The 57,135-nt window shown below is 63.5% G+C and carries 49 protein-coding genes and 2 pseudogenes (2 of these 51 only partly in view); 14 read left to right on the top strand and 37 right to left on the bottom strand.

Features of this window, described 5'->3' with window-relative positions; translation table 11 throughout:
- Window positions 1–421, bottom strand: partial view of a translation elongation factor Ts gene (gene tsf, locus JHL16_RS09605; protein WP_200184614.1) — the beginning only. 506 nt of this gene lie to the left of the window's left edge; only the first 421 of its 927 coding nucleotides appear in the window; its start codon is at window positions 419–421; its stop codon lies off the left edge, out of view.
- 81 nt (window positions 422–502) lie between these two features.
- A pseudogene (gene rpsB, locus JHL16_RS09600) lies at window positions 503–1,249 on the bottom strand (30S ribosomal protein S2); the annotation flags it as partial.
- A gap of 286 nt (window positions 1,250–1,535) precedes the next feature.
- On the opposite strand from rpsB, the gene JHL16_RS09595 reads away from it, so the two are divergent.
- Window positions 1,536–2,993 (top strand): biotin carboxylase, encoded by a 1,458-nt coding sequence (locus tag JHL16_RS09595; protein WP_200184612.1) that lies wholly within the window; start codon window positions 1,536–1,538, stop codon window positions 2,991–2,993.
- Between the two features lie 80 nt (window positions 2,994–3,073).
- Window positions 3,074–5,233: a bifunctional diguanylate cyclase/phosphodiesterase gene (locus JHL16_RS09590; protein WP_200184611.1), complete on the top strand. Its 2,160-nt coding sequence runs from the start codon at window positions 3,074–3,076 to the stop codon at window positions 5,231–5,233.
- Window positions 5,234–5,270: 37 nt separating this feature from the next.
- Here the strand turns inward: JHL16_RS09590 and JHL16_RS09585 are convergent, their stop codons facing one another.
- From JHL16_RS09585 to JHL16_RS09560, 6 genes are all read right to left on the bottom strand, one after another.
- On the bottom strand, window positions 5,271–6,179 hold the full coding sequence (locus JHL16_RS09585; RefSeq protein WP_200184610.1) for a carbon-nitrogen hydrolase family protein: 909 nt from the start codon (window positions 6,177–6,179) through the stop codon (window positions 5,271–5,273).
- Window positions 6,180–6,295: 116 nt separating this feature from the next.
- Window positions 6,296–9,103, bottom strand: a complete 2,808-nt coding sequence (locus JHL16_RS09580) for a DUF2339 domain-containing protein (RefSeq protein ID WP_200184609.1) — start codon at window positions 9,101–9,103, stop codon at window positions 6,296–6,298.
- Window positions 9,104–9,160: 57 nt separating this feature from the next.
- Window positions 9,161–11,236 (bottom strand): prolyl oligopeptidase family serine peptidase, encoded by a 2,076-nt coding sequence (locus tag JHL16_RS09575; protein WP_200184608.1) that lies wholly within the window; start codon window positions 11,234–11,236, stop codon window positions 9,161–9,163.
- Window positions 11,233–12,534, bottom strand: a complete 1,302-nt coding sequence (locus JHL16_RS09570; RefSeq protein WP_200184607.1) for an NAD(P)/FAD-dependent oxidoreductase — start codon at window positions 12,532–12,534, stop codon at window positions 11,233–11,235. The genes JHL16_RS09575 and JHL16_RS09570 overlap by 4 nt, the downstream gene beginning before the upstream one ends.
- 17 nt (window positions 12,535–12,551) lie before the next feature.
- Window positions 12,552–13,721, bottom strand: coding sequence for a pyridoxal phosphate-dependent aminotransferase (locus tag JHL16_RS09565; RefSeq protein WP_200184606.1), 1,170 nt, complete (start codon window positions 13,719–13,721; stop codon window positions 12,552–12,554).
- A gap of 25 nt (window positions 13,722–13,746) precedes the next feature.
- Window positions 13,747–15,000, bottom strand: a complete 1,254-nt coding sequence (locus JHL16_RS09560; protein ID WP_200184605.1) for an amidohydrolase family protein — start codon at window positions 14,998–15,000, stop codon at window positions 13,747–13,749.
- A 307-nt stretch (window positions 15,001–15,307) separates the two neighbouring features.
- Here JHL16_RS09560 and JHL16_RS09555 point away from each other — a divergent pair, with 307 nt between their 5' ends.
- The 4 genes from JHL16_RS09555 to JHL16_RS09540 are packed head-to-tail and all read left to right on the top strand — an operon-like array spanning window position 15,308 to window position 20,827.
- Window positions 15,308–17,053: an ABC transporter substrate-binding protein gene (locus JHL16_RS09555; protein WP_200184604.1), complete on the top strand. Its 1,746-nt coding sequence runs from the start codon at window positions 15,308–15,310 to the stop codon at window positions 17,051–17,053.
- A 56-nt stretch (window positions 17,054–17,109) separates the two neighbouring features.
- Entirely contained in the window at window positions 17,110–18,927 is a 1,818-nt protein-coding gene (locus JHL16_RS09550; protein ID WP_200184603.1) for an ABC transporter ATP-binding protein, read from the top strand.
- Entirely contained in the window at window positions 18,924–19,868 is a 945-nt protein-coding gene (locus JHL16_RS09545; protein WP_200184602.1) for an ABC transporter permease, read from the top strand. The genes JHL16_RS09550 and JHL16_RS09545 overlap by 4 nt, the downstream gene beginning before the upstream one ends.
- Entirely contained in the window at window positions 19,865–20,827 is a 963-nt protein-coding gene (locus tag JHL16_RS09540; protein ID WP_200184601.1) for an ABC transporter permease subunit, read from the top strand. The genes JHL16_RS09545 and JHL16_RS09540 overlap by 4 nt, the downstream gene beginning before the upstream one ends.
- A 146-nt stretch (window positions 20,828–20,973) precedes the next feature.
- Here the strand turns inward: JHL16_RS09540 and JHL16_RS09535 are convergent, their stop codons facing one another.
- The 4 genes from JHL16_RS09535 to soxR form a co-directional block, all read right to left on the bottom strand.
- The gene (locus JHL16_RS09535) at window positions 20,974–21,426 is read right to left on the bottom strand and encodes a cupin domain-containing protein (protein ID WP_200184600.1); all 453 of its coding nucleotides are present in this window, start codon (window positions 21,424–21,426) and stop codon (window positions 20,974–20,976) included.
- A gap of 17 nt (window positions 21,427–21,443) precedes the next feature.
- Window positions 21,444–21,932, bottom strand: a complete 489-nt coding sequence (locus JHL16_RS09530; protein ID WP_200184599.1) for a GFA family protein — start codon at window positions 21,930–21,932, stop codon at window positions 21,444–21,446.
- A 25-nt stretch (window positions 21,933–21,957) separates the two neighbouring features.
- Window positions 21,958–25,404 carry a DNA polymerase III subunit alpha gene (dnaE, locus tag JHL16_RS09525; RefSeq protein WP_200184598.1) on the bottom strand — a complete coding sequence of 1,149 codons (3,447 nt, stop codon included), beginning with the start codon at window positions 25,402–25,404 and terminating at the stop codon, window positions 21,958–21,960.
- 65 nt (window positions 25,405–25,469) lie between these two features.
- Entirely contained in the window at window positions 25,470–25,937 is a 468-nt protein-coding gene (gene soxR, locus JHL16_RS09520) for a redox-sensitive transcriptional activator SoxR (protein WP_200184597.1), read from the bottom strand.
- Between the two features lie 91 nt (window positions 25,938–26,028).
- Between soxR and JHL16_RS09515 the strand changes: the two genes are divergently transcribed.
- Together JHL16_RS09515 and JHL16_RS09510 are read left to right on the top strand one after the other, a co-directional pair.
- The gene (locus tag JHL16_RS09515; RefSeq protein ID WP_200184596.1) at window positions 26,029–26,418 is read left to right on the top strand and encodes a hypothetical protein; all 390 of its coding nucleotides are present in this window, start codon (window positions 26,029–26,031) and stop codon (window positions 26,416–26,418) included.
- Window positions 26,419–26,454: 36 nt separating this feature from the next.
- The gene (locus JHL16_RS09510; protein ID WP_200184595.1) at window positions 26,455–26,862 is read left to right on the top strand and encodes a cupin domain-containing protein; all 408 of its coding nucleotides are present in this window, start codon (window positions 26,455–26,457) and stop codon (window positions 26,860–26,862) included.
- Between the two features lie 8 nt (window positions 26,863–26,870).
- Here the strand turns inward: JHL16_RS09510 and JHL16_RS09505 are convergent, their stop codons facing one another.
- From JHL16_RS09505 to JHL16_RS09445, 13 genes and pseudogenes are all read right to left on the bottom strand, one after another.
- Window positions 26,871–27,200, bottom strand: a complete 330-nt coding sequence (locus JHL16_RS09505; RefSeq protein WP_200184594.1) for a hypothetical protein — start codon at window positions 27,198–27,200, stop codon at window positions 26,871–26,873.
- Between the two features lie 199 nt (window positions 27,201–27,399).
- Window positions 27,400–27,936: pseudogene (locus tag JHL16_RS09500) on the bottom strand (ABC transporter ATP-binding protein); the annotation flags it as partial.
- Complete coding sequence (locus JHL16_RS09495) at window positions 27,933–29,243, bottom strand: lipoprotein-releasing ABC transporter permease subunit (protein ID WP_200184592.1); 1,311 nt, start codon at window positions 29,241–29,243, stop codon at window positions 27,933–27,935. The gene JHL16_RS09495 and the pseudogene JHL16_RS09500, both read right to left, overlap by 4 nt.
- Window positions 29,243–30,568, bottom strand: coding sequence for a proline--tRNA ligase (proS, locus tag JHL16_RS09490; RefSeq protein WP_200184591.1), 1,326 nt, complete (start codon window positions 30,566–30,568; stop codon window positions 29,243–29,245). The genes JHL16_RS09495 and proS overlap by 1 nt, the downstream gene beginning before the upstream one ends.
- A 345-nt stretch (window positions 30,569–30,913) precedes the next feature.
- The gene (locus tag JHL16_RS09485) at window positions 30,914–31,168 is read right to left on the bottom strand and encodes a DUF1467 family protein (protein ID WP_200184590.1); all 255 of its coding nucleotides are present in this window, start codon (window positions 31,166–31,168) and stop codon (window positions 30,914–30,916) included.
- A complete protein-coding gene (gene mce / locus JHL16_RS09480; RefSeq protein WP_200184589.1) occupies window positions 31,165–31,569 on the bottom strand; it encodes a methylmalonyl-CoA epimerase in 405 nt (134 codons plus the stop codon). Before mce ends, JHL16_RS09485 begins: the two co-directional genes overlap by 4 nt.
- A 72-nt stretch (window positions 31,570–31,641) precedes the next feature.
- Window positions 31,642–32,364 (bottom strand): DNA repair protein RecO, encoded by a 723-nt coding sequence (gene recO, locus JHL16_RS09475; protein ID WP_200184588.1) that lies wholly within the window; start codon window positions 32,362–32,364, stop codon window positions 31,642–31,644.
- A gap of 149 nt (window positions 32,365–32,513) precedes the next feature.
- Window positions 32,514–33,416 (bottom strand): GTPase Era, encoded by a 903-nt coding sequence (era, locus tag JHL16_RS09470; protein ID WP_200184587.1) that lies wholly within the window; start codon window positions 33,414–33,416, stop codon window positions 32,514–32,516.
- Complete coding sequence (rnc, locus tag JHL16_RS09465; RefSeq protein WP_200184586.1) at window positions 33,413–34,123, bottom strand: ribonuclease III; 711 nt, start codon at window positions 34,121–34,123, stop codon at window positions 33,413–33,415. Before rnc ends, era begins: the two co-directional genes overlap by 4 nt.
- 4 nt (window positions 34,124–34,127) lie before the next feature.
- On the bottom strand, window positions 34,128–34,943 hold the full coding sequence (gene lepB / locus JHL16_RS09460) for a signal peptidase I (RefSeq protein ID WP_200184585.1): 816 nt from the start codon (window positions 34,941–34,943) through the stop codon (window positions 34,128–34,130).
- Window positions 34,944–35,043: 100 nt separating this feature from the next.
- Complete coding sequence (gene acpS, locus JHL16_RS09455) at window positions 35,044–35,460, bottom strand: holo-ACP synthase (RefSeq protein WP_137854976.1); 417 nt, start codon at window positions 35,458–35,460, stop codon at window positions 35,044–35,046.
- Window positions 35,457–36,041 carry an orotate phosphoribosyltransferase gene (pyrE, locus tag JHL16_RS09450; RefSeq protein ID WP_200184584.1) on the bottom strand — a complete coding sequence of 195 codons (585 nt, stop codon included), beginning with the start codon at window positions 36,039–36,041 and terminating at the stop codon, window positions 35,457–35,459. Before pyrE ends, acpS begins: the two co-directional genes overlap by 4 nt.
- 9 nt (window positions 36,042–36,050) lie before the next feature.
- Window positions 36,051–38,213: a RelA/SpoT family protein gene (locus tag JHL16_RS09445; RefSeq protein WP_200184583.1), complete on the bottom strand. Its 2,163-nt coding sequence runs from the start codon at window positions 38,211–38,213 to the stop codon at window positions 36,051–36,053.
- Window positions 38,214–38,464: 251 nt separating this feature from the next.
- Between JHL16_RS09445 and JHL16_RS09440 the strand changes: the two genes are divergently transcribed.
- Entirely contained in the window at window positions 38,465–39,340 is an 876-nt protein-coding gene (locus tag JHL16_RS09440) for a 5'-nucleotidase, lipoprotein e(P4) family (protein WP_200184582.1), read from the top strand.
- Here the strand turns inward: JHL16_RS09440 and rpoZ are convergent.
- Together rpoZ and JHL16_RS09430 are read right to left on the bottom strand one after the other, a co-directional pair.
- Window positions 39,334–39,744 carry a DNA-directed RNA polymerase subunit omega gene (gene rpoZ / locus JHL16_RS09435; RefSeq protein WP_137854980.1) on the bottom strand — a complete coding sequence of 137 codons (411 nt, stop codon included), beginning with the start codon at window positions 39,742–39,744 and terminating at the stop codon, window positions 39,334–39,336. The two genes, JHL16_RS09440 and rpoZ, sit on opposite strands and share 7 nt — an antisense overlap.
- A 141-nt stretch (window positions 39,745–39,885) precedes the next feature.
- Window positions 39,886–41,028, bottom strand: a complete 1,143-nt coding sequence (locus JHL16_RS09430; RefSeq protein WP_200184581.1) for an ABC transporter substrate-binding protein — start codon at window positions 41,026–41,028, stop codon at window positions 39,886–39,888.
- Between the two features lie 173 nt (window positions 41,029–41,201).
- Here JHL16_RS09430 and JHL16_RS09425 point away from each other — a divergent pair, with 173 nt between their 5' ends.
- Together JHL16_RS09425 and JHL16_RS09420 are read left to right on the top strand one after the other, a co-directional pair.
- On the top strand, window positions 41,202–42,080 hold the full coding sequence (locus tag JHL16_RS09425) for a MurR/RpiR family transcriptional regulator (protein WP_200184580.1): 879 nt from the start codon (window positions 41,202–41,204) through the stop codon (window positions 42,078–42,080).
- 21 nt (window positions 42,081–42,101) lie between these two features.
- Window positions 42,102–43,418: a type I glutamate--ammonia ligase gene (locus JHL16_RS09420; protein WP_200184579.1), complete on the top strand. Its 1,317-nt coding sequence runs from the start codon at window positions 42,102–42,104 to the stop codon at window positions 43,416–43,418.
- On the opposite strand, the gene JHL16_RS09415 is transcribed toward JHL16_RS09420, so the two are convergent.
- From JHL16_RS09415 to JHL16_RS09395, 5 genes are read right to left on the bottom strand one after another with little or no spacing between them, the layout of a single operon-like run.
- On the bottom strand, window positions 43,412–44,050 hold the full coding sequence (locus JHL16_RS09415) for a cysteine hydrolase family protein (protein ID WP_200184578.1): 639 nt from the start codon (window positions 44,048–44,050) through the stop codon (window positions 43,412–43,414). The genes JHL16_RS09420 and JHL16_RS09415 overlap by 7 nt on opposite strands.
- Window positions 44,047–45,057 carry a branched-chain amino acid ABC transporter permease gene (locus JHL16_RS09410; RefSeq protein ID WP_200184577.1) on the bottom strand — a complete coding sequence of 337 codons (1,011 nt, stop codon included), beginning with the start codon at window positions 45,055–45,057 and terminating at the stop codon, window positions 44,047–44,049. Before JHL16_RS09410 ends, JHL16_RS09415 begins: the two co-directional genes overlap by 4 nt.
- Entirely contained in the window at window positions 45,038–45,928 is an 891-nt protein-coding gene (locus JHL16_RS09405; RefSeq protein ID WP_200184576.1) for a branched-chain amino acid ABC transporter permease, read from the bottom strand. Before JHL16_RS09405 ends, JHL16_RS09410 begins: the two co-directional genes overlap by 20 nt.
- Window positions 45,928–46,632 carry an ABC transporter ATP-binding protein gene (locus JHL16_RS09400; protein WP_200184575.1) on the bottom strand — a complete coding sequence of 235 codons (705 nt, stop codon included), beginning with the start codon at window positions 46,630–46,632 and terminating at the stop codon, window positions 45,928–45,930. The genes JHL16_RS09405 and JHL16_RS09400 overlap by 1 nt, the downstream gene beginning before the upstream one ends.
- The gene (locus JHL16_RS09395) at window positions 46,625–47,410 is read right to left on the bottom strand and encodes an ATP-binding cassette domain-containing protein (RefSeq protein ID WP_200184574.1); all 786 of its coding nucleotides are present in this window, start codon (window positions 47,408–47,410) and stop codon (window positions 46,625–46,627) included. The genes JHL16_RS09400 and JHL16_RS09395 overlap by 8 nt, the downstream gene beginning before the upstream one ends.
- Window positions 47,411–47,517: 107 nt before the next feature.
- Between JHL16_RS09395 and JHL16_RS09390 the strand changes: the two genes are divergently transcribed.
- The 3 genes from JHL16_RS09390 (at window position 47,518) to JHL16_RS09380 (ending at window position 50,126) form a co-directional block, all read left to right on the top strand.
- A complete protein-coding gene (locus tag JHL16_RS09390) occupies window positions 47,518–48,297 on the top strand; it encodes an N-formylglutamate amidohydrolase (RefSeq protein ID WP_200184573.1) in 780 nt (259 codons plus the stop codon).
- Window positions 48,298–48,367: 70 nt separating this feature from the next.
- Window positions 48,368–48,535, top strand: coding sequence for a 50S ribosomal protein L33 (gene rpmG, locus JHL16_RS09385; RefSeq protein ID WP_119391783.1), 168 nt, complete (start codon window positions 48,368–48,370; stop codon window positions 48,533–48,535).
- A gap of 103 nt (window positions 48,536–48,638) precedes the next feature.
- Complete coding sequence (locus JHL16_RS09380) at window positions 48,639–50,126, top strand: aldehyde dehydrogenase (protein WP_200184572.1); 1,488 nt, start codon at window positions 48,639–48,641, stop codon at window positions 50,124–50,126.
- Window positions 50,127–50,590: 464 nt separating this feature from the next.
- Here the strand turns inward: JHL16_RS09380 and ntrX are convergent, their stop codons facing one another.
- The 5 genes from ntrX to dusB form a co-directional block, all read right to left on the bottom strand.
- Window positions 50,591–51,997, bottom strand: coding sequence for a nitrogen assimilation response regulator NtrX (gene ntrX, locus JHL16_RS09375; RefSeq protein WP_200184571.1), 1,407 nt, complete (start codon window positions 51,995–51,997; stop codon window positions 50,591–50,593).
- Between the two features lie 11 nt (window positions 51,998–52,008).
- Window positions 52,009–54,240 carry a sensor histidine kinase NtrY-like gene (locus tag JHL16_RS09370; protein WP_200184570.1) on the bottom strand — a complete coding sequence of 744 codons (2,232 nt, stop codon included), beginning with the start codon at window positions 54,238–54,240 and terminating at the stop codon, window positions 52,009–52,011.
- Between the two features lie 274 nt (window positions 54,241–54,514).
- Window positions 54,515–55,951, bottom strand: a complete 1,437-nt coding sequence (gene ntrC / locus JHL16_RS09365) for a nitrogen regulation protein NR(I) (protein ID WP_200184569.1) — start codon at window positions 55,949–55,951, stop codon at window positions 54,515–54,517.
- Window positions 55,948–57,084, bottom strand: a complete 1,137-nt coding sequence (locus JHL16_RS09360) for a two-component system sensor histidine kinase NtrB (protein WP_348647188.1) — start codon at window positions 57,082–57,084, stop codon at window positions 55,948–55,950. Before JHL16_RS09360 ends, ntrC begins: the two co-directional genes overlap by 4 nt.
- Window positions 57,081–57,135, bottom strand: partial view of a tRNA dihydrouridine synthase DusB gene (gene dusB, locus JHL16_RS09355; protein ID WP_200184568.1) — the 3' portion only. Its footprint extends 965 nt past the window's final position; 55 of the gene's 1,020 nt are visible here — the last part of the coding sequence; the start codon falls outside the window, past its right edge — the gene reads right to left on this strand; its stop codon occupies window positions 57,081–57,083. The genes JHL16_RS09360 and dusB overlap by 4 nt, the downstream gene beginning before the upstream one ends.

Below are 57,135 nucleotides of genomic sequence, written 5' to 3'. Positions count from 1 at the left end.
GGCGCACGGTCATGTTCTCGCCGATCGAGGCGACCATCTCGGCCACATATTCGGCGACCGCGTGCTTGGAGCCCGGATAATGCGCGGTTTTGAGCTTCTCGGTATCGCCGCCGGCCGTGAGGGCGAGCTTGGCGATATCGGCGACCATCGCCTGGAACTTGTCGTTGCGGGCGACGAAGTCGGTCTCGGAATTGACTTCGACGAGCGCGCCGGTCTTGCCCTCGACGGCGACGCCGATCAGGCCTTCGGCCGCGACGCGGGTCGACTTCTTGGCCGCCTTGGCGAGGCCCTTGGCGCGCAGCCAATCGACGGCGGCATCCATGTCGCCATTGGTGGCGGCGAGTGCGGCCTTGCAGTCCATCATGCCCACGCCGGTCTTTTCGCGCAGGTCCTTCACCATTGCTGCGGTGATGTCAGCCATAATTATCCTCGTGGATTAAGCGGGAGTCCGCAAAGCTTTCGCGCGGACTCCCTGGATCAGTGATCAGACGTGAGCGGGTTCCGGCAGTTCTTCGTTCTGCGGGTTTTCGCTTTCGCCGATGTCATGACCGCTGCCGCGCTGGCCCTGCGAGATGCCCTCGATGCACGCGCGGCTGATCAGGTCGCAATACAGCGTGATGGCGCGGCCGGCATCGTCATTGCCCGGGATCGGATAGGTGACGCCCGCCGGATCGCAATTGGTGTCGAGAATGGCGACGACCGGGATGCCGAGACGGTTGGCTTCCTTGATCGCCAGCTGCTCCTTGTTGGTGTCGATGACGAACAGGATGTCGGGCGTGCCGCCCATGTCCTTGATGCCGCCGAGCGCCTGCTCGAGCTTGTCCTTTTCACGCGTCAGCGTCAGGAGCTCGCGCTTGGTGAGGCCCTGGCCTTCCTTCGACACCGTCTCCTCGAGCTGGCGCAGGCGCTTGATCGAGTTGGAGATGGTCTTCCAGTTGGTCAGCGTGCCGCCGAGCCAGCGCGAATTGATGTAGTACTGGGCCGACTTCTTCGCCGCGTCCGCGATCGAATCCTGGGCGGCGCGCTTGGTGCCGACGAACAGCACGCGACCGCCACGCGAAATCGTGTCGGCGACGGCGAGCAGCGCCTGGTGCAGCAACGGCACGGTGTGGGCGAGGTCGATGATGTGAATGCCATTGCGCGCACCGTAGATGTACCCCTTCATCTTGGGGTTCCAGCGGTGGGTCTGGTGGCCGAAGTGAACGCCCGCTTCGAGGAGCTGGCGCATGGTGAATTCTGGCAGAGCCATGCTTTATATCCTTTTCCGGTTGATCCGCCGCGGATGATGTGACCGGATTATCCGGCACCGGAGGGATGAAACACTATGTGGGGAACCGAAGCTCCCATGTGCTCATCCCGCATCCGCGTGTGAGTTAACGGGGCGCGTTATAGGCAGGAAGGCCCCGAAACACAAGCCATTTGATGGGCTGCCGCCCCTTCCCGGCCATTAGCCCAAATGCCCCCTTGGCCTACCGTAACATTTTTGCGTAGTCTTGCGGGAACAAGGCGTCACAAGCCTGGGTTGGAGGGGACATATGGCACCACGGGGCAAGCGGCAGAAGCTCACAAGTCTTTCAGATATCTACAAATTTTTCCGACATAACCAGACGCCGATCTATTTCCTATCCCCCACCCCCTATAATCTCCTGGGGCTCGGGCGCTGGATCAACAAATTCGAATACATCAACTTCTTCGACAGTTTTGACGCCACCCACCCCAAGATCACGGTGCCGCGCGAGCACGGGCCGCACGAGTTCCGCTCCATCGAGGACGTGAACAATTACCTCCTGCGCCACAAGGAGGTCCGGGCCCGGATCGCCGAGCGCGGCAAGGGCCACCTCATCCTGGTGATGCTCGACGAGGAGACCGAAAAGCTCGCCAAGGAGCTCGGCCTCAAGATCGCGCTGCCGCCGGTGAAGCTGCGCAAGCATATCGACTCGAAGATCGTCACGACCCAGCTCGGCAATGAGGCCGGCATCAAGAGCGCACCGAATATTCTCGGTAAAGCAAAGAGTTACGCCGAACTCATGAAGCTCGCCATGAAGGCGAAGCTGGGCAAGGATCTGGTCGTCCAAACGCCCTATGGGGATTCCGGCCGAACCACCTTCTTCATCAAATCCGAGGCCGACTGGAAGAAGAACGAAGACAAGCTGGTCGCCGAGCAGCTCAAGGTCATGCGGCGCATCAATCACCTGCCCGGCACCGTTGAGGCGATCGCCACCCGTCACGGCACCCTGGTCGGCCCGCTCCAGACCGACATCACCGGCTTCGCCGAGGTCACCCCCTATAAGGGCGGCTGGTGCGGCAATGACGTGTTCGTCGGCGGCCTCGACAAGGAACGCCGGGCCGTCACCCGGATGGCGCAGAAGCTCGGCGACCGGCTCTACAAGGCCGGCTACAAGGGCGCCTTCTGCATGGACTTCCTCATCGATACCGATACGCGAGAGGTCTATCTGGGCGAGATCAATCCGCGCGTGTCGGGCGCCTCGCCGCTCACCAATCTCATCACCTCGACCTATGGCGGCTGCCCGATCTACCTGTTCCACATGCTGGAATTCATGGATGTCGACTGGGAGCTCGATCTGGCGCAGGTGCAGAAGCGCTGGACCGAATACGACAATTGGAGCCAGCTCATCATCAAATATCCGGTCGACCGGGTCGAGATGATCACCAAGGCACCGGCCTCGGGCATCTGGCAGATGAACGACAATGGCGAGATCTCGCTGGTGCGCAAGTCGATCGACTGGTTTCTCGTCTCGGGCGAGAACGAGGCCTTCTACTTGCGGGTGTATACTGCAGGCGACTATCGCTATCACGGCGCCGATATGGGCATTCTCGTTTCACGCGGGCGGATGCAGACCGACGACCGCAAGTTGAAAGACCGCGCCAAGCAATGGATAAGCGCGCTCTACAAGCATTTCGACGCCATTCCGCTGGAGGGAAGCTCGGCGCCTACACCGCCGCCGATGGACAGCGTTAATAAAATGTTTTGAAGCCGCTACAGTTTCTGTCAAATTCATAAGCCTTTGGTGATCGGCAGCCAGTAACCTTTGCTATGGGGCAAGGTCAGGCGATGAATTTTGGCGCAGTACTGGCGCGTTTCGGGCGCAAGGGAACCATTGAATTCTGGATGGCGGTCATGGCGGGCGCGGCATTGCTCGCCACTGTCGGCGTCGTGTTCTATTCCCTCAATCATCTCGCCGACGAGGTCGACCGCACCGATGAGGCGCTGACGCGCCAGACCGCGCAGGCGGCAGTCAAATCCTTCGTCAGGAAGCTGCATGACAGTCACCAGGACTATGCGCGCTGGGATGACGCGGTGACCGGCCTCTACAATGTTCCCAATTCCGATTTCGTGCGCAGCGGCTACACCGACTCGACCGAGACGGGAATCATCTTCGACACCGCCTTCCTGATCGACGAAACAGGCAAGGACCTCTTCGCGCTGCGCGGCGGCAGCACGCTCGATACCTCTTCGGCCGCCTTCTTCGGACCGGCGCTCGCGCACATTCTCAAGCAAAGCGACGGCCCGCCCGGCACATATGCCGTGGCGAGCGGCTTCTTCAAGACTCCGGAAGGCATCGCCGCCGCGGTCGCCGGGCCGGTGGTGCCGTTTTCGGAAGGCATGCCCCTGCCCGCCGGACAGAAGCGGATGCTGGTCATCGCCAAGCATCTGACGGAAACGATGGTGAAGAGTCTCGGCGAGGAGTTCGTCATCGCCGATCTCGCGCTGGCGCCGCCCGATTCTGCCGCCACCGAAAGCGTGACGCTCGCCGATCCCGCCGGCATTCCGATCGGCAAGCTCGTCTGGTCGACCAGGGCGCGCGGCTCCGAGGCGCTCGCCATGATCAGCCCCGCGGTGACCACGATCCTTATCCTCCTGTCGCTCATCATGATGGGCGTGGTGATCACCGCCTGGAGCAATCTGCGCGCCACCATGCGCAGCCGGCAGGAGGCCGAGCACGCCGCCACGCATGACTTCCTCACCGGCCTGCCCAACCGCGCCTCGCTTCTCGCCACCCCGCTCGGCGACGAGAAGAGCCTGCGCATGCAGCCCGATGTGTGCGTCGTCTTCCTCGATCTCGACGGCTTCAAGGACGTCAACGACACACATGGCCATTTCGCCGGCGACCGCGCCCTGCTCGGTTGTTCCGCGGGCTTCAGCCATATCGCCCAGGGCAAGGGGCTGCTCGCCCGCGTGGGCGGCGATGAATTCGCCTTCCTCACCACCGGTCCCGACGCCCAGCAAACCGGCCGCAAAGTGGCCGAGCAGTTCATCGAGTTCCTGAGAGAGCCGCTCAAGACGCCCAAGGGCGATCTGCGCCTCGGCACCAGCGTCGGCATCGCGGCGGGCTGCTCCCTGGACACGACCATCCATGAATTGCTGCGCCGTTCCGACATCGCCATGTACGAGGCCAAGAAGCTCGGTGGCAACCGCATCGCCTATTACGACGCCAATATCGACGCCAAGATGCAGGAGCGTGCCAGCCTCACCCATCATTTACGCGAGGCGCTGGCCGCCGAGGAGATCGGCGTCGCCTATCAGCTCATCGTCGATTCGGCGACGCATGAGCCGAAAGGCGTCGAGGCGTTGGCGCGCTGGACCATGTTCGACGGGCGTGTGATCCGTCCCGACATCTTCATTTCGCTCGCCGAGGAAGGTGGCCTCATCGAGACGCTCGGTGCCTATGTGTTGCGCCGCGCCTGTCTCGACGCTCTGGCCTGGCCCAGTTTCATCCTGTCGGTGAATGTCTCGCCGGTGCAGTTCAAGAATCCGCGCTTCGACGAAATGGTCGGCCAGGCGCTCGCCGATACCGGCTTCCCGGCGAGCCAGCTCGAGCTCGAGATCACCGAGCGCCATCTGATGGTCGAGCCCGATATCGCGCTCGCCGCCATGTGGCGGCTCAAGGAACGCGGCGTCACCATCGCGCTCGACGATTTCGGCACCGGCTATTCGAGCATCGGCTATTTGCGCACCTTCCCCTTCGACCGGCTGAAGCTCGACCGCTCGATCTGCGCCGACATCACCACCAGCGCCAATGTGCAGCAACTCGTCCAGGGCACCATCGCGATCGCCCGTTCGATGGGCCTCAAGGTCACGGCGGAAGGCATCGAGGACGAGTTCCAGGCCAAGTTCCTGCGCCTCGCCGGCTGCGAGTTCCTGCAAGGCTACTTCTTCAACCGGCCGATGCCGGCCGGCGAGATCAAGCCGAGGATGCTCGAAACCGTCTGACCGTCACGGTTCTCGCCGAAGGCGCCGGACTGAGGCGTCAATTCACCAGGCTGCGGCGGACCGGCAGCGTGTGAACATTGCGCGGCGCCGGCGCATCGACGCGGCGCGGCGTGGCGAGAGCGCCGAGTGAATCGAGATAACTCGAATCGAAACGCTCGCGGTCATAGACCGGGAAGTCCACGGCGCGGTCGCGGAAGCTCTTGGCCATCTGGCCCAGGCCCCTGATGCCGCGCTCGCGCGAGCGGCGCACCAGCTCCATGTCGATCTCGATCGGGATGATCTGCTCGGTCGTGTCGCCCATGAAGAGCTGACGACCGGACGGGTCGAAGACGCAGGAGCGGCCATTGCCGCCGGCGCCGAGACCGTTGATGTCGAAAATGTAGCACTGCATCATCGCCGAGGTCGCATGGCTGATGGCGATGTCGACATCGCGGTCGATCGTATGCGTCATGACCGGATGCAGGATGACATCGACGCCCATCGCGGCGAGCTGGCGCGACGTTTCGGGGAACCAGATGTCGTAGCAATTGAGGACGCCGAACTTGCCGGCCCCTTCGACATCGAAGGTGAAGAACTCGGTGCCGGCCTGAACCCCCTGCTCCAGCGGCAGGAACGGGAACATCTTGCGGTAGCGGCCGACCACGTCGCCTTCCGGATTGATGACCGAGGTGGTGTTGAAAATGCCGCCGTCGCGGCGCTCATACATGGAGCCGTTGACGATCCAGATGCGGTGATGGCGCGCCATGTCGCGGAAGGCGTCTTCGGCGGCGCCGGGAAGCGGCTGGGCATGCTGCAGGAGCGGGCCGTAACAGGCGAGCTCGGAGAATGTCACCATTTGCACCCAGGGAAACAGATGCATTGTCAGATCGACGCGCTGGCGCATGGCCTCGATGTTAGAGCCGTGGCCCAGATGCATCTGGATGCCGGCAATGGCAAAGGGCTTCATGATCGCTAAAACCTCGCTAAGTGATTATTACGTAACGTTATAGTTTTCCCTAGATCACGGCGGATGTTGTAGCTGGCCGCTCAACTTCAAAGCAAAGTTTTTGTGATTGAGGAATATTAGCCCCCAGCAGGCTTATCTTCCGCTTTCCTCCCGGTGAAGACAAAGCGCTGATATAGATAGCCAATCAGCACCAGGCAGAGGCCAAGCCCGAGGAACGAGAAGACCCTGTAGAGGCCTCCCAGGGCTGCCATGTCGGACAGGAATACCTTACAGACGGTCAGGATCAGGATGGCGAGCGCCCCGTGCCTGAGCCAGGGCACGCCCCGCCACATGCCGAGCCCGAGCAGGATGAAGGACGAAATCAGCCAGACGACCGAATAGGCATAATATTCGGCATCGCTGAGCGCCCAGAAGTCGAGCAACTGGCCTTGGAAGAAGCGCTTGGTCTCAAGCGTCACCCAGGTGAGCACCAGGATCAGTGCGAGCGCCGAAAGCGGGGTGCGCAGTTGCTTGAGCTGCGGCAGGTCCGGCAGGCTCCAGGCGATGAGGCCGACGAGCAGCGCCGGCGCCAGATAGGCGACGATCAGCGTGTTGAGGATCGGCGTGGCTCCGACGCTGTCATAGGTGACGACCGGGTTGAGCAGGAAGAGCTGACCGAAGACGACGCCCAGAAGGCCGAGCACAATGAGAATGCCGGCCCACCATTTGTCGATGGCGCGCCCGGCCGCGGCGTAGGCCCGAAGGCGCCACCAGCCGGCGCCGAGCCAGACCAGCGTGTGCAGCGCCAGCTCGAAGAGATTGACATTCTCGGCCGCGATCCGCCCTTCGGTGAAGATGCGGATCTCGAGCGCCACCAGCAGCAGCGCGAAGACGAAGGCGCCGCTTTCGAGGACTGTGACGGTGAGATCGGTGAAGCGCTGCCGGAACATCCAGGCGGCGGCGAAGAAGGCCAGCGCCGGAATGCCATAGCCATAGAGGATCCATTGCGTGCCGAGCGCGTGATTGGTCTCGTAGCTCAGCACATAAGGATTGAGCGCGAGGCGGACCAGGATGACGGAGGCCACCACGAGCGCCAGCTTGCGCAGCTCCTTCAGATCAAGGCTCTTCTCGAGCCAGGCGAGCGCCGGCAGCTGCAGCGCCAAAGCGACGGTGAGCCAGGCCTCGCGGAAGACGAAAGCAAAGGCGAAGCTGACGCCGGCAATGGCGGCGGCGGCGTAGAAGCCGAGCGCCAGGCGATAAGGCCGATCCTCGCGCAGCTTGTTCAGCATGCCGGCCAGCGCCACGGCGATGGCGGCCGACAGCGTCGCGGTGATCGTCCACAGAAGATCGGTGGTGAAGAAGCGGCTCCTGGCATAGGCCATCGCCAGGATGAGCAAGGCGCCGAGCAGCGAGATGCCGGCCCAGATAAACGGACGCCGGCTGCCGCGCAGCAGGAAGTAGCCGAGCCCGGTGATGAGCGCGGCGGCAAACAGATGCGACAGCACGAAGCTCTTCGCCACCGGCGCGAACAGCGCGCCATCCGGCGCAGTGATGCCGGCATCGATGTCATAGAGGAACTGGCCGAGAATGCCTTCCGGCTGCCAGGCCGCCAGCACCAGGAACAGCAGCGCGGACGCATGGGCGATGAAGCCGTCGAAACGCTCGAAGCGCCGGCCGGCAAACGCCAGCGCCACGGCGCCCGCCACCGCCAGCATGAGATTGACCATCGGCGCCTGGAAGAGGAAAGCGGCGAAAGCGAAGAGGCCGACGGCGCCCGTCACCGCCAGCCAGCCGTTGAATTCGGGACCATCGGGGTGATGCGCCCCGTCCCAGATCGAAGGCGCGTCATCAGGCGTCAGGCGCAAGGCGAGCCAGACCGCTGCCGCCGACAGCACCGCGAGGAAGGCGGCGATGATCATCAGATCGCCGGCCTGCATCGGGCCGGTGATCCATATGCCGGTCCACAGCAGCCCGCCGATCGTGGCGCCATAAGCGAGCCAGCCCCAGCCGCGATAGATCACCACGGCGTAAGCGGCGGCGGCGATGAAGGCGAGATAGGCGAAGAGGATTCCGGCACTCGGATCGTTCGAGCTCACCAGCGCCGGGGTCGCGAAGCCGGCGAGAAGACCGATGATCGCGACGATGGGCGAATGCAGCGCCGCCAGGACGAAAGCGACGAGCGCCACGGCCGCCAGGCCGATGAAGGTGGCCGTCGGCCCCAACAGATCGACCAGGGCATAAGCGGCATAGATGCTGGCGAAGCAGATGAAGAGCCCGGCGCTCACCAGAGCGCCCGGCACATAATCGGGCTTGAGGGCGGCGATCTGCTGGTCGCCGGAACGCCGGCGCAGCCACTCGCCGGCCAGGATCAGCGCGACGCCGAGGACGAGCCCGGCGGAGATGCGCATGGCCGGCGTGAGCAGCGCATTCTCGATCGAATATTTGACGAGGAAGATGCCGGCGAGCGCCAGCGCGATAGCGCCCACCCAGACGAGCCAGCGCGAGGTGAGACGTTCCTCGATGCCCGCGCGGGGTGCGGCGGGTGGCGGTGGTTGTGGTGGCGGAGGCGCCGCGGCGGCGGCTGCTTCGGCCGGTTCGACCACTTCCGGCCCGGCTTCGGTTTCCAGTTTCTCGTCCGGTTGGTCCTGAGACTTGCTGGCCTGTGCCCAGACCCTGCCCGGGCGCGCTGCTGCTTCGGCCGGTTCGGCGGCGGGCGTTTCCGCGACCTCGGCCTCGGGAGCCAGGGTCTCCAGCGCCGCGGCTTCAGCCGCTGCCGGCTGGGGCTGCACCCCATCGGTCTGATACTGGGCGAGCTTGGTCTCGAGCAGCATGAGCCGGCGTCTCAAGTCGCCGGTGCGGCTCATCGCAACGATGGAAAGGATGAGCGGGGTGAAAAAGATCACCACCAGCACGAGGATCAAAAGGCCGAAAAAATCGTCAAACATCGAATCGGGAGTTTACGCGAATTGCACCTCAGGTAACCAGGGGGCCGAAAAAGCGCCCTATCGCGGTTTCAGATGTGTCGTGAAGAACTCCACCATCTTTCCATAGGCAAACCGGGTCTGGGCGAGGCTCTCCCGCGCCCAGGAATGGCCCGATCCCGGCAATGTCACCAGCTCGAACCGCTTGCCCTGCGCGATGAACTTCTCGATGAGGGCAATCGTATCGGCATAAAGGACCACCTCATCGCGGGTGCCGTGGATGATCATCAACGGGTCGGCCAGTCCTGCCGTGTGATAGAGCGCCGACTGGCGCTCGTAGCGCGCCGGATAGTCGTCGCCGCGCGGCGCCCCCATGATCCATTCCTGTTCCGGATAGGCATGGGAAACATTGGTCGCCGGCGCGCCGGCGACACCCGCGGCATAGAAACCCGGCTTCTTGAACAAGGACATCAGGGTCATCAGCCCGCCATAGCTCGAGCCCCACAGGCCGATGCGCTGGGGATCGGCATAGCCCTGCTCGATCAGCCCGCGCACGCAGTCGGCGATATCCTCGATATCGAGCGTGCCATAGGAATGCAGCATCGGGCGGTTCCACTCCTTGCCGCGCCCGAAACTGCCCCTTATTCCGGGATTGACGACCAGAAAGCCGCTGGCAACGAGGCACTGGTCGAAGCCCCAGGACGGGTGGATGTCGCGCCCGCCCCACTGATTGCACAGAGCGTCGGAATAGACCGAGCCGACGACCAGCGGATAACGCCGGCCGGGCTCATAATCGGGGGGCAGCATCAGCCGCGCGGTCAGCGGCGCGCCGTCGACGCGGCTCACGCAGTCGACATAACGCACTTGGGCCCAGTTGCGCGTGCAAAACGCCGGCAGCGGCGACTGCGTCAGCCGGATTGCCGTCTGGTCGCCGCCGAGACGCCGCGCATAGATCTCAGGCGGTGAGCGGTCGTCGCTGAAGCGGTCGGCAACCCAGTCGAAGGTCGGCGAATAGACGGGCTTGTGCGTCCCCGGCTCGGTGGTCAGCGCCTCCACCTCTCCGCCCGCCACCGGAACGCGATAGAGCTGCCGCTCCGCCAGATGCGACCGGTTGGCGGTGAAGTAGATCTGCTCATGCCGGCGATCGAGCTGGAATGCTTCGATCTCCCATGTCCCCTCGGTGATCCGTTCGGGCGCCCTGCCCCCCGCCGGCAGGCGATAGAGATGATTGTAGCCGTCACGGTTGGTCAGGAGGATCAGGCCGCGGTCGCCGGGTGCCCAGGCCACTTGCCAGTCGGGCCGGATCTGGATCGGGTCATGGAAATGATAATAGGTCGTGTGCGCCGCCGTCGCAACGTCATAGACGAAGATCGTATGGTTCTTGATGCTGAGGTCGCTCTCGCTGACAAACAGCGACCGGCCGTCGCCGGAGAGGCCAAAACCCCAGATCGCATTCTGCTCGTCGGGACGATCGAACCAGATCGGCTCGCCGCGCGCCGCCGAGACGACTCCGGGCCGCAGCCGTACGATCTCATCGCCCGGGAAAGCCCGCGTGAACGTATCGCGATGCGCGACGCCTTGCGCATCATATGCGATCTCGATCTGCCGCACTTTGCTGTTGTCGGCGAGAACGAAGGCGATCAGATCGCCTTTCTTTGCCCATTCGAAGGTCTCGATGGCGATGCGCTCGCCCGCCGGGACAAGCAAGCAGGCCGGCGCGTCCGTGCCGAAATCCTTGACCAAAAGCGACCCGCGCGCGGTGAAAGCGAGCCTCGCCCCGTCGGCTGAAACGGCCAAAGCGCTCACATCGGTGCAGTCCGGCTCGATCTCACCCGGCGTGCCGTCCGCGCCGACAATATAAAGGCGTCCGGCCAGGACCAAGACGATCCGTCCGTCGCCGAGCCAGACGGCTTCGGTTATTCCGGGACCGGCCTCGCCGCGCTTGTCGTCGCCAAGACGAGTGACCCTGCGCTTCACCGCACGCGCGACATCATATGTCCAGACATCGCGAAAGCTCTCGCCGCGATCGTTCCACAGGAAGCCGAGACGGGCGCCGTCAGCCGACCAGAAGCAAGCCTCAGGTGTCGTGCCGATAATGGACGGCGTCGCATAGAGGAGATCGAGCGTGAGCGTGCCGGGAGTCGCTTGGTCCTTCATGAGTGTCCTCTGATCGAAAGATGATCCTGCCATTTCGCTTGTGCGATGGCGACCGACGGCGCGGCGCGCGCCAATAAATGGAACGGAATCGGGCGCGCCTTGGCCAGCGGAATGGGCAGCTCGTCGAGCCGTGCGCCGGACGCCGCCTGGGCCAGCACCTCGCCCAGCATGGCAGTCAAGGCGATGCCGCGGCCATTGCAGCCGATGCCGCCGATGAATCCCGGTCCAAGCTCGTAGAGATGCGGCAGGAAGTCCGTCGTCATGGCGGCGGTGCCGCGCCATACATGGTCGAGCGCCGGCATCTCGACGAGGCCGAGCTCACGCATGAGACGGCGCGTGATCATACGCGCCATGCGCTCATGCGCGCCGAGCGGCACCATGGCGACGCCGCCGCTGATCAGGCGGTTGTCGCGATCCAGACGATAGGTGAACAGATTGGCGCGCGTATCCGCGATGGGATGCCGGCCGGGCGCGATGCGCTCAGCGACACCATGCGGCAAGGGCTTGGTCGCGAGCTGATAGACCGGCAGCGGTACGACGGAACGGGAAAGTTGGCGCGCGATCCCATATTCGGCGGCGTTGGTGCAGAGCAGCACCTTGTCTGCCTCGACAGAGTGTCGGTCGACACCCAGCCGCCAGCCGGCGCCCTTCCGTTCGATGGACTGGACGCCGGCCTTCTCGAACACCACGGCGCCGGCGCCGATCGCGATCCGCGCCAGGCCACGTACGTAACTCAAGGGATGCAGCATGCCGCCGCTCGCATCGAGCAATGCACCGGCACAGAATCTGAGGCTGGTGCGCCGGCGGGCCTCGTCGGCGGAAAGCATACGAACCGGCCGGCCCAGGGCCTGCCAGTCCTCGGCGCGCCGGCGCAGGATCGCCAGCATCGCGTCGGTGTGAGCGACCTGCATCCAGCCGACCTGTTCGGCATCGCAGTCGATCGCCTGATCGCGCACGGTGGCGAAGACGCGATCGGCTCCCGCCCCGATCAGGGCCAGCAGCCTCTTGCCGCGCTCTTTGCCGAGCCGGGCCAGAACCGCGGCGGGGTCGACCTTGGCGAAATTCGGCACCACGAAACCGGCATTCACGCCGCTGGCGCCGCTGCCGATCGCCTCGGCCTCGAGCACGGCAACGCGCGCACCTTGCCGCGCCAGGTGCCAGGCCGCCGTCAGTCCGGTCATGCCTGCGCCGATCACGGCGACATCGACGCTGAGATCCGCATTCAGCGGCGCGGTTGGCGGCGGCGGCGACGCGGTGCGCCACCAGGATGTGCTTCGGTATTCGCTCGTTGCCGTCATCGCGGCACGCCGGCCCATTACAGCCCGTTGAAAAATGTCTGGAGCCGCTTCATTCCCTGCTCCAGCCGCGCCATCGACTCCGAGCCGAAGCAGATGCGCAAACGGCCTTCGGCGGCGGCGCCATAGAAGCTGCCGGCCTCGACCACGACACGGGCCTTCTCGAGGATCATGTCGGCAAGCTCCTGCGAGGGAATGCCGGTCTGCCTGATATCCGGGAAGGCATAGATGGTTCCTTCCGGAAAAGCGCAGCTCACCCCCGGCATCTGGTTCAGCGACTTGACCACGAAATCGCGCTTCCTGAGGTCGTCCGCCACCAGCTCCTGCAGCACGGACTCAGGTCCTAAGACAGCGGCGCGGGCGCCATCCTGGATGAAGGTGTTCACATGGGTCACGTCATTGAGCGTGACCTTGAGCAAGGCCGGCATCAGCCATTGCGGCGCCGCCAGATAACCGATGCGCCAGCCATCCATGGCGTAGGATTTGGTGAAGGCGAACATCGACACCGTCCGCTCCGCCATGCCGTCGAGTGCCGCGATGCTGATATGCCGGACGCCGTCATAGGTGATGTCCTCATAGACCTCGTCCGATACGACGATGAGGTCGTGGCGGGTGGCGATATCGGCAAGGGCCTGAAGCTCCGCCCGGCTATAGACGCGCCCGGTCGGGTTGGCGGGGTTGACCAGCACGATCACGCGGGTGCGCGGCGTGACCATGGCTTCGACCGCCGCCGGGTCGATCGCGAAATTGTTCTCGACATCGAGCCTGGCGAAGACCGGCACCGCGCCGGCGAGCTCGATCTTGCCGACATGCTGCGGATAATGCGGCTCGAGCAGGATGACCTCGTCACCATGATCGAGCAGCGCCATGAAGACGGCGAAGGAGGCATGGGTGAGACCGTTGGTCACCAGGACATCCTGCGGCCCGACATTCATTTCGTTGCGCAGGCGCAGCTTCTCGGCCAGCGTCTGGCGCAGCTCCGGCGTGCCGCGCGGATCGCTGTAATGAACCTTGCCCGCCGTCAGCGCGGCGATCGTCGCCTGTTTGATATGCGCGGGCGTATCGGCATAGGGCCGGCCGACCTCGAGATGAATGAGATCGAGGCCGGCATCGGCCAGCCGCGCCGCCTTCTCATACATGCCGAAGCTCTTCACCGATGTCGTCGAAATTCGCTTTGCCAAGCGCCGCATATCGGTCACCTAAAAAACTGTCGCACTAGTTCAGTTCGCGGCCGGACAGATCGGTCCGGTATATGGCCCCGGCCTTCATGATGAGGCGCAGATTCTTCTTCGGATCGGCGAGCAGTGATATTTCGCGCAGCGGATCGCCGTCACAGACGATCAGATCGGCCTCCGCGCCCGGTGCGATGACGCCGAGCCGGCCGCTCTGCTGGAGGATTTCGGCATTGACCGACGTCGCCGAGCGCAGGATGTCGGCCGGCTTCTGGACGCGGCCACGGATCGCGAATTCGTCCGACTGCGCATATTCCATCTCGCCCATGAGATCGGTGCCGAAGCCGAGCTTCACGCCGGCCGTCTTGCAGATGCCGAGCATGGCGATGCCGGTACGATTGACGAGGTCGAGCTTGTCCATGACATAGGGCGAAAGGCCGAGCCGCTCGCCATGTTTGGCCGTCTCTTCGTAACAGACGAGCGTCGGCACCACATAGGCGCCTTTGCCGGCGACGAAGCCTGCGGTGTCGGCATCGATCATATTGGCATGCTCGACGGTGCGCACGCCCACGCCTACGGCATGCCGGATGGCCTCGCTCGTATAGGCATGGGCGCAGACATATTTGCCGCGCACCGCCGTCTCGCGCACCGCGACCTCGAGCTCTTCCTTGCTGAATTGCAGATTCTCGATGGCATCGTCTGGCGACCCCACCCCGCCCGAGGCCAGGACCTTGATGTGATCGGCGCCTTTGCGCAATTCATTGCGCACGACGCGGCGCATCTCGTCCGGCCCATCGACGAGCCGGCACTGGAAGGTGAAGGCGCCGGAATTGTAATCGATATCGGTGCGGTCATCCGTACGGCTACGGTGATCGCCGTGGCCGCCGGTCTGGCCGAGCGCCGGACCGCCCACGAACAAGCGGGGTCCGGGAATAAAGCCTTCGGCGATCGCTACTCTTATGCCGACATCGCCGCCGGCGACATCACGCACGCTGGTGAAACCGCGGTCGAGCATGGCGCGAATGCGCGGTACCGCGCGCGCCGTCATCTCGGTCAATGTCATGTTGCGATTGCGGGCTTCCACCAGATTGACCGCGAAGACATGCGCATGCGCATCGATCAATCCCGGCAGAAGCGCTCTGCCGCCCAAATCGAACTCGACCCCTGCCCGCACCGGAATCGGCCGGTCGGAGACGGCCTCTATGCGCCCGTCGACGACCAGAACATTCATTCCGGGACGCAGCTCATCGCCAACGCCGTCGAAATAGCTGGCGTTGCGCATAAGAATGGTTGCCACTTTCACACGCCCCTTCCTTTGCCCGCGCCTTATGCGGGAGCTTTCGGGCGCGACTTTAGGCGACAGGACGCGAGGGTGTAAAGAAGTTTGATCAAATAATCACAACTCGACAGCGCTCGACATCATATCATTGACAAGGCGAACAGGCAGACTTATCAAATCGAGTTGCTTGATCAAATGCTCACAGGACAGATGAGGGGGCACCCGCTCGTCGGTTTGAGGGCCCGCTGAAATTAAGCAGACACGCCGGCTCGATGCTAGGAAATCGCGCATCCAGGCCCGCAACGACAGAGAGGGAGGACAATCAATGAGATCCAATTCGACCGCCGCCCTGATGGCTCTCGCGCTATCTTCGGCAACCGCCATTTTCCAAGCCGGCCCGGCATTCGCCGAGGAGCCGCAGAAAGGCGGGACGTTACGCATCCTCGGCAGCGCCGAGGTCGACCGCTTCGACACCATTCCGCCGGCGACCTCCGACGCCGTCAATTTCCAGCGCGCCGTGTGGCGCCAGCTGATCAGCTTCGCCGCCTCGGCCGACACGGCCGAGCAGGTGAAGGCTGTCGGCGATCTCGCCGAGGACGTGCCTGTCCCCACCAATAACGGGCTCACCTACACCTTCAAGCTCCGCCAGGGCGCCATGTGGAACGCACCCGGCGGCGCCCGCCAGATCACGTCCGAGGACATCGAGCGCGGCTTCAAGCGCATGTGCAACCCGGCGATCGGCTCACCGCACCTCACCTATTTCGAGAATCTGATCGTCGGCCTCGCCGACTATTGCGCCGGCTTCGCCAAGGTCGAGGCGAAGGTCGAGCCCATGAAGGCCTATATCGAGGCCAACGACATCACAGGCATCGAAACGCCGTCGGCCGATGTCGTCACCTTCAATCTCAAGACTCCCGCCAACGACTTCATCTATCTTCTGTCGCTCGCGACGGCGGCGCCCGCCCCTGTCGAAGTGCTGAACTACATGCCCGACAGCCCGGAATACCGAACCAACTTCATCTCGAACGGCCCCTATACGATCGAAAGCTACGTGCCCGACAGCATGCTGCGGCTCGTGCGTAATCCCGCCTGGAAGCCCGAGACGGATCCGCTGCGCAAAGCCTATGTCGATGCGATCGAGATCGTCGCCGGCGTGCAGGCCGACGCGGCGATGCAGCAGCTGCAATCCGGCGACGGCGACATGCTCTATGATCATTCCATCCCGCCGGCCAGCGCGCAGATGCTCATCGCCCAGGGCGACGAGAAGATGTCGACAGTGACGACGGGCCGTACCCGCTTCGTCTGGATCAACACGGTCTCCAACAACAATGGCGGCGCGCTCAAGAATGTCAAAGTGCGCCAGGCCCTCTCCTATGCGATGGACAAGGCCGCGATCGTGCAGCAGCTCGGTGGACCGACATTCGCCAAGCCGCTGAACGGCATCTTCCCGCCGAATGTCATCGGCTATCACGAATTCGATCTCTATCCCTCGAAGGACGCCAAGGGCGATCCGGAAAAGGCCAAGGCGCTTCTCACCGAAGCGGGCTACCCGAACGGGCTGAAGCTCAAGATGCCTTATCGCAATATCGGCTCCGACCCGGCGCTCGCGCAGACCATTCAGGAAAGCCTCAAGAAAGCCGGCTTCGAGATCGAAATCAGCCCGGTGCCGCCGGCCGACTTCTATCCGCGGCTCATCACCAACTTCAGCAACGCCCAGAATGGCGTGTGGGATCTGGTGCCGGCGGGCTGGTCGCCGGATTGGCCGGGTGGTGCGGCGGGTTCGATCTTCCTGCCGCAATACAGCTATAACGGCACGCACGGCACCTTCAACTTCTCCGACTACAACAGCGACCGGGCCAATGAGCTCGCGGCGAAGGCATCCGCCACCACGGATGCGGAAGAGTCGGTCAAGCTCTGGCAGCAGGTCGATGAAACGGTGATGGCCGATGCGCCGACCGTCCCGCTCGTCGCCGTCTATACGATGCTCTATCACGGCCCGGCAGTGCGGAACTTCCTCCCCTATGCGCCGGGTGGCCAGGGAGATTGGACCAACGTCTGGCTGTCGCGCTAACACTCGATGTCTCACGTCCATAACGGGCGTGAGACATTCGTCTTCCTCGTCTTGATATGGCCATTCTCGAAGCGCGAAACCTCAATATCGCCATTCCCACCGGAGACGGTCTGGTCCACGCGGCCCAGAACGTCTCTTTCAGTGTGGAAGCGGGCGAGCTGTTCGGCATCGCGGGTGAATCGGGATCGGGCAAGAGCGTGTTGGCCCAGGCCATCCTGGGGCTGCTGCCTACGGCCGAGATCAGCGGCGAAATCTGGTTCGAGGGCCGCGATCTCCTGACGCTCGGTCCCCGCGACCTGCAGAAACTGCGCGGCGCCCGCATCGCCATGATCTCGCAGGATCCGCTGAGCTGTCTCCATCCCTATTACACGATCGGCAGCCAGATCAGCGAGGCGATCCTCACCCATAAGCATATCGGCAAGGCCGCCGCGAAACGCGAAACGATCGAGGTGCTGGCCAAAGTCGGCATCGCCGCACCAGACGAGCGCTTCAGCCACTACCCGCATCAATTCTCCGGCGGCATGCGCCAGCGCGTGATGATCGCCATGGCGGTCGCCCTCAATCCGGCGCTGCTCATCGCCGATGAGCCGACGACGGCGCTCGATGTCACCGTGCAGGCGCAGATCGTCGAGCTTCTCGATGCCATGCGCCGCGAGCTCGGCACCGCCGTCATGATGATCACTCATGATCTGGGACTCCTCGCCAGCGTCGCCGACCATGTCATGGTCATGTATGCCGGCAACCGCATGGAGATCGGCCGCCGCAGCGCGGTCCTCGCCGCGCCGGCTCATCCCTATACGGCCGGGCTTCTCGCTTCATCGCCGTCGAACCATGCGCCGGGAAGCCCGCTCACGTCCATCGCCGGCCAGCCGCCGAGCCTGCTCGCCAGGCCAAGCGGATGCGCCTTCGCGCCCCGCTGTGCCCAGGTCATGCCGATCTGCAGCCTCGAACGGCCGCCGGAGCGTGCCTTCGCCGATGGCAGTCATTCCATCTGCTGGCGTGAGAGCAAGGCACCGGCCCCGATGGCGCCCGTCGTACGGCAAACCAGCAAGCAGGCGGCTTCCGTCGCAACCGATGACCCAATCGTCACTGTCCGTGATCTCCGTTTCGGCTACCCGTCCGGTGGTCCCTTCTCAAAGCGCGCCGGTGTGGAAATCCTCAAAGGCATCAGCCTCACCTTGGAGCGCGGCCGCACACTCGGCATCGTCGGGGAAAGCGGCTGTGGAAAGTCGACGCTGGCGCGCGTCATCGCCGGTCTCGTCCCCGCCAGCAGCGGGGTGATCGAGATCGCCGGCCAGGATATAGCGGGCCTCGATGCCGCCCAATGGCACAGTCTGCGCAAGACGGTGCAGCTCGTCTTCCAGGACCCGTTCGGCTCGCTCAATCCGCGCCGGCGGGTCGGCTCGATCATCGGTGATCCTTTCCGCATCCATGGCGTCGCCTCCGGCGCCGAACGCCATAAACGGGTGCGCGATCTCATGGCGACCGTCGGTTTGAACCCCGAGCACTACAACCGCTTCCCGTCCGAATTTTCCGGCGGCCAGCGCCAGCGCATCGGCATCGCGCGCGCACTGGCGCTCAATCCGTCGCTGATCATCTACGATGAACCCGTCTCGGCGCTCGATGTCTCGATCCAGGCGCAGGTGCTCAATCTCATCCGCGCGCTGCAGAAGGAACTGGGCCTCTCTTATCTGTTCATCTCGCATGATCTCGCGGTGGTGCGCCATGTCAGCGATGAGATCGCCGTCATGAAGGAAGGCCGGATCGTCGAGATGGGCGATGCCGATCAGATCTACACGACGCCGCAACATCCCTATACGAAGTCCCTGCTCGCGGCATCCAATCCATTGCCGCGGCTGGAAGGTGCGTCATGACCGCACCAGCCACCGACAGCGCGCCGGCGGTCGTTCAGCGCGGCTCATTCGAGCTCACGCTGCGCCGGCTGCTGCGCGACAAAGCCGGCCTGCTGGCGCTGAGCTTCATCCTGCTGCTCGTCGCCTTCGCCCTGGGCGCCGGCGTCGTCGAAGCCTGGACCGGGCACTCGGCCTTCGAGCAATATCGCGACACGGGTCTCACCCCGACCGGCATGCCGGTGGGACCTGGTGCGGAATTTCTGTTCGGCACCGACGGGCTTGGCCGCGATGTCATGGTCCGCCTCGCTTATGGCGCGCGAACCTCTCTCACCATCGGCGTTCTCGCCTCGTTGATCGCTTCCTTCATCGGCGTCTCGATCGGGCTCGTCGCCGGTTATTTCGGGGGCTGGGCCGACATCGTCCTCGGGCGGACCATGGATCTCGTCATGAGCATCCCGGTCCTGCTCTGCGCCCTGGCTCTCGTCTCGGTCTTCGGACCAAGCGTGATCCTCAGCGTCGCCGTCATCGTCTTCTTCAGCTGGACGACGATCGGCCGGGTGATCCGCGGACAGGTGATCTCGCTCAGGCAACGCGATTTCGTCCAAGCCAGCCGCTCGCTCGGCGCCGGCCCCGTCTCGATCATGATCATCGACATCCTGCCCAATCTGAGCGTGCCGATCATCGTCTATACGACGATGATGATCCCCAATGGCATCGTCTTCGAAGCGACGTTGTCTTTCCTGGGGCTCGGAATCGTGCCGCCGGCGCCAAGCTGGGGTGGCATGCTGGCCGAGGCCGCCTCGAACTCGATCTATCTGGTCGCCTGGTGGCTCATCATGATTCCGGGCGCCATCCTGCTCATCACCACCCTGTCCTTCAACATTCTGGGCGACGCCTTGCGCGATGCGCTCGATCCGTCGGGCCGCCCGACCCGCAAGCGGCGGAAGGTGAGCAAGTCGTGATTTCCTTTCTCGCCAGCCGTCTCGCTTTCGCCGGCCTCGTGCTGCTGGTCCTGAGTGCCTTCGTCTTCTTTCTATTCTTTGTGGCGCCGGGCGATCCGGCGCGGCTGCTTACCGGCGAAAAAGCGACCGAAGCGCAGGTCGCGCAAGTGCGCGCCAATCTCGGCCTCGACCGGCCCATCCATGAGCAGTATCTGAGTTTCCTGGGCAGGACGGTGCAAGGCGATCTGGGCTTCTCCTATCGCAACCAGCAGCCGGTCACCAAGCTGATCTCCAACCGCATGCCGGCGACCATCTCACTCGGCATCGGGGCGGTCCTGATGTGGCTGGCGCTCGGCATTCCCATCGGCATCATGTCGGCGCGCCATCCCGGCAGCTGGCGCGACAGGATGGGGCAAGGCTTCATTCTCGTCGGTGTCAGCTTTCCGACCTTCGTGCTCGGCATGGCCTTGCTCTATCTTTTATATTTCATGCCGCGCCAGGCGGGCTTCACGCTATTTCCCGCCGGCGGATACAAGCCGTTCCTGGCCGATCCCCTGATCTGGGCCTGGCACATGTTCCTGCCATGGGTAACGCTGGCCCTCACCACGGCCGCCATCTATGCCCGCCTGACGCGCGGCGAGATGCTGGCGGTGATGGGTGAGGACTATATCCGCACGGCGCGCGCCAAGGGGCTGTCGGAACACAAGGTCGTTCTCAAGCACGGGTTCCGCAGCATACTCACGCCCCTCACCACGCAGCTCGGCGCCGACATCGCCGCCGTTCTCGGTGGCGCCATCGTCACCGAGCAGGTCTTCGGCCTGCAAGGCATCGGCTCGCTCGCCGTCCAGGCGGTCGGCAATCAGGACCGGCCGATCATCATCGGGGTCGTCCTGCTCGCCGGCTTTTTCATCGTCGTCGCCAATATCATGGTGGATCTGCTCTACGTGCTGCTCGATCCACGCGTGCGCAATGCGCACTAGGCTTTGCTCCCACCGATCTCCCTCTCCCTGAGGTGCGAGCACAGCTATCCTCGAAGGGGCTGCTGCCGCGTGCTCACTATATCCTGAGGGATGCTTCGAGGGCCGCTACGCGGCCACCTCAGCATGAGGGGAATTGGGAACTCCGGCTAATCATTCGCCTCCATCGGCAGGAAGTTGACCTCATGGGCGGCCGAGATCCGCACGGCTTCCATGGGATCGGCCACATTGTGGAGATTGTCGAAAAGCTTCTCCAGCATGCGCGACGGCGATACCCAGAACAGCGCCCTGGCCGGCTTGTCCGATTTGTTGAAATAGCCATGCGGGATGCCGCGCGGCATGCGCACCAGGTCGCCGGCCTTTGCCTTCATCCATTTGCCGTCGAGCTTGAGATCGAGCTCGCCTTCCTGAACCAGGATGAATTCCTCCTGGGTCGGATGAACATGCACCGGCACGAACTGGCCGGGCTCACTGTTGGTCTCGAACGCGAAGGTCGAGTCGCATGTCGCCTTGGGGAAATAAAGCTGGCCCAGAATATTCCAGCTCTTGCCGCCCAAACCCGTGCCCTTCGCGGTGATGCCTTTCTCCAGATCCTGCGCCATTCCGTAGCTCCCTTTGTTCATTTCCCTGGCCCCAATATCGTTTCCCGCCGTTTGAGGCTTTCCGGCGACCATTCCGTCTTCATATCGTAATAGATCTCGAAGGCACGGGCGCCCTCCGGTAATCGTACCCACGGCACCTTCGAGCGCGTGAAGATATGGGCGTCGGGCGCCAGCGCTCCCGCATCATCGAGCGTGCCGACACGCAGGAAGCGCAGATTGGGACGTCGTCCATAGTCGCTCCACAACGCCACCTTGCAGTCGGGACAGCGATAGATGTCATGCGGTCTGCCGCTTTCGGTCGGCATCGATATCGGCTCGGGCGCGCCCTGCAGCAGCTCGATCCTGTCGGTCTCGGTGAGTGCGTTGATCACGAAGGCGCTGCCCGTCTGGCGCTGGCAATCCGTGCAATGGCAGCAATTCACGAACATCGGCGGCATACGCAGCCGATAACGGACTTTGCCACAGGAACAGCCACCTTCGAGATAGTCAGGCGAAGACGCGGTCATCCCCGCTCCTCCTCATCTCATTCCATCACAGATCCTGCACGTCGATCACGCCGGAGATCGCCTTGATGGCACCCTTGATCTGCGGCGTCACCGTGAATTTGTTGCCGAGCACCATTTCGACTTCCCTGCCCCGCTCCATCTGCAGCACCAGCCGGACCGGCGCCTTGCCGCCATTGGTCAGGCGCTGGGCGATGGACTCGATCGGCTTGGCATCCTTGAGGAAGATGGTGAGCCCCGAGGTGATCTGAGATGCGGCACGCTCGATATCCTCGACACCCTGGAGCCTGAGGCGCACCTCCTCGCCGTCGACATCGGCCTCGACGCGGGCGATCACCGCCCGGCCGGGCTCGAGCATATCGCGGGTGAGCGCCAGCGTGTCGGAGAAGCAGATCGTCTCGAACTGGCCGGTGGGATCGGAGAAGCCGACAAAGGCGAATTTGTTGCCGGACTTCGAGCGACGCTCCTGGCGGTGCGTGATGGTGCCGGCGAGCTTGGCGGCGGTGGCGCCCTTGGTGAGGGCCTTGTCGCGGAAGGAATTCCAGGTGTCGACGCCCATGCGCGTGAGCCGCGACATGTAATCGTCGAGCGGATGGCCCGAGAGATAGAAGCCCACCGCCTCGAATTCCCTGGCGAGGCGGTCCATCGGCAGCCAGCCCTCGCGCGCCGGCAGCGCCACATCCTCCTTGCGGCCGGAGCCCTGGCCGAAGAGATCATGCTGGCCGGCTTCCGCTTCGGCCGTCGTGCGGTTGGCCATGGCGAGAACGGCGTCGATGCCTTCGAAGACCTGGGCGCGGTTCGGCTGCAGCTCATCGAAGGCGCCGGCCTTGGCCAGGCTTTCGAGCGCGCGCCGGTTGAGGACATGCGCATCGATGCGCCGCGCGAAGTCGCCGAGCGTCGTGTAAGGCCCTTCCGCCTCGCGCTTTTCGACCAGATGCTGGATGGCGCCCGAGCCGACATTCTTGAGCGCCGAGAGCGAATAGAGCACGGCCGCGTCTTTCACCACGAAATCGACCTGCGACTGGTTGATCGAGGGCGGCACGATCTTCACGCCGATGCGCTGCGCCTCCTGGCGGAAGACCTGCAATTTATCGGTATTGCCCATATCGAGCGACATCGAGGCGGCAAGGAATTCGACCGGGTGGTTCGCTTTCAGATAGGCGGTCTGGTAGCTGATATAGGCGTAAGGAGCGGAGTGCGATTTGTTGAAGCCGTATTCGGCGAATTTCGCGCAGGCGTCGAAGATGTTGCTGGCAATGGTCGGATCGATGCCGCGGTCGATGGCGCCTTTCAGGAAATTCTCGCGCTGCGCGTCCATTTCCGACTTGATCTTCTTACCCATGGCGCGGCGCAAGAGATCGGCTTGCGCCAGCGTATAGCCGGCGAGATCCTTGGCGATCTGCTGCACCTGCTCCTGATAGGTGATGACGCCGAAGGTTTCCTTCAGGATCGGCTCGAGCGCCGGATGCATATATTCGAGCGGCTCGCGGCCGAGCTTTCGGGCGCAATAGATCGGAATATTGGCCATCGGGCCCGGGCGGTAGAGGGCGACGAGCGCGATCAGGTCCTCGAAACGGTCGGCGCGCATCTGGCGCACGGCGTCGCGCATGCCGGCACTTTCCAGCTGGAACACGCCCACCGTGTCGCCTTGGCCCAGCATCGCAAAGGTCGGCAGATCATCGAGCGGGATCTTGTTGGCGTCGAAATCGGGGATGCGCTGGCGGATGAGACGCTGCGCCTTGTCGATGATGGTGAGCGTCTTGAGGCCGAGGAAGTCGAACTTTACGAGGCCCGCCTTCTCGACATATTTCATATTGAACTGGGTGGCCGGGATCGACGAGCGCGGGTCGCGATAGAGCGGCACCAGCTCCTCGAGCGGCCGGTCGCCGATCACGATACCGGCGGCATGCGTCGAGGCATGGCGGTAGAGGCCTTCGAGCTTGAGGCCGATCTCCAGCATGGTGCGGACCGTCGGGTCCTTGTCGCGCTCTTCCTGGAGCCGCGGCTCGCCCTCGATCGCCTGGGCGAGCGTCACCGGGTTGGCCGGGTTCATCGGGATCATCTTGCTCAGGCGGTCGACCTGGCCATAAGGCATCTGCAACACGCGACCGACGTCGCGGCACACGGCGCGCGCCTGCAGCTTACCGAATGTGATGATCTGGGCGACGTGGTCCTTGCCGTATTTCTCCTGGACGTAGTCGATCACCTCGTCGCGCCGGTCCTGGCAGAAATCGATATCGAAGTCCGGCATCGAGACACGGTCGGGATTGAGGAAGCGCTCGAACAGCAGCTTGAAGCGCAAGGGATCGAGATCGGTGATGGTCAGCGAATAGGCGACGAGCGAGCCCGCACCCGAGCCGCGCCCCGGCCCCACCGGAATGCCCTTCGACTTGGCATATTTGATGAAGTCCGAAACGATCAGGAAGTAGCCCGGATATTTCATCTTGATGATGACATCGAGCTCGAATTCCAAGCGCTGCTTGTAGTCTTCCTCGCTATAACCTTCCGATAGGCCGCGCTCTTTCAGCCGGTTGGCGAGGCCGTCAAAGGCCTGGCGGCGCAATTCCTCCGCCTCGTCGCCCTCGCCGTAGCGCGGCAGGATCGGCTTCTGCGACCTGACCTTGAAGGCGCAACGCCGCGCGATCTCGACCGTCGAGGCGATGGCTTCCGGGATATCGGCGAACAGCGTCGCCATCTGCTTCGACGTCTTGAAATAGTGCTCGGGGGTGAGCCGGCGGCGGTCCTCGGCGGACACCACCTCGCCTTCGGCGATGCAGATCAGCGCGTCATGGGCGGCATAGTCGTCGAGCTTGGCGAAGTAAGGCTGGTTGGTGGCGACGAGCGGCAGCTCGAGCTCGTAAGCGAGGTCGATGAGGCCGGGCTCCGAGAGCTGCTCGTTCTCGGTGCCGTGGCGCTGCAATTCGACATAGAGGCGATCGCCGAAGACCTTGGCGAGATCTTCCATGCGGGTGCGCGCCACTTGCGATTGGCCCTGGATGAGCGCCTCGTTCACCGGGCCGTCCGGCCCGCCGGTCAGGCAGATGAGGCCGTCCGAATGGGCCGTCAGATATTCCATGCTCACATGCGGCTCGGCCGTGTCGGGCGAATCGAGATAGGCCCGGCTGGTGAGCTTCATCAGGTTCTTGTAGCCGGCCTCGTCCTTGGCGAGGAACGCCAGGCTCGGAAGCTTGCGCAGACCGGTGCGCTGGCGCTGCGGGGCATCGGGCGACGGCTCTTCGCAGGCGATCTTGAGCGTGCAGCCGATGATCGGCTGAATCCCTTTCTCGCTGAGCGCTTCCGAGAATTCGAGCGCGCCGAACAGATTGCCGGTGTCGGTGATGGCGAGCGCCGGGCTTCCTATGTCTTTCGCGAGACCCGCCATCTGTTTGATGCGCAAGGCGCCTTCCGCCAAGGAATAAGCGGAATGGGTGCGCAGATGGATGAAGGTGATGCTGTTTTTCGACTCGTCCGACATGGCGAGACCCTAGCAAATTTGAAGGGCCGAAAGCGACCTCAGCGGAGGCGCGTTCCACAGGCCGTTCAGTCGATCTCCTTCTCCGCGATGCCACCTTGATCGCCAACCCAGAAACGCGGGCCAGGTCCCGACGTACCAGCCCGGTCGGCGGGATTCACGAGTTTGCACAGCTCGAGCGAAAGACAGCCGCAGCTGATGCATTTGGCGAGACCGAGCTTGAGCCGCTCGAGCTCGGCGATGCGCTCGTCGATGCGGGCGGACCAGGCGCCCGACAAGCGGGCCCAGTCTTGTCCCTTGGGCACGTGATCTTCGGGCAGCTTGGCGAGCTCGACGCCGATCTCGACCAACGACATGCCGAGGCGCTGGGCGAAGACGATGAAGGCGAGCCGCCGCAGGACCGGCCGGCGGAAGCGGCGATGACCTGATCCCGCCCGCTCCGAGGTGATGAGCCCTTTCTCCTCGTAATAGCGCAGTGCCGAGGCCGCGACGCCGCTGCGCCGGGCGACCTGATTAATGGTCAGAAGGCTTTCCATGACCTCCCCATAGCGCGATTAGCTATTGACTTCAAGTTCACTTGAACTTGTAGAACGATTCCCAAGACAGAACCAGCTTTTGGAGAAATCGATGTTCGACCCGGGCAGCATTCAGAAATTCAGCAGCACCAGCCGCCGGGACTGGCTCGAATGGTCGGGCATGTCACTCGCCGATGTGATCGACGAGGACAATCCGACAGCGAAGCTCGACGCCGTAGGTTTCCTGCGCGCGCCCCAGGGCGCCGTCAGCGATTTCAAGTTTCTCTATGCCGAGGTACTCGTCGTCACCCGTGGCCGTTGCGCGCTCAGGAGCGGCGACCGGCTCATCATCGCCGCCGCCGGAGAAGTCCTTTACGTGCCCGCGGGCACGGCCGGGACCATCGAGATTCTGGCTCCTCTCGAGCTCGTCTATGTGGCGGTCTCGCCCTTCGGCAAGCTCACGCCCGAGATCAAGCAAGCGCTGCTGTCGGCAGCCGTTTGACACCTCCACAATCCATCCAGAAACAAGGACAGACACATGCAAGGACAGCAATTCGATCCCACGCGTATTCAGCTCTTCACGGCGCAGACGACGCGGAAATGGATGGAGTGGTCGGGCTTCACGCTCGCCGATGTGGTCAATGAGGACGAGACGCCGGCCGCCAAGCTGGGCGCCGTCGGTTTCGTCAAGGCACCGCGCGGCGCCAAGAGCGATTTCGACTTCCCCTATGACGAGGTCTGTATCGTCACCAAAGGCCGCTGCCGGGTGCGCAGCATGTCGGGCGTGGTGACGGCGGGCGCCGGCGAAGTGATCTATCTGCCGGCGCATCTTCCCGGCACCTTCGAGGCGCTCGACGAGCTCGAGCTCGTCTATGTCGCCTCATCGCCCTATGGCGAGGTCAATCGCGAGATCAAGGCGCAGCTGCTCGCCGCGGCGCGTCAGTAGCTCACGAGCTAAATGATCAGCGCCACGGCCAATCCGGAGAAAGCGAGCAGGAAGGCGATGATATAGATGCGGAATGTCGTCTGGTAGCGCTCGCCGGCATTCGGGTAGATGCGATTATTGAGCAGCCTGAACAAAGCGATGGTGAACAGCACCACGCTTCCCAGCAGAGTCAGAGCGACGGCGAAGTCCGAGGCCGTGGACAGCGCCGGCGCTTCATCCGCCTCGACCGCCCAATTGGCCAGGAACGCCAGCAGGAAACCCATGACGATGCCGATGGATGTCACCATCGGCTGCCGGTAGGCGGCGACCTCGGTTTCGAATTTTCTTTCGGGTTCCATGAAACGTCCTCACAAGCTTCGCACGGTCAGACGCTGAAAGGTACAAACTCTATTCCGGCAGGAGCCGCCCGTCCTCGAGCCGTACCAGCCGGGTCATGCGGCGGGCGAGCTCGATATTATGGGTGGCGACGAGCGCGCCGACGCCCTCCTCCGTAACGACCCGCAGAAATTCGCCGTGAACAAAATCGGCGGTCTTGGGATCGAGATTGCCGGTCGGTTCGTCGGCGAGGAGCAATTGCGGCCGGTTGGCCAGCGCCCGCGAAATGGCGACGCGTTGCTGCTCACCACCCGACAATTGCGCAGGGCGATGATCGAGACGCGCGCCGAGACCGAAGCGCACCAATAGATCTTTGGCGCGTATCTCCGCGGCAGCCTTGCCGGTACCGGCGATCAATTGCGGCATCATCACATTTTCGAGCGCCGAAAATTCCGGCAGCAGATGATGGAACTGATAGACGAAGCCGATGCCGATGCGGCGGATGCGGGTGCGCGCATTGTCGTCGAGCTTGGTGCAGTTCTGGCCGGCGACATAGACCTCGCCCGTCGTCGGCGCCTCGAGGAGGCCGGCAATGTGGAGAAGCGACGACTTGCCGGAGCCAGACTGGCCGACCAGCGCCACGATCTCCCCCGCATGCACGTCGATGCTGGCATCGAGGAAGATGTCGAGCCGGCGCTCGCCTTCCGAGAAGGAGCGGGCCACATGGCGCAGTTCGAGGGCGGGCTTCAGGTCGCTCATTCGTAACGCAGGGCCTCGACCGGATCGAGGCGCGCGGCGCGCCAGGAAGGATAAAGCGTTGCCGCGAAGGACAGGGTCAGCGACATCAGTACGATGCCGATCGTCTGCTTCAGGTCCATGTCGGCTGGCAGCTGCGAGAGATAATAAAGCTCGGAGTTGAACACATCCGTCCCTGAAAGCCACGAGATGAACTGCCGTATGCTCTCGACATTAAGGCAGATGAGCAGTCCCACGAGGAACCCGGCGAGCGTCCCTGTGACTCCGATCGCCGCCCCGGTCATGAAGAATACCCGCTGCACGCTGGCAGCCGAGGCGCCCATGGTGCGCAAGATGGCAATGTCGTGAGTCTTGTCCTTCACCAGCATGTAAAGGCCGGAAATGATGTTGAGAGCGGCGACGAGAATGATCATCGTCAGCACCAGGAACATCACATTGCGCTCAACAGCCAGTGTGCTGAAATATGCCGTGTTGCGCTGCTGCCAGGTCTGGATGTCGAGCCCCGGCCCTGCCGCATCGAGCAGCGCCGGTTTCATCTCCTCGATCTCTTCGGGATTATCAACGGTCACTTCGATCGCCGACGCGGCATTGTCGACAACAAAATATTCCTGCGCTTCGGCGAGCGGCATGTAGATGACGCTGTCATCATAGAGCGACATGCCGATCTTGAAGATGGCGACGACGGTGAAGTCGCGGATGCGCGGCGCCGAGCCCATGATGGTCTCCGGCCCGTTCGGCGAGATGATCGTCAGCGTGCTGCCGAGGCCGAGGCCATGCTTGTACGCCATGCCCTCGCCAATCGCGACGCCGCCCGATTTGTCGAAGCCGTCGAGTGACATCACCGGATCCGGCGTGCCGGGCTCCTTCAGCGCGGTCGAGAGATCCTGGTTGTTGATGCTGGGCAAGCGCTTGAGGTCGGCTTCATGGACGCCGCGCACCAGAGCGCCTGTATTGTTGCGTCGCGACGAGGCCATGACCTGGCCCTCGACGAAAGGCATCGCAAGCTTGACGCCCGGCACGTTCGCAATGCGCGACGTGATATTGTCGTAATCGGGAATCGGCGCGCCATCGCTCGAATAGAAGCTGGCATGGCCGCTATAGCCCAGGATCTTGTCGAGGAGCTCGGCACGGAAGCCGTTGAGCACCGCCATCACCACGATGAGCGTGGCGACGCCCAGCATGATGCCGAGAAACGAGATCAGCGAGATGACCGAGACAAAGCCCTCGCGCCGGCGCGCCATCAGATAACGCAAGGCCAGCATCCGCTCGAAGAGCGCGAAGGGCTTGGTGTCCGGCAGCGCGCTCGACATCAGGCGGAGAACTTGCCGACGATGTCGGCGAGCGGCACGTTGCTGCGCTCGCCCGTCTTGCGGTTCTTGACCTCGGCGATGCCGTCCTTCAGGCCGCGCGGCCCGATGATGACCTGCCAAGGCAGGCCGATCAGGTCCATGACCTTGAACTTGCCACCCGGGCGCTCGTCGGTATCGTCATAGAGCACCTCGACACCCTTGGCGGTGAGGCCCTGATAAATCTTCTCGCAGGCTTGGTCGGTTTCCGCGTCGCCGGCCTTGAGATTGATGAGGCCGACCTTGAACGGCGCCACCGGCTCCGGCCAGATGATGCCGTTTTCGTCATGACTCGCCTCGATGATGCCGCCGACGAGACGCGACACGCCAATTCCGTAAGATCCCGACTGCACGGCCACCTGCTTTCCGTCCGGCCCCTGGACCAGACATCCGAGGGGATCAGAATATTTGGTACCGAAGAAGAAAATATGGCCGACTTCGATTCCCCGTCCGGTAAGCCTCCTGGCTTCCGGCACCCGGCCCTCGAATTCGGCCTGGTCGTGCTTTTCGTCGGTCGCCGCATATTTGGCGGTGAAGTCCTCGACCAGCTTGGCGACCTTGCCGACATCATCATAGTCGATGTCGAAATTGGTCCAGTCCATGTCGTAGAAATCGCGGTCGAAGAAGACTTCGCTTTCGCCAGTATCGGCGAGAATCAAGAATTCATGGCTGTCCTTGCCGCCGATCGGGCCGGTCTCGGCGCGCATCGGCACCGCCTTGAGGCCCATGCGGGCGAAGGTGCGCAAATAGGCGACGAACATCTTGTTATAGGAATGCTGGCCGGCCTCGCGGGTCAGGTCGAAGGAATAGGCATCCTTCATCAGGAATTCGCGGCCACGCATGACGCCGAAGCGCGGACGCACCTCGTCACGGAATTTCCACTGGATGTGATAGAGGTTGCGCGGCAGGTCCTTGTAGCTCTGGACGCCCGAACGGAAGATATCGGTGATCATTTCCTCATTGGTGGGCCCAAAGAGCATGTCGCGGTCATGGCGGTCCTTGATGCGCAGCATTTCCGGCCCATAGGCATTGTAGCGCCCGGACTTCTTCCACAGATCGGAGGACTGGATGGTCGGCATCAGCACCTCGATGGCGCCGGCCCGGTCCTGCTCCTCGCGCACGATCTGCTCAATCTTCTTGAGAACCCGGAAACCCGTCGGCAACCAGGAGTAGCTGCCGGCCGCCTCCTGCCGGATCATGCCGGCGCGCAGCATGAGCCGATGGGAAGCGATTTCGGCTTCCTTCGGATCGTCGCGAAGAATGGGCATGAAATATTGGGAAATACGCATGGAGAATCCTGTGGGAGGGAGATTGCGCGTGTTTAGACGCGAATCCTGTCTGAACTCAAGCCTGTCGCGTTTTGTACCGGAAGATCAAAAATCGACCCTGATGAAATGATCGGCAGCACATGCTCGAAATTTTTGCCACCGTTCCGTCACATTTCACGTGACAGGACGATGAAATGTGGTAGCGTCGCCTCCCAATAAAGACAAGGATGAGGGTCACAAGCCCAAGTCTGGGGAGGAGTTCTTCCGGCGCGCCACATGAGGCAGCAGCCGCCACAGGGCGAAGTCCTGGAGCGCAGTTGAAGACAATACCACTCAACAGAAAGCAAGGCGAAAGCCTTGCTTTTTTTATGGCACCCGCCCCGTCACCCACGGCCAGCCATAATAGAGCGCGGCATAGATGAGGCCGAAGACGATCGCCGACACGACCGTGGTGATGAGCGCCTTCTTGCCCATCTGATGGCGCACCGGCGCGCCCGGCTCATTACCTTCGAGCGTCGTCTCGCCCGCTTCATGGGCGTTCTTCACGCCCCAGGGCAGAATGGCGAACAGAACAATCCACCAGACGACGAAATAGATCGCAACCGCGGTGCCGAACTTCATGCCTGTTCGAGCTCCAGCAAGGTGCCGGTGAAATCCTTGGGGTGCAGAAACAGGACCGGCTTGCCATGGGCGCCGATCTTGGGCTCGCCGTCACCCAATATGCGCGCGCCCTGCGCCTTCAAGCGGTCGCGTGCCTGGATGATGTCCTCCACCTCGTAGCAGACATGGTGGATGCCGCCTGACGGGTTCTTCTCGAGGAACCCCTTGATCGGCGAAGCTTCGCCAAGCGGCTCGAGCAGCTCGATCTTGGTGTTGGGCAACTCGACGAACACGACCGTCACGCCATGATTGGGCTCAGCCTGCTTGGCCGACACTTTCGCCCCCAGGACGTCACGATAGGTCCGGATCCCCTGATCGAGATCGGGCACGGCAATGGCGACATGGTTCAGGCGGCCGAGCATGGAAGTTCCCTTCAAATTCGGGCGCAATCTATGGAGGCGCTCCCAAGTGATCAATGCGGCCTTTGCGCCTGATCACGGCTTGGTGAGATGCGTCACGATCCAGTGGCGGGATTCGGGGGCGGTGATGCCGCGGGGCCCGAAGACATGCCGGTCGAGGAAATAACCGGTCAGCTTGAAGCCGGCGAGCACATCGGCGAGGCCCGGTGCCCCGGCCGTGCTTCCCTTCAGGAAGCCCGGCAAGGCCAGCATCCGGTCGTGATAGGCAAATCCCGCTTCATGGCTCACGGCTCGCCCCGTCTTGGGCGAGACATAAACGAGATTGTCGCTGGCGCCCGTCGCGGCGCAGCGGGCGAGATCGAGGCCGAAGCCCAATTCGTCGAGCAGCCCCATTTCCCAGCGCACCAGGAGCGCCGGCCAGGTGCCCTCGTCCTCCAGCGCGTCGAGCACGACACGGGTCGCGTCATAGATACGCGGATGCGGCTCGCGTTCGGGCAGCAATTGCGCTTCGGCGGTAAGCGTCGTCAGAGCGGCGAGCCGCATCGCCTCGCCCATCAGCATGCCGGCTTTCAGCTCCAGCGGCTCGAGCGTGAAATTGCCGAGATGTTCCTCGAGCCTGGCGCGCCAGGTCGCCGATACGATATTGCCGGGCTGCAGAACGGGACGCATCTGGCGCGAGCGGCCACCGCGCACCAGGCCCAGTGCGCGCCCGCGCGTCGCGGTCAGAACCTCGCAGATGGCGCTCGATTCACCATGGCGCTTCACCGCGAGGATTATGCCTTCGTCTTTCCATTCCATGCGTAGCTACCCTCACCCTGAGGTGCGAGCGAAGCGAGCCTCGAAGGGTCTGTTGCAGCATCCTCGCTCTATCCTGATGGACGCTTCGAGGCTTCGCCTTCGGCGAAGCACCTCAGCGTGAGGATACTGGGAGAGTGCCGATCATAACGTCAATCCAGCAATCCCATCATGCGCAGGCGTTCGGGATCCTTGGCCCAGTTCTCGCGCACCTTGACGAACAGGAACAGGTGCACGCGCCGCTCGAACGCCTTTTCGAGCTCGAGGCGGGCCGCCTGCCCCAGCGCCTTGATGGTCTGGCCGTTCTTGCCGAGCACGATCTTCTTCTGGCTGTCGCGCTCGACATAGATCACCTGGTCGATGCGCACCGAGCCGTCCTTGCGCTCCTCCCAGGTCTCCGTCTCGACGGTCGAGGCATAAGGCAATTCCTCATGCAGGCGCTCATAGAGCTTCTCGCGCGTCGTCTCGGCGGCGAGGAAGCGCAGCGGTACGTCGGCGATCTGATCCTCGGCATAGAGCCAGGGACCTTGCGGCATCAGCCCGGCGATCCGATCTTTCAGCTTGCCGATACCGCTCTTGTTGAGCGCGCTGATCATGAAGGTCTCGCGGAAAGCGAAGGCCTCGTTGAATTTCTGCGCCAGATCGAGCAGCGTCTCGGCCTTGACCAGGTCGATCTTGTTGAGCGCCAGGAAGGCCTGCCTGCCGTTCTTCTTGAGCCCATCGATGATCGCCAGCACCTCGTCATTGAGGCCCTTGCGGACATCGGTGAGGAGGACGATCGCGTCGGCCTCGCTCGCCCCCGCCCAGGCGCCTTCGACCATCGCCTCATCGAGCGTGCGCTTCGGCTTGAAGATGCCGGGCGTGTCGACGAAGATGATCTGGCTCTGGCCGGCGATGACGATGGCGCGCAGCCGTGAGCGCGTCGTCTGCACCTTGTGCGACACGATCGATATCTTGACGCCGGCGAGCGCATTCACCAGCGTCGACTTGCCGGCATTGGGAGCGCCGATGATGGCGCAGAAGCCGCAGCGTGTTTCGGTTACTGTCTCTGTCACTTTCTGATCTTTTCCCGGCGCAGGAAGGCTTCGGCGGCGAGCTGCTCGCCATTGCGCTTCGACGGCGCGCTGGCAATCTCCTCGAGGAAACCTTCCACGGTTACGGCAATGGTGAAATTGGGCGAATGATCGGGTCCGTCGCGCGACACGATGCGATAGGCCGGAATGGCCTTGCCCTGCGCCAGGGCCCATTCCTGCAGGAAGCTCTTGGCGTCCTTGACGAGTTTGCTGCGGCTCGACAGCCGCTCGTCCCACAGGCGCATGATCAAGGCGCGCGCCGGCTCGAGCCCACCATCGAGATACATGGCGCCGAGGATCGATTCCATCACATCGCCGAGGATCACCGTCTGGGTCGCCATGCCCTGCGCCTTCTCCTTCTGGCCGACGCGGATATGCTCGGAGATGCCGAGATCGCGGGCAGCGTCGGCGCAGGCCTCGGCACGCACCAGGACGCTGAAATTCTGGGCGAGCGCCCCTTCCGCCTTGCGCGGATTGCGCACATAGAGCTCTTCGGCGATGACCAGGCCCAGCACGCGGTCGCCCAAAAATTCGAGGCGCTGATAGGTCGTGTTGGTCTTGCCTTTGCGCCCGCTGCCATGGGTGAGCGCCGCCTTGAGGAGATCGCGGTTGCGGAACGTGTAGCCGAGAAGCGCCGCTATCGCCTGGAATTCCTGATCGGTAAAACGCGTCCGGTCGCTGTTGGTCACGGCCTCAATTCACAAGATTGAAGAAACGCAGCCAACGTATCGATGTCGGCCATTTCCACACCTGCCAGAAGGCGGCATCGGGCTCGATCGAGAAGAAGATGATGTCGGCGCGGCCGACGAAATTCTCGTATGGCACATATCCCACGCCACCACCCGCCGCGTTCTGGGCATAGCGGCTGTCGAGTGAGTTGTCGCGGTTGTCGCCCATCATGAAATAGTGATTGGCGGGCACCGTATAGACTTCGGTGTTGTCGGCGGCGCCATTGGGGGTGCGGTCGAGCACGTTGTAGCTGACCCCATTGGGCAGCGTCTCGACATATTGCGGCACCGGCGAGCCGCCGCCCTCGCCGCTCTGGTCGACGAAGTCGGCGATGCGCTGGCGCGGCACCTGCTGGTCGTTGATATAGACGACGCCCTCGCGCACCTGAACGCGATCGCCCGGCAGGCCGATCACCCGCTTGATGTAGTCCGTCTCGTTGTCGCGCGGCAGCTTGAACACCGCGACGTCGCCGCGCTTGGGCTCGGCGGGAAACACGAAGCGGCCCTCGACCGGAATCGGGCCGAATTTGAACAGCTCGGTGCCGAACAGATTCAAGCCGAAATTGAAGGAATACTTGCTGTAGCCATAGGACAATTTGGAGACGAACAGATAATCGCCGACCTTCAGCGTCGGATACATGGAAGCGGACGGGATGTTGAACGGCTGATACAGGAACATGCGGACGGCGAAAGCGATCAGCAGGGCCTGGATGATGACCTTGATCGTATCCCAGAAACCGTCATCCGACTTCTTGCGGGGCTCGTGCGCCGCTGCCGCCATATTATGATCTTTCGTATGTTTCACAGTATCCATGCCAGTTCGGACGAGCCCGATTCAGCCCTATAGTACGCATATATGACCGTTTCAACGGTAGGAAAGATTACATTCCGGCATTTTCCGTCAAGGGAAGCGCCTCGATGATCACGAATGCCTGAGCGTAGGGAAATTCGTCCGTAATAGTGAGATGGATATAGGGCCGATGACCTTTCGGCGTCAAATCGGCGAGGCGCTTGCCGGCGCCCCCGGTCAGCACCATGGTGGGCTTGCCGGAGGGCTCGTTCACCACCCCCAGATCGCGCCAGAACACCCCTTGATTGAAACCGGTGCCGAGCGCCTTGGAGCAGGCCTCCTTAGCGGCATAACGCTTGGCATAGGAGGCGGCGCGCTCGGCCCGCCGGTCGGACTTCCGGCGCTCGATCTCGGTGAAGACCCGGTTGGTGAACCGCTCGCCGTAACGCGCGAGCGTCTTCTCGATGCGCCGGATGTCGATCAGGTCGTTGCCGAGGCCGATGATCATTTGAGGCCCCGGCTCCCCGGCTTGATCGCCGGAATGGCGGCGAGCTCGGGCGGCAGCCCGTCGGCCGGATAGGTCGGGATGTCAAGCCGCGTCAGCGCCTCGAGCGGCACGCCCAGATCGGCCTTGCCGTTGGAGCGGTCGATGAGACAGGCGGCCCCCACCGTGACGCCGCCCTCCTCATTGATTCCGGCGATGCATTCGCGCGACGAAAGCCCGGTGGTCACGATGTCCTCGACCATCACCACGCGGGCGCCCTTGGGGATGGTGAAACCGCGCCTGAGCACAAGCTTGCCGTCGACGCGTTCGAAGAAGACCGACTCGACGCCGAGCTGGCGCGCCATTTCGTAGCCGACGATGACGCCGCCCATGGCGGGCGACGCGACGAGGTCGATCTTGTCGCCGATACGCGCCTTTACCTGGCGGGCGAGCACCGCGCAGAGCCGCTCGGCGCGCCTGGGGTCCATCAGCACCCGCGCGCATTGCAGATAATTCGGGCTGCGCAGGCCGGAAGACAGGATGAAATGGCCCTCGAGCAATGCGCCCGCCGCCTTGAACTCCGCCAGAACCTCGTCTTTGGTCATCGATCCTTCCTATCCTTCGGCGCGGTCGACCGAGCTCACCAGGGGTTTGAGCGAGAGGTCGCGCATGATTTGGTTGAGATGTTTCAGGTCATGTACTTCGATCAGGATGTCGAGATCAAAGAAATCACGCGCCCCGACCTGGGTCACCATCTGCAATTCGTCGATATTGGCGCCCGAATCGCCGATGACCTGCGTCACCTGGGCGAGCGCGCCCACCTCATTATGGACCTTCACCAGGATGCGGGCCGGGAAACGCTGGCCGTCCGTGGTCGTGTCCCAGGTGAGATCGATCCAGCGGCTGGGCTCGCTGTCATAGGATTCGAGGGCCCGGGCGAAGATCGGATGGATGACGATCCCCTCGCCCGGCATGCGGATGCCGACGATACGCTCGCCCGGGACGGCGCCGGTGGCGAGCGAGAATTTCAGGGCCTGGTCGCGCCCGGCGCCGCGGATCGGAATGCCCGATTCCGCCTCGCCATGGCGCGTCGCCGGCTTCTTGCGCTGCGGCGTCGGCGCCTCGACCACCAGCCCCATGGCCTTCAGGATATCGGCGGCGGCGAGCTCGCCGCGGCCGACCGCGGAGAGCGCGTCTTCCAGGTTCTTGTGGCCGGTGCGGGCGATGGCGGCGGCGACGTCCTGCTTCACATAGGGCTTGCCCACTTTGTCGAGGAGGCGCTCGACGATTTCCTGGCCGAGGCCGGCATATTGCCGCCGTGTCGCGAGCCGGGTGGCGCGGCGGATGGCGGCGCGCGCCTTGCCGGTGACGGCGAGGCCCTCCCAGGCGGCCGGCGGCACCTGCGCCTCGGAGCGGATGATCTCGACCTCGTCGCCATTGTCGAGCTGGGTGACGAGCGGCGCATGGCGGCCGTTGATGCGGCAGCCGACACAGCTGTCGCCGACGCTCGTATGGACCGCATAGGCGAAGTCGATGGGGGTGGCGCCCCGCGGCAGCGCGATGAGCTGGCCCTTGGGCGTGAAACAGAAGACCTGGTCCTGGAACAGCTCGAGGCGCGTATGCTCGAGGAATTCGCGCGGGCTTTCGCCTTCCGACAGCATCTCGACCAGATGTCTCAGCCAGCGATAGGCGTTGGATTCGGCTGATGGAACGCGCACGCCGTTGACTGCATCCTCGACCCGCCGCACGTCCTTGTAGAGGGCATGTGCCGCGACGCCGCGTTCGGCGATCTCGTTCATCTCGCGGGTGCGGATCTGCATCTCGACGCGGCGGTGATGCGGACCGATGACGGTGGTGTGGAGCGACTGATAGTCGTTCTGCTTGGGCGTCGAGATATAGTCCTTGAAGCGCCCGGGCACGGCGCGCCAGGTGCGGTGCGCGACGCCCAGCGCCCGGTAGCATTCATCGACGCCCGCCACGATGACGCGGAAGCCGAAAATGTCGGAGAGCTGGCCCAGCGACAGGCTCTTCCTCTCCATCTTGCGCCAGATCGAATAGGGCCGCTTCTCGCGCCCCGTCACCTTGGCCTCGATGCCATTGGCGGCGAGCTCAGCCTTCAGCTCCTTCTCGATCTCGACCAGCAGGCTGCCGCTTTCCTCATGCAGGCGGTCAAGGCGTTTTTTCACCGTAGCGAAGGCATCCGGATTGAGCACCCGGAAGGCGATGTCCTCGAGTTCCTCGCGGACATTCTGCATGCCCATGCGCCCGGCGAGCGGCGCATAGATGTCCATGGTCTCCTGGGCGATGCGGATCTTCTTGTCGGCCGCCATGTGCCCCAAGGTGCGCATATTGTGCAGGCGGTCGGCGAGCTTCACCAGGAGGACGCGCACGTCCTTGGCCATGGCGAGCAGCAGCTTGCGCAGATTCTCGGCCTGGGTGGCTTCCTTGGTGACCAGATCGAGGCGTTTGATCTTGGTCAGGCCGTCGACGAGCGAGGCGATCTCGTGGCCGAATTTCTCCTCGATCTGCGCCTGGGTTGCCTCGGTGTCTTCAACCACATCGTGAAGGAGAGCGGCAGCTATAGTGGCGCCGTCGAGCTTCATTTCGGCGAGAATCGCCGCGACCTCGAGCGGATGGTTGAAATAGGCCTCGCCCGAGGCCCGCTTCTGGCCGCCATGGGCCTTCATCGCATAAACATAAGCACGGTTGAGCAGGTCCTCGTCAGCGCCCTTGTCGTAGGACATGACCCGCTCAACCAACTCAAACTGCCGCATCATCGCGCCTGACTGACCAATCTCTTCAAAATAGCTAACCCACGGCAATAGTAGCGGAAAAAAAGCTTAAAGCGAGGCCTTCGCCAATTGTCCGCGGCATGCCAGCGAGCAAATCCCGCCAAAGTTGAAGACTTTGGCGATAAGGATTTGCTCCAACATATAAATTTGGCGCGAATCCTTTTCGGCGAAGTGATTCCACTTCGCCGGGATGCGCGATACAGTTCACATGCGCATCTCTGGCTGAGGAGGATCCGATGAAATACGCGTTCCCGTCTCTCGCTCTTGTCGCCCTGGGGCTCGGCGCCGGCGCCGTACTGGCCTCGGACGTCGTGGTCCCTGAGGAGAGCTCAGGCCCGGCCGCCAATGACAATCTCAATGCGGTCCTGTGGGATCAGTCGGCGGTCGAGGCCCAGGCGGTGATGACCCAGGCCTATGTGCTGGCGAAACTGCGCTTCGACGAAGCGCTCGCCAACAAAGGCGCCACGGCCGATCCTTCGGTGCAGACCGGTGATTTCGCCAGCAAGCCGCCGGCGGTGGTGCTCGATGTCGACGACACCGTGCTCAACACCTCGCAATACCAGGCCTGGAATGTGAAGTCGGGCACGTCCTTCAATCCGAAGACCTGGACGTCCTATGTGAACGCCAAGATCGACACCGCCATTCCCGGCGCCGTCGACTTCACCCAATATGCGGCGTCGAAAGGCGCCAAGGTGTTCTATGTCACCAACCGCACCAAGGAAGAGGAGCCGGCCACCGCCGAAAGGCTGAAGGCGCTCGGTTTCCCGATGGGCGACAATGTCGACACGCTGCTCACCGCCAAGGAAATGCCGGACTGGGGCTCGGCCAAGAGCACCAGGCGCGCCTTCATCGCCAAGGATTATCGCATCCTGCTTCTGGTCGGCGACAATTTCGGCGACTTCACCGATGCGTATAAGGGCTCGATCGAGGAGCGCCAGAAGGCCTTCGCCGATAATGCCCAGCATTGGGGCAAGGATTGGATCGCCATTCCCAACCCGACCTATGGCTCATGGGAATCGGCACCCTACGCGCACGACTTCAAGACGCCGCCCGAAGAGCAGCGCCAGAAGAAGCTCGATGCGTTGAAGGCGTGGAGCGGTCCTGATCAGTAGCCGTTGCGCTGGCTGCCCGGGCTTTCGGCCGGCGGCAGGCCTTCGAGGCCACGCAGCAGCTCTTCCTCGGTCATGCGCTCCAGGTCGGCCTGGTCGGGCTCGGGCTGGTCGTTGATGACCGACATGTCGCCCGACTGCTGGATGAGCGGCACTTCGCTCTGCTCCGGCTCGTCGACTTCGACATGCTTCTGCATGGCGTGGATATACTCTTCGCGCAGGTCGTCGGTGTTGACCATTTCGTCGGCGATCTCGCGCAGAGCGACGACCGGATTCTTGTCGTTGTCGCGGTCGACCGACAACGGAGCACCTTGCGAAATCATCCGCGCACGGTGGGCGGACAGGAGGACCAGCTCAAACCGGTTGGGGAGCTTGTCGATGCAATCTTCTACAGTGACGCGCGCCATGTGGCTCGTACAATCCTTAATATGGGTCGGGATTGCGGGCTTTTAGGCGCAACTTGTCGCAAAAGCAAGCCCCGGCCCGGTTTCCCGGGTCGGGGCTCTCTTGCGGGGACGGTTCGAGCCCCGGATCCGCGCCTCGCAACCTTATTGAGCTTTTGGCTTCCAGATTTCCTCTACGGCATATTTTCCGCCTTTGACCGACACGATGGCCACCGGCTTGGGCGGCACCATCGAGGGCCGCGTGTAGCTGATCTCGCCGGTTACCGCCTTGAAGCCCTTTGTTTCGGCCAGGGCATCGCGGATCTTGGCGGGTTCCGCCGAATTGGCCCGCTTGACCGCATCGGCGACGAGCATGAGCGCGTCATAGCCCAGCGGCGCGAAGGCGTTCTCCGGATCGATGCCATATTCGGCCTTGTAGTCGGCGATGAACTTGGTCACTTCCGGCCGGTCGTCGCCGCGATAGGTGTGGGTGGAGAAATAGACGTCATTGGCCAGCTCAGGACCCGGCACACTCGCCACCAGCTCGGTGTCGAAGCCGTCGCCCGAGACGATCGGGATCTTGATGCCCTGCTCGCGGATCTGCTTCACCGACAGGCCCGCTTCGGAGGGAATGGCCGAGATGAAGACCGCATCCGGTTTCGGATCAAGTGCGGCTAACCTCGCGATCTGGGCCGAGAAATTCGTATCGCCCATCATGAAGGCGTCCTCGCCCACGATCTCGCCGCCACGCTCCTTGAAGCGCTGGATGAAGAACTTGCTCAAGGCCTTGGTAAAGTCCATGGAATTGTCGGTCCACACCGCGACGCGCTTCACTTTCAGCTTGTCGAAGGTGTAGTCGGCGATGGCGAAAGACTGGTCGTCGTCGCCGAAGGGTGTCATGAACATGAAGTTGCCGACCCATTGCGGCAGCTCCGGATGGGTGGCGCCCGAGGTGACGAAGGGAATGCCCTTCTCCTGGAACAAGGGGGCGCCGGCCATGACGAAGGTGGTATCCGATTGCCCAATGCCGGCGATGACGCCTTCCGACAGGACACGCTGGGCCGCCTTGGCGGTCTCCTGCTGGTCGGTCTTGCCGTCGGGCGCGATCAGCTCGATCTGCTTGCCGAGAAGCCCGCCCCCGGCATTGATCTGCTTCACGGCGAGCTGGGCGCCCTTGAGCGAGGGCCCGTCGAGCGAGGACATGCCGCCGGTGAGATTGTAGAGCGCGCCGATCTTGATCGCGTCCTGAGCCAGGGCGCTGCCCATCATCAGGGCCGAGGCGACGCAGATGGCGATTATTCTTTTCATCGTTTCCTCCCTGGTCGAACATTCCCCGCCAGAGTCTGCAGGCTTTGGCGGCGGAAACGCTCGCACTTTGTATTTACCGAGAATGACTCTGATCCCGATGATCGTCAACAGAACCGTACATTTTTCTTACCAGGGCTTGAATTGTTTGATTTAATACATATCGGAGGCTGGCCATGACCCAACCGGAACAGATGCCCGTCCTGGAAAGACTGCGCCATGAGCTGCCGCAACTGAGTGGCCGCGAGGCCCGAGTCGCGCGCCACCTCATGGCCAATTACCCCATGGCCGGCCTGAAGACGGTCGCCGAATTCGCCGAAAGCAGCGGGGTGAGCACCGCGACCGTGCTGAGGCTCGTCAAGCGGCTGGGTTTCCCGGTCTATTCCGACTTCCAGGCGGCGTTGCGCCAGCATCTGGAAGAGACGCTGCAATCCCCCCTCGTCCGCTTCGGACAGCGCCAGGACCAGGACAAGGTTGCGGCGCCCAAGAGCGCTTTCCTCAACCGCTTCCTGGACGCGATGACGGCGCATCTCCAGGCGATGCACGAGCATGTGCCGGCGAGCGAGTTCGACAAGGTGGTGGCGCTGCTGGGCGACCCCAAGCGCGACATCCACGTGCTGGGCGGGCGCTACTCCTCCCATCTCGGCGCCTATTTCGCCGACCTCCTCTCGGCCATTCGCGGGCGCATCTACATGGTCAGCGGCCAGACGCAGCGCTGGCCGCAGCATCTCCTCGATATGGGCAAGAGCAGCGTGCTCGTCGCTTTCGATGTCCGCCGCTACCAGCAGGATGTGATCGAATTCACCCGCTCGGCCGCCAAGCGTGGCGCCACCGTGGTGCTGATGACCGATATCTGGCAGTCGCCGGCGGCGCGTGTCGCCACTTATGTCCTGGGCTTCCCGGTGGTAGCGCCGTCGATCTTCGATGTGCTGGGTCCCGGCATGATCCTCACCGATGCCTTGATCGGCGCCGTCGCCGATCACATGGGTGAAGCCGGCAAGGCCAGGGTCGAACTGCTGGAAGAGCTGCGCCAGCCCTTCGCACCACCGAAATAGAAAATTGAGGGGACGGATGAAATGATGCGTGAAGAAGTCGTCATGCTGTGCACCAGCGACATCGCCGGCCAGGTCCGGGGCAAGGGCTTTCCGGCCTCCGACCTGGAAGCCCGCCTCGTCAAAGGCATCGGCTGGACGCCGACCAACATCCTGATCTCCGCCCATGGCCCGATCGCGCCCAGCCCCTGGGGCCCGTTCGGCGACCTGGTGATCAAGCCCGATCCCGCCACCCGCCTGCGCGTCGATTTCGGTCCCGACCAGGCGGCCGAGCATTTCATCATGGGCGATCTCTGCCACCTGGACGGCACGCCCTGGGTCGTGTGTCCGCGCGGCTTCCTCAAACGCGTGCTCGCCGCCCTCGAGGCGCGCCATGGCCTCAAGGTGAAAGCCGCCTTCGAGCATGAATTCGTCTATGAGGCGGTCGAGGAACGGCCCAATGCGAGCTACGCGCTCGATGCCTTCCGGCGCCAGAATCTCTTCGCCGAGACCTATCTCGGTGCCCTGAAGGCGGCCGGCCTCGAGCTCGATACCTTCATGCCGGAATACGGACCGATGCAATATGAAGTGACGGTCGGCCCCGCCATCGGCGTCACCGCGGCGGACCAGGCCGTGGCGGTGCGCGAAATCGCCCGCGCCGTCGCCGGCCGGATGGGCAGCCGGGTCAGCTTCACGCCCATCCTCAGGCCCGATGCGGTCGGCAATGGCGTGCATGTGCATTTCAGCCTGATCGACGCCAGGACCGGCGCCTCGGTCAATCACGATCCGCAGCACCCGCAGGGCATTGCGCCGACCGCCGGCAGCTTCGTCGCCGGCATGCTCGCCAAATTGCCGGCGATCACCGCGATGACAGCGGCCGCCTCGATCTCCTATTTGCGCCTCACCCCAAATCGCTGGAGCGCCGCCTATAATAATCTCGGCTTCCGCGACCGCGAGGCGGGCGTGCGCATCTGCCCGGTCTTCACCACCGATCCGGCGCAAATCGCCAAGCAGTTTCACTTCGAGTTCCGCGCGGCGGATGCCGCCGCCAGCCCCTATCTGCTGCTCGGCATCATCCTCGCCGCCGGCCTTTACGGCCTGGATAAGAAGCTCGCTATGCCGAAGGTCTGCGAAGGCGCGCCGCAGAATCTGAGTGATGCCCAGTTGCAGGCGCTCGATATCGTCCGTCTGCCGCAATCGCTCGGCGCGGCACTCGACCTCTTCGAGGCCGAAACCGATCTTGGCGAGATCATCGGACCCGATCTCAAGTCGGCCTATCTGGCGGCCAAACGTTTCGAGGTCGAAATGATGGCGAAGCTCTCCTCCACCGAGCAGTGCGAGAAATACCGCCGCGCCTACTGAAACGCCTTATCCATGGCGCTGATCAGCGAGGCCGTCGTCTCGTTGCGGCAATAGCCCTTGAAGGCATTGAGCGCCGCCTGGTGACGCGCCCTTGTGTCGGTGGCGCAGGCGTCGGCGATCGAGATCATATGAAAACCGCGATCGGCGCCGTCGCGGATCGTATGGTCAACGCATTGATCGGTGAGGAAGCCGGTGACGGCGATCGTGTCGATACCGATATTGCGCAGGAGATATTCGAAATTGGTCGAGTTGAAGAGGCTCGACGAGGTTTTCGGGATGACGATCTCGTCGGGCCCGGGTTTCAGCTGATCGATCACCCTGGCGTCCCACGAGCCCTTGGCGATGAAGAAATTCGACAGCTTGTAATCGAGGCCACGGTCGCGGCCGTCGGCGGTCAGGTTCTCCATCACCGTATAGATGACCTCGACGCCATGGGAACGCGACACCTCGATGAGCCGGGCCATGTTGGGGATCACGAAACCCTTGGCGTCGGCATAGAACTCGGGCCGCTTCTGGCGCTTCGCCTCATCCATCACCCAGTTCTGCGCGTCGATGACGAGCAGCGCCAGGCGCTCACGATGCAGAGGCAATATACGGCTGGCATAGATGTCGCGCGCGCGCGGACCGGTCATTTGAAAAGTCTCCCGCTGAACAGACGCCGGACGAAATCCGGCTCGCGATTGCCGAACAGGCCCTGCGGCCTGAAGAAAAGCACGAGAATGAGGCTCAAGGCCACCACCACCTGACTGAAACCATAGAGCCCGAGCGACTCCTCGGCCGGGCGCAACATCTCCGACAGACCGGTGATGGCGGCGGCCGCGACCACGGCGCCCATGATGCTCCCGGCACCGCCGATCACCACCATCACGACGAGATTGAAGGCGAGCAGCACCGAATAGGATTTCGGCGTCACCACGGAGATGAGATGGGCGAAGAGTGCTCCCGCCATGGCGGCGAAGCAGGCGCCGATCACGAAGGCGGTGAGGCGCATCTTCACCGTATCGATGCCGGTGCATTCGGCGGCGAGCTCATTCTCGCGCGTCGCGAGCATGGCGCGCCCGAGCGAGGAGAATTTGATCCGCCAGGCGACGGCCACGACCAGCACCAGAAGCCCGAAGGCCCACCAGACCGAAGCGAGCCTGGGGATGCCGGCGAGCCCCGCCCCGCCGCGTGTGATCCCGTCCCAGTTGAGCGCCAGATTCTGCACGATGACGATGAGCCCCAAGGTCGCCACCGCCAGATAATGGCCGCGCAACCGCAGGACCGGAAAGCCGACCACGATGGCGACGAGAGCGCCGACGATCCCGGCCGCCGCCACCGCCGGCAGCAGCGGCAGTTCGAGCCCGGCGATGAAGGCCGGCAGATCGGGCAGCATCGAGGGCTTGCGGCGCGCCGAAAAAGTGAGGATCGCCGCGACATAGGCGCCGATGGTCATGAAGGCCGGGTGGCCGAGCGAAAAGAGCCCGGTGAAGCCGTTGGTGAGGGTGAGCGACACGGCCAGCGCCGCATTGAGGAGCACGATGGCGATCAGCGTCACCAGATAATCACTGGCGCCCAGCAGCACGAGCCACAGCAGCGCGGCCGCCGCGAGGACGACCGCCAGCGGCGCGATCAGGGCCTCAAGCGCGTTCTTCGACATGGCGCACGAACAGCCCTGACGGTTTGAGCAGAAGGATGACGATCAAAAGCCCGAAGACGAAGCTGTCGCGATAGCCCGAGAACTCCTGCGGCAGGAGGCCGACGAACAGCACTTCGGCAAGGCCTAAGATATAGCCGCCCAGCATGGCGCCGCCGATCGAGCCGACGCCGCCGATGACGCAGGCGACGAACGCCTTGAGTCCCGGCACGAAGCCGAGCAGCGGATCGATCTGGCCGAACTTGCCGCCCCACAACAGGCCTGCAGTGGCGGCGAGCGCGCTGCCGATGGCGAAGGCGGCGAGAATGGTGCGGTGGACGGCGACGCCCATCAAGCGCGCCGCGGTGAGATTCTCGGCCGTCGCGCGCATCGCGACACCGAGCCTGGTGCGGTAGACGACGAAGAACAGGCCGGCGATCAGCACGAGCGTCAGGCCGATGATCAGGAGATCGGTCACCGAGGCCTGGACCGTGCCGAAGGTCACGCGCTCGCGCATCACCGCGGGAAACAGGAAATTGCGGGGCTGTCCGGTGAGGATCATCAAGGCGCTGTTCTGGATGACGATCGAGACGGCGAGCGTCGCGATGAATCCCGTCACCTGCGGCGCGCCGAGCAGCGGCCGGAAGATCACCGCCCCGATGGTGACGCCCGCCATCGCGCCGACGACCAGGACGAACAGAAGGATCAGCGGCCAGGGCACGCCGCCCACCACCATGGCGAGGCTCGTAAAGGCGCCGATCATCACCAGATCTCCATGGGCGAAATTGATGAGCCGCACGATGCCGTAGATCATCGAGAAGCCGATCGCCACCAGGGCATAAAGGCTGCCGAGCGCCAGGCCGTTGACGAGTTGCTGGAACAGATACTGGGTCATCACGTCGCTCCCAGATAGAACTGGCGCACGCGGTCATTGCCGGCAAGCTCACGGCCGGTGCCGGAAAGCGCAATACGCCCCTGCTCCATCACATAGGCACGGTCGGCGATGTCGAGCGCCATCGCGGCATTCTGCTCGATGAGCAGGATCGGGATGCCGCGTTTCTTCAAGGCCTCGATGACGTCGAAGATGGTTTCGACGGCCTTGGGCGCGAGGCCCAGCGAAGGTTCGTCGAGCAGCAGCAGCTTGGGCGAGGCGATCAGCGCCCGCGCCATGGCCAGCATCATCTGCTCCCCGCCCGACAGCGTGCCGGCGGCAACGCCCTCGCGCTCCTTCAGGATCGGGAACAGCGTGTGGATCTCGGCCATCGTCTCGGGCGCGATGCGGCCGCCACGGACATAAGCGCCCATCGCCAGATTCTCGGCGACGGTCAGCGACTGGAAGATCTGCCGGCCTTCCGGACAATGGATGAGCCCCGCTTTGACGATCCGCTCGGGCTTGGCGTGCGTGAGATCGAGCGTCCCGAAACGTGCACTGCCGGAGCGGGCGCGCAGCAGTCCTGAAAGGGTGAGCAAGGTCGTCGACTTGCCGGCGCCATTGGCGCCGATGAGGGCCGCGAGCTCGCCCGCCGCGACCGTGAAGGAGACATCCTTCAGCACATGGGTGGCGCCGCGCCAGACATTGAGCCCTTCGACCTCAAGCATGGCCGGCCCTCTGCCGCCGGGTGCCGAGATAGGCTTCGATCACGGCGGGGTCGGCCTGCACCTTCTCCGGCGTTCCTTCCGCCACCAGCCGGCCGCGGTTGAGCACCTGGACGCGCCGGCACAGATCCATGATGAGGCGCATGTCATGTTCGACCACCAGCACGGCAATGCCGAGCTCGTCATTGATCTTGCGGACGAGCGTGGTGAGCGTTTTCGTTTCCGCCGGGTTGAGCCCGGCCGCCGGCTCGTCGAGCAGCAGCGCCACGGGCTCGGTGGCGAGCGCGCGGGCGATCTCGACCCGGCGCTGATCGCCGTAAGAGAGATCGCCGGCGCGGCGGTCGGTGAACTCGCCAAGGCCGAGGCGCGCGATGATGGCGCGGGCCGCCTCAGTGATGCGGCTCTCGCTCGTCCAGAAGGCTTGTGTCAGGCCGAGCGTCGCCAGAAGCGAGGCGCCGTAGCGCAGATGACCGCCGGCCATGACATTTTCAAGCACACTCAGATCGGCGAAGAGACGGATATTCTGGAAGGTGCGGGCGAGACCCGCTTCAGCCAGCACATGCGGCTTGCGGCCGGTCAGATCGCGGCCTTTGACTGTGATGCTCCCCGCCGTGGGCTTGAGCACGCCGGTCAGCAGGCTGAAGGCGGTCGTCTTGCCGGCGCCATTGGGTCCGATCAGGCCGACCAGATCGCCGGCGGCCAGGCGCAACGTGTAATTCTCGACGGCCACCAGGCCGCCGAAGCGCCGCGTCAATCCACCTGCTTCCAGCACCGCGTCCACGACCGGTCCATTCCTCCCGGGAATCACGATAAAACAATGAGGACGTCAATCAAAGGATACAAGTTGATATTACTCCTCGAGTTTGTACTATTTGATACACAGTCAATATGCCTGATGCGATGACCGAGCCGCCGATTCTCCAGCCCGACGAACCCGCCCCGCTCGAAATCCACAATAGCGAGGCCGGGTCCGATTTCTTTCTGATCTGCGAGCATGCGGGAAGGCTTCTGCCCCGCGGCGCGGGCACGCTGGGCCTGCCCGATACCGAGCTCACCCGCCATATCGCCTGGGATATCGGCGCCCGCGACGTCGCTTTGGCGCTCGCCGACCGGCTCGACGCCCCGCTCTTCATGCAGCGTTATTCGCGACTCTTCTGCGACTGCAACCGCAAGCCGCATGTCGCCTCCTTCGCGCCGGAAGTGAGCGAGGCGACGGTGATTCCTGGCAATCAGGGGCTGAGCGACGCCGAGCGGCACAGGCGCGCCGAGGCGGTCTTCTGGCCCTTCCAGAAGGGTGTCGCAGCGGCTCTCGACCGGCGCCTCGAAGAAAAGCGGCGCACTTTGCTCGTCACCATTCACAGCTTCACGCCCGTCTTCCTCGGCCGCAGCCGGCCCTGGGAGGTCGGCGTCATGTTCCGTAAGGACAAGAATTTCGCACCGCCGATCACGCAATGGCTTGGCGAGAACACCCAATACACGGTCGGAATCAACGAGCCCTACAAGGTGTCGGACGACGACTATGCGGTTCCCGTCCACGGTGAGGGCCGCAACCTCCCTCACGTCGAGTTCGAGATCCGCAATGACCTGATTCCGGACCGGAAAGCGGCTGACAAATGGGCCGAACTCCTTGCCCGGGCGCTGAAATTCGGCGCAGCCGCGGTTTCTTGACTTTCGGCGGCCCATCGGCCATATCCCCCGCCAACCGAAGCCGGGCCATAAGGCGCCCGAGGAGAATGTTATGGCCAAAGGCAATGTGATCAAGATCAAGCTGCAGTCGACAGCGGATACCGGTTACTTCTACGTGACCAAGAAGAACTCGCGCACCAAGACCGACAAGTTCACCTTCAAGAAGTACGATCCGGTGGCGCGCAAGCACGTCGAGTTCAAAGAGACCAAGATCAAGTAATTCTGCCATTCAGAATTTGCATGCAAGGCACCGCCCGCGAGGCGGTGCCTTTTTGATATCTTGCGTCTGATCCCTCGCCCTTCATCCGCACAGGAGATGCGTCATGGCCGCCGCTGAAGATTATCGCACCCAGATCTCGCAGGTCTCGTATCGCAACCAGGCCTTCATCGCCGGCAAGTTCGCCGCTGCTGCCTCAGGCAAGACATTCGACTGCATCTCGCCAGTCGACGGCAAGGTCCTGACCAAGGTCGCCGAATGCGACCAGGAAGATGTCGAGCGCGCGGTGAAAGCCGCCCGCGCCGTCTTCGAGAAAGGCACCTGGTCGCAGATGGCGCCGCTGCAGCGCAAGCGCATCATGCTCAAATGGGTGGCGCTCATCGAGAAGCACGCGCAGGAGCTCGCCCTCCTCGAGACGCTCGATGTCGGCAAGCCGATCGCGCAATCGCTGCCCGTCGATGTCGGCTCGTCGATCAAGTGCCTGCAGTGGTATGCCGAGACCGCCGACAAGATCTATGACGAGCTGGCGCCGGCGCGCCCCGATTCGATCTCGATGATCACGCGTGAGCCGATCGGCGTCGTGGGCGCCGTGGTGCCGTGGAACTTCCCGATGCTGATGGCGTCGTGGAAGCTCGGACCGGCGCTCGCCACCGGCAATTCCGTCATCCTCAAGCCCGCCGAGCAGTCGCCGCTGACGGCGCTGCGCATCGCCGAGCTCGCCGCCGAGGCGGGCCTTCCCGAAGGCGTGCTCAACGTCCTGCCGGGCTTCGGTGAGACCGCCGGCCAGGCGCTCGGCCGCCATATGGATGTCGACATGATCGCCTTCACCGGCTCGACCGAGGTCGGCAAGTTCTTCCTGCGTTATGCGGGCGAGAGCAACATGAAGCATGTGGCGCTCGAGACCGGCGGCAAGTCGCCCAATATCATCTTCGGCGACGTCGCCGACATCAATCACGCGGCCGCCACCGCCGCCGCCGGCGTGTTCTATAATTCCGGCCAGGTCTGCACCGCGGCGACCCGCATCATCGTGCAGGAGAAGATCAAGGACCAGTTCGTCGAGCTGGTCGCCAAGCACGCCGACAAATGGCGCCCCAAGGATCCGCTCGACCCCAAGACGGCAATGGGCTCGATGGTCGATGAAGGCCAGATGGACCGGGTGCTCAGCTATATCGATATCGGCCGCAAGGAAGGCGCCAAGGTCGCCTTCGGCGGCGAGCGGGCGCGCCGCAATACCGGCGGCTTCTATGTCGAGCCGACCATCTTCGACGACGTCAAGAACTCGATGCGCATCGCCCAGGAGGAGATCTTCGGACCTGTCGTCGTCGCCATCACCTTCAAGGACGACGAAGAAGCGGTGAAGATCGCCAATGACACGATCTACGGCCTGCAGGCGAGCCTGTGGACGCGCGACATCACCCGCGCCCATAAGGTCGCCCGCGCCCTGCGCGCCGGCACCGTCAACATCAACGCCACCGATGGCGGCGACATCACCGCGCCCTTCGGCGGCTACAAGCAGTCGGGCATCGGACGCGACAAGTCGCTCCACGCCCTGGAAAAATATCAGCAGATCAAGCACACCTACATTCAGCTCTGAGTCTCCGATACCAGGCGGGACCGAGGATCGAGGAGGCCACTCGATGCGGACCCGATCAGCCTGGGATTTTATTCGGAGATGCGGCGGACCTGATCGGCGAGGCGGTTGTCACCTGACACCCCTCGCCGGCAGTCTCTTCAGCCCGTGATCGGGAATCGGCGTCCAGACTCAAGACTCCAGTCTTGTCTGGATGATAGGGCGCCGGCCCGGTGCGTAATATCGAGGAGGCCACTCGATGCGCTCCCGGACCGGCTAAGCCCCTCGTTTCAGGAGATGCGGCGGACCTGACCCGGGGGGCGTTCATGGGCCTTTCGGCCTTTGGCTGAGGTAACCTGCGTATTCGCAGTTCAGTCGCATAAAGTTTTAATTGATTTTTCGTTTAGGGGAAGAGTACCCGGCGGCCAAAAGCCCAGGATTTCGCTTCCTCAGTAAATTATTAGGGTAAATGTGGCCGGGATCAAGCCCTACTCAACCCCGGCGGGAATTTCCTCGCCCTCGCCGCGCACCGCCAGACCGAGCAATTTGATCTTACGATGAAGTGCGGAACGTTCCATGCCGACAAATTGCGCGGTGCGCGAAATATTGCCGCCGAAACGGGAGAGCTGTGCCGCCACATAATCGCGCTCGAAGGCTTCCCGCGCCTCCCGCAACGGCAGCGCTAGCAGGTGCTCGCCACCGAAGCCTGAAGCCGAGGGCGACAGCGCCGCGCCGACTTCGGACGGCAACATGCTGGCGGTGATCTCGCTGCCCGGCTCGCCGCCCGCCAGGATCATGATCCGCTCGACGTTGTTGCGTAACTGCCGCACATTGCCCGGCCAATCCTGGGTCTGCAGCATGGCGATGGCATCGGAGGCGAGCTTGCGGTGCGGCTGGCCGGACGCCACCGAATAGAGCCTGGAGAAATATTCGATGAGCTCGGGGATATCCTCGCGGCGCTCGGCGAGCGAGGGCACCCGGACGGGAACCACGCTCAGGCGATGATAGAGATCCTCACGGAAACGGCCTTCGGCGATCAGCATCGAAAGGTCGCGGCCGGTCGAGGAGACGATCCGCACATCGACCTTGACCTTCTTGCCGCCGCCCACCCGCTGGAAGGTCTGCTCGACCAGCACCCGGAGCACCTTGCCCTGGGTCTCCAACGGCATGTCGGCGATCTCGTCGATATAGAGCGTGCCGCTATGCGCTTCCTCGAGCGCGCCAACGCGCTGGGTGCCGCCGGCGCCGTCCTCCACGCCGAACAATTCCTCCTCCATGCGCTCCGGCGCCATGGTGGCGGCGCTCAGGATCACGAAGGGGCCGTGATTGCGCTGCGACTGGTCATGCAGCATGCGGGCGCTCAATTCCTTGCCCGAGCCCATCGGCCCGGTGATCATCACGCGGCTGTTGGAGGGCGCGATCTTCTTGACCGTCTGACGCAATTGCCGGATCGCCATGGACGATCCCAGCACGTCGACGTCGGAACCGGCGCGGCCCCGCAGCGCCTCGTTCTCGCGCCTCAGCCGCGTCGCCTCCAGCGCGCGGCCGACCACCAGCAGCAGCCGGTCGGCGTTGAACGGCTTCTCGATATAGTCATAGGCGCCGCGCTTGATCGCCGAGACCGCCGTCTCGATATTGCCGTGGCCCGAAATGATGACCACCGGGAGTTCCGGATGGCGCTCGCGGATGACGGTCAGCAGGTCGAGGCCGTCGAGCTTGGAATCCTGCAGCCAGATGTCGAGCACGATCAGTGACGGGCGGCGGTCGGCAAGTGCGGCCAACGCCGCGTCGCTGTTGCGCGCCAGTCGCGTCTCGAAACCTTCATCCTGGAGAATGCCCGAAATGAGTTCCCGGATGTCCGCTTCGTCGTCGACGATAAGAATATCGGCTGCCATTCTAATTCACCTCACTCAGCCGGCACGGCAAGCTCTTCGGCGAGCACCGGCATGAAACACAACATGACGCGGGCACCGCGCCCGCCATCGAAGTCCTCGGGCGCATCATCGAGCAGCACCCTGCCCTGATGCTCCTCCATGATACGCTTGACGATGGCGAGGCCCAGTCCGGTGCCCTTGACCCGGGTGGTCATATAAGGCTCCGTCAAGCGATGCCGGTTTTCCTTCGGCAAGCCAATGCCATTGTCCGTCACCGCGATAAAAGGTGCGTGATGGGCATCGACGCCGGCCTCGACCACGATCCTGCCCTTGATCGTCGGATCGTCCTGCAGGCGCGTCTCGATGGCTTCGCGCGCGTTCTTGACCAGATTGGTGACCGCCTGGGTGACGAGACGGCGGTCGAAGGCGAAATTGATGCGTTCGTCGGGCGTGCGCACGTCGATCTCGAGCTCGCCGGCCGAGACACGTTGCAATATCGTCGCCTCGCGCACCACCGACACCAGATCCTGCATTTCGAGGCTGGCGCTCGGCATGCGGGCGAAAGCCGAGAATTCGTCCACCATGCGACCGATGTCGCCGACCTGGCGGATGATCGTGTCGGTGCATTGCTCGAAGACCTGCTTGTCGGTCTGGATCTCGCGGCCATATTTGCGCTTCAAGCGCTCGGCCGAAAGCTGGATCGGTGTCAGCGGATTCTTGATCTCATGCGCGATGCGCCGCGCGATGTCTGCCCAGGCCGAATTACGCTGCGCCGAGACGAGTTGGGAAATGTCGTCGAAAGTGACGACATAGCCGTGATCGTCGCTGTCGGAGGTCTCGGTGGTGACGCGCACCACGAAATTGCGCTCCTGGGTGCCGACCCGCATATTGACCTGGCCCTCGGCCCAGCCCGAAACACGCGCCGCCGCCTGCTCGAAGACCGCCGAGAAGGACGGCAGGATATCGGCCAGCGGACGGCTCAGGAGATCCTGCGCCGACATGCCGAGCAGCGTGAAGGCCGATGGATTGACCAGTGAGATGGTGCCGTCCGGCTCGACGCCGATGACGCCCGCGGTGACGCCCGACAGCATCGCTTCGGTGAAGCGGCGGCGCTCGTCGAGCTGGTGATTGGCGGTCATCAGCTCGTTGCGCTGTTCTTTCAGCTGATAGGTCATCCGGTTGAACGCGCGGGCTAGCGTCTGCAAGTCGCCCGGCCCCTGCATTTCGGTCACCTTGGCATCGAGATCGCCCGCCGACACGCGCCTGGCGGCGTTCAACAGACTCACCACCGGCGCCACGATGCGGTCGGCGAACCACAGGCCCAGCCAGATGGCGGCGAGCAGAAAGATCAGCGAGACGCCGGCATACATCAAAGCGAAAGTTATCTGCACGCCGGAGCGCTGCTCGAGCAACTGGTCGTATTCGGCCTTGGCGGCGCGCGTCTCGTCGAGCTGGTCGATCACCGACGGATTGATGGCGCGGTAGACATAGAGGTATTCGGACGGGTAGTTAGTCAGCTTGATCAGTGCACGGATGATATTGCCACCCTCGCCCGGCGGCATGACGACGAGCTCGCCCTTGTCGGCGCGCTCGATCGCCTCCTGGGGCGGCGCCCGGAAGGCGATCTTGTTGTTGAGCGTGATGTTGGCGTCGATGCGCTTGAGACTGGTGTCGAAGACAAAGGCGCCGACCAGGCCACGCAAGGCGGCGTGGCGGGCGACGCGGCGGACGAAATCGGGACGATCGGTGTCGAAGAGAAGCTTCTGGTTATTGAGGTCGGCGGCGATAGAGGCGATATCCCCGCGCGCCGTCTCGCCATGGTCGCGCATATAGGCCTCGGCGACGGTCACGGCGGAATCGACGATCGAGCGGGTACGCTCGGAAAACCAGGCATCGAGGCCACGATTGAGGGTCACCGCGGCGAAGGCGGCGACGATCAGGGCCGGCAGTGCGGCGATGATGCTGAACAGCGAGACCAGGCGGATATGGAGACCGGCGCCGGCGGTTGCCCGCCTCTTGGCGACGATCAGCGACCAGATCTGCCAGAGGATCATGCCGATCATGATCAGCACCAGCGCGGCGTTGCCGGCGAGCAGCCAGGTGATGGTATCGGGCGTTGGCTTGATCGGCGACAGGCCGGTCAGGATCGTATAGGTGGCGAGCCCGGAGAGGATCGACAGGCATACCACCAGCACCCCCGCCATGGTCGGCAAGCGAGACAGGGTCGACTGATGTTGTTCGTTCGGAACGTCCGTCTGTGCCATGATCCCCGGGCGCATATTGGCAGTGTGGCAAGGAATCAACAACTATCGTGGCCAATTTGCGACACTATAAAATATATATTGTTTTTCAATATCTTAAGAGGACGTTCCCGGCCTTTTCGTCGCCCAAAGCTGACATTCTTGAACGTGCCCCAGGGGCAGATGCGGGCTGATTGCCTATGCTCTCCTTCTCCCATTGCTTCGCAACGGGCGAAGGGAAACGCGGTAGAAGCGCCGGCCATTCAGGCCCTTCATCTAGTTCGGAGTCGCCGCCAAGCTACAGCCCCCGGACGACCTGGATGCCATAGGCGCGGATCTTCGTCCTGAGCGTATTGCGGTTGACGCCCAGGAGCTCGGCCGCCTTGATCTGGTTGCCCTTGGTGGCGGCGAGCGCGGCCCGGATCACCGGTGGTTCGACATTGGCGAGCACGCGGTGGTAGAGGCCGGGCGGCGGCAGGCCGTCGCCGAAGCTGGCAAATTGGCGGGCCAGGTGGTTTTCGAGATAGCCGCTGAGGCCCCCGGTGTCGTCGCCCGGTTCCGAGCTGGCGGAGGACGAAGCGGCCGAGACGAGCTCGCGGTCGATGGTCTCGGGCGAGACGGTCTCTTCCGGATGAAGGGCGGCGATACGGCGGATCAGGTTCTCCAGCTCGCGCACATTGCCCGGCCAGCGATGCGCCTGCAGACGCTCGACCGAGGGCGCCGGAATGATCTTGCGCGGCAGGCCTTCGCGCTCGGCCTGGGCCAGGAAGTGACGCACCAGATCGGGAATGTCGTCGCTGCGCTCGCGCAAGGGCGGCAGGCGGATCGGCACCACATTGAGCCGGAAGAACAGATCCTCGCGGAACTGGCCCTGGTCGATCATGCGGCGCAGGTTGCGATGGGTGGCGGCGATGATGCGGACATTGGTCTTGATCGGCTGGGTGCCGCCGACGGTCGTATATTCGCCCTGCTGCAGGACGCGCAGGAGCCGCGTCTGCGCCTCGAAGGGCATGTCGCCGATCTCGTCGAGGAACAACGTGCCGCTCTCGGCCTGCTCGAAGCGCCCCGCCATGCGGCTGGTGGCGCCGGTGAAGGCGCCCTTCTCATGGCCGAACAGCTCCGACTCGATCAATTCGCGCGGGATCGCCGCCATGTTGATGGCGACGAAAGGCCCGCGCCGGCGTTTGCCGTAATCATGCACGGCGCGCGCCACCAGCTCCTTGCCGGTGCCGGACTCGCCTTCGATCATCACGGTGAGATCGGTCTGGGTGAGCCTGGCGATGACGCGATAGATCTCCTGCATGATCGGCGAGCGGCCGATGATCGGCAGGTTCTCGGCCGGCGCATTGGGCGGGGTGACGGGACGCACCTCATGCTGGGCGGCGCGCCCCACCATCGAGACGAGCGCCGTGAGGTCGAAAGGCTTCGGCAGATAGTCATAAGCGCCACGCTCGGCGGCGGCGATCGCCGTCATGATGGTGTTCTTGGCGCTCATCACGATCACGGGGAGCGACGGCCGCATCTTCTTGATGCGCGGCAGCACGTCGAAGGCGTTCTCGTCGGGCAGCACCACATCGGTGACGATGACGTCGCCCGCCCCTTCCGTCACCCAGCGCCACAGCCCTGCGGCGGTGCCGGTCGAGCGCACGGCGTAGCCGGCACGCGACAAAGCTTGCGACACCACGGTGCGGATGGCGCTGTCGTCATCGGCGATCAATACGGTCTTGGCCTTCATGCCTTAGTTTCTTCCAATTGAGCTTGCGGGGACTGCCGGAGCATCGGCAGAAGAACGCGGAATGTGGTGCCGCCGTCATGTGGCTCGCATTCGATGATGCCGCCATGGTCGCGCACGATCTTCGCCACCAGCGCCAGCCCGAGGCCGCGGCCATTGGGCTTGGTGGTGATGAAGGGATCGAAGAGATGCGGCCTGATATCGGCCGGGACGCCGGGACCCGTATCCTTTACGCAGACTTCGAGCGGCAAGGTCACCCGCTCGCCCGAGGCCGCGATCGACAAGCGCACGCCCGGCCGGAAGGCCGTCGTCAGCTGGATTTCGCCGCCGCTGCCGCTCGACTCGATCGCCTCGACCGCGTTCTTCACCAGATTGATGAAGACCTGAATGAGCTGGTTGCGGCTGCCCATCACCGGCGGCAGAGACGGGTCATATTCCTCGCGGATCGGTATAGACTGCGTCATGCCGGCCATGGCGAGCGTTTTCACGCGCTCCAGCACGGCGTGAATATTGACGGGCTCACGCTCGGGCGGACGTTCGTCCGAAAACACTTCCATACGGTCGACGAGATCGCGGATGCGGTCGGTCTCCTCGCAGATGAGGCGCGCCAGCGCCCGGTCGTCGCTCGATAGGGTCGGCTCGAGCAGTTGTGCCGCGCCGCGAATGCCCGACAGCGGATTTTTGATCTCATGGGCGAGCATTGCGGCCATGCCCGACACCGAGCGGGCGGCGTTGCGATGGGTGAGCTGGCGGTCGATCTTATGCGCCATCGAACGTTCGAGCAGCATCACCAGGACGAAACGCGGCTGCTCATGCATGAGCGCCGCCTGCAGGTCGACATTGCGCTCGCCGCCATAACGCGGCGTGCCGGCGCTGATCGCATATTCGTTGACGACACCGCCCGATTGGCGCGCATCGGCGATGGCGTTGAGCGCCGGGCTCGCCAGCGGCATCAGATCGGTGAATCTCGTCTTGAGCAGGGTCGCCTTGCCGGCCTGGAAGAAATCCTCGGCGGCGGAATTGGCGAGGTGGATATGATCGGCATCGTCGAGGAGCAGCAAGGGATTGGGCAAGGCGTCGATCACCAGCCCCAGATCGGGCGCGACATGAGTTTCGCCGGGCTTGCTGTAATTCACGCCGCCCTCCTCTCGGTCTCGGCAAGGCACGCATAGAGCTCACGCAGGGCC

Source organism: Taklimakanibacter albus (assembly GCF_016595235.1).
In the GTDB taxonomy this organism is placed as follows: Bacteria; Pseudomonadota; Alphaproteobacteria; order Rhizobiales; family Aestuariivirgaceae; genus Taklimakanibacter; species Taklimakanibacter albus.
Note: the sequence above shows the minus strand (reverse complement) of the source record. Positions and strands in the feature narration are given on the sequence as shown.

What these genes read in the sequence shown, in the direction of transcription:
- JHL16_RS09595 (WP_200184612.1), top strand. Translation starts at nt 1,536, where the DNA reads ATGGCACCACGGGGCAAGCGGCAGAAGCTCACAAGTCTTTCAGATATC.
- JHL16_RS09590 (WP_200184611.1), top strand. Translation starts at nt 3,074, where the DNA reads ATGAATTTTGGCGCAGTACTGGCGCGTTTCGGGCGCAAGGGAACCATT.
- JHL16_RS09585 (WP_200184610.1), bottom strand. Translation starts at nt 6,179, where the DNA reads ATGAAGCCCTTTGCCATTGCCGGCATCCAGATGCATCTGGGCCACGGC.
- JHL16_RS09580 (WP_200184609.1), bottom strand. Translation starts at nt 9,103, where the DNA reads ATGTTTGACGATTTTTTCGGCCTTTTGATCCTCGTGCTGGTGGTGATC.
- JHL16_RS09575 (WP_200184608.1), bottom strand. Translation starts at nt 11,236, where the DNA reads ATGAAGGACCAAGCGACTCCCGGCACGCTCACGCTCGATCTCCTCTAT.
- JHL16_RS09570 (WP_200184607.1), bottom strand. Translation starts at nt 12,534, where the DNA reads ATGACGGCAACGAGCGAATACCGAAGCACATCCTGGTGGCGCACCGCG.
- JHL16_RS09565 (WP_200184606.1), bottom strand. Translation starts at nt 13,721, where the DNA reads ATGCGGCGCTTGGCAAAGCGAATTTCGACGACATCGGTGAAGAGCTTC.
- JHL16_RS09555 (WP_200184604.1), top strand. Translation starts at nt 15,308, where the DNA reads ATGAGATCCAATTCGACCGCCGCCCTGATGGCTCTCGCGCTATCTTCG.
- JHL16_RS09550 (WP_200184603.1), top strand. Translation starts at nt 17,110, where the DNA reads ATGGCCATTCTCGAAGCGCGAAACCTCAATATCGCCATTCCCACCGGA.
- JHL16_RS09545 (WP_200184602.1), top strand. Translation starts at nt 18,924, where the DNA reads ATGACCGCACCAGCCACCGACAGCGCGCCGGCGGTCGTTCAGCGCGGC.
- JHL16_RS09535 (WP_200184600.1), bottom strand. Translation starts at nt 21,426, where the DNA reads ATGGCGCAGGATCTGGAGAAAGGCATCACCGCGAAGGGCACGGGTTTG.
- JHL16_RS09530 (WP_200184599.1), bottom strand. Translation starts at nt 21,932, where the DNA reads ATGACCGCGTCTTCGCCTGACTATCTCGAAGGTGGCTGTTCCTGTGGC.
- dnaE (WP_200184598.1), bottom strand. Translation starts at nt 25,404, where the DNA reads ATGTCGGACGAGTCGAAAAACAGCATCACCTTCATCCATCTGCGCACC.
- soxR (WP_200184597.1), bottom strand. Translation starts at nt 25,937, where the DNA reads ATGGAAAGCCTTCTGACCATTAATCAGGTCGCCCGGCGCAGCGGCGTC.
- JHL16_RS09515 (WP_200184596.1), top strand. Translation starts at nt 26,029, where the DNA reads ATGTTCGACCCGGGCAGCATTCAGAAATTCAGCAGCACCAGCCGCCGG.
- JHL16_RS09510 (WP_200184595.1), top strand. Translation starts at nt 26,455, where the DNA reads ATGCAAGGACAGCAATTCGATCCCACGCGTATTCAGCTCTTCACGGCG.
- JHL16_RS09505 (WP_200184594.1), bottom strand. Translation starts at nt 27,200, where the DNA reads ATGGAACCCGAAAGAAAATTCGAAACCGAGGTCGCCGCCTACCGGCAG.
- JHL16_RS09495 (WP_200184592.1), bottom strand. Translation starts at nt 29,243, where the DNA reads ATGTCGAGCGCGCTGCCGGACACCAAGCCCTTCGCGCTCTTCGAGCGG.
- proS (WP_200184591.1), bottom strand. Translation starts at nt 30,568, where the DNA reads ATGCGTATTTCCCAATATTTCATGCCCATTCTTCGCGACGATCCGAAG.
- JHL16_RS09485 (WP_200184590.1), bottom strand. Translation starts at nt 31,168, where the DNA reads ATGAAGTTCGGCACCGCGGTTGCGATCTATTTCGTCGTCTGGTGGATT.
- mce (WP_200184589.1), bottom strand. Translation starts at nt 31,569, where the DNA reads ATGCTCGGCCGCCTGAACCATGTCGCCATTGCCGTGCCCGATCTCGAT.
- recO (WP_200184588.1), bottom strand. Translation starts at nt 32,364, where the DNA reads ATGGAATGGAAAGACGAAGGCATAATCCTCGCGGTGAAGCGCCATGGT.
- lepB (WP_200184585.1), bottom strand. Translation starts at nt 34,943, where the DNA reads ATGGCGGCAGCGGCGCACGAGCCCCGCAAGAAGTCGGATGACGGTTTC.
- acpS (WP_137854976.1), bottom strand. Translation starts at nt 35,460, where the DNA reads ATGATCATCGGCCTCGGCAACGACCTGATCGACATCCGGCGCATCGAG.
- pyrE (WP_200184584.1), bottom strand. Translation starts at nt 36,041, where the DNA reads ATGACCAAAGACGAGGTTCTGGCGGAGTTCAAGGCGGCGGGCGCATTG.
- JHL16_RS09445 (WP_200184583.1), bottom strand. Translation starts at nt 38,213, where the DNA reads ATGATGCGGCAGTTTGAGTTGGTTGAGCGGGTCATGTCCTACGACAAG.
- JHL16_RS09440 (WP_200184582.1), top strand. Translation starts at nt 38,465, where the DNA reads ATGAAATACGCGTTCCCGTCTCTCGCTCTTGTCGCCCTGGGGCTCGGC.
- rpoZ (WP_137854980.1), bottom strand. Translation starts at nt 39,744, where the DNA reads ATGGCGCGCGTCACTGTAGAAGATTGCATCGACAAGCTCCCCAACCGG.
- JHL16_RS09430 (WP_200184581.1), bottom strand. Translation starts at nt 41,028, where the DNA reads ATGAAAAGAATAATCGCCATCTGCGTCGCCTCGGCCCTGATGATGGGC.
- JHL16_RS09425 (WP_200184580.1), top strand. Translation starts at nt 41,202, where the DNA reads ATGACCCAACCGGAACAGATGCCCGTCCTGGAAAGACTGCGCCATGAG.
- JHL16_RS09420 (WP_200184579.1), top strand. Translation starts at nt 42,102, where the DNA reads ATGATGCGTGAAGAAGTCGTCATGCTGTGCACCAGCGACATCGCCGGC.
- JHL16_RS09415 (WP_200184578.1), bottom strand. Translation starts at nt 44,050, where the DNA reads ATGACCGGTCCGCGCGCGCGCGACATCTATGCCAGCCGTATATTGCCT.
- JHL16_RS09410 (WP_200184577.1), bottom strand. Translation starts at nt 45,057, where the DNA reads ATGTCGAAGAACGCGCTTGAGGCCCTGATCGCGCCGCTGGCGGTCGTC.
- JHL16_RS09405 (WP_200184576.1), bottom strand. Translation starts at nt 45,928, where the DNA reads ATGACCCAGTATCTGTTCCAGCAACTCGTCAACGGCCTGGCGCTCGGC.
- JHL16_RS09400 (WP_200184575.1), bottom strand. Translation starts at nt 46,632, where the DNA reads ATGCTTGAGGTCGAAGGGCTCAATGTCTGGCGCGGCGCCACCCATGTG.
- JHL16_RS09390 (WP_200184573.1), top strand. Translation starts at nt 47,518, where the DNA reads ATGCCTGATGCGATGACCGAGCCGCCGATTCTCCAGCCCGACGAACCC.
- rpmG (WP_119391783.1), top strand. Translation starts at nt 48,368, where the DNA reads ATGGCCAAAGGCAATGTGATCAAGATCAAGCTGCAGTCGACAGCGGAT.
- JHL16_RS09380 (WP_200184572.1), top strand. Translation starts at nt 48,639, where the DNA reads ATGGCCGCCGCTGAAGATTATCGCACCCAGATCTCGCAGGTCTCGTAT.
- ntrX (WP_200184571.1), bottom strand. Translation starts at nt 51,997, where the DNA reads ATGGCAGCCGATATTCTTATCGTCGACGACGAAGCGGACATCCGGGAA.
- JHL16_RS09370 (WP_200184570.1), bottom strand. Translation starts at nt 54,240, where the DNA reads ATGGCACAGACGGACGTTCCGAACGAACAACATCAGTCGACCCTGTCT.
- ntrC (WP_200184569.1), bottom strand. Translation starts at nt 55,951, where the DNA reads ATGAAGGCCAAGACCGTATTGATCGCCGATGACGACAGCGCCATCCGC.